Annotated in this window: 48 protein-coding genes (1 of these 48 running past the window's edge); 39 read left to right on the forward strand and 9 right to left on the reverse strand. The window is 63.1% G+C overall.

What is annotated here, in order from left to right:
• Positions 1 to 237: 237 nt before the first annotated feature.
• Entirely contained in the window at positions 238 to 822 is a 585-nt protein-coding gene (locus tag ACFFP0_RS03120) for a glutathione binding-like protein (protein WP_377256047.1), read from the reverse strand.
• Positions 823 to 947: 125 nt separating this feature from the next.
• Here ACFFP0_RS03120 and ACFFP0_RS03125 point away from each other — a divergent pair, with 125 nt between their 5' ends.
• Entirely contained in the window at positions 948 to 1,331 is a 384-nt protein-coding gene (locus ACFFP0_RS03125) for a winged helix-turn-helix transcriptional regulator (protein WP_377256051.1), read from the forward strand.
• 54 nt (positions 1,332 to 1,385) lie between these two features.
• On the opposite strand, the gene ACFFP0_RS03130 is transcribed toward ACFFP0_RS03125, so the two are convergent.
• Entirely contained in the window at positions 1,386 to 1,796 is a 411-nt protein-coding gene (locus ACFFP0_RS03130) for a hypothetical protein (protein ID WP_377256054.1), read from the reverse strand.
• 284 nt (positions 1,797 to 2,080) lie between these two features.
• On the opposite strand from ACFFP0_RS03130, the gene sdhC reads away from it, so the two are divergent.
• The 17 genes from sdhC to ACFFP0_RS03215 all read left to right on the forward strand — a co-directional run bounded on the left by sdhC (position 2,081) and on the right by ACFFP0_RS03215 (position 19,261).
• Positions 2,081 to 2,473 (forward strand): succinate dehydrogenase, cytochrome b556 subunit, encoded by a 393-nt coding sequence (gene sdhC / locus ACFFP0_RS03135; RefSeq protein ID WP_377256057.1) that lies wholly within the window; start codon positions 2,081 to 2,083, stop codon positions 2,471 to 2,473.
• Between the two features lie 12 nt (positions 2,474 to 2,485).
• Positions 2,486 to 2,866 (forward strand): succinate dehydrogenase, hydrophobic membrane anchor protein, encoded by a 381-nt coding sequence (gene sdhD / locus ACFFP0_RS03140; RefSeq protein WP_377256060.1) that lies wholly within the window; start codon positions 2,486 to 2,488, stop codon positions 2,864 to 2,866.
• A 7-nt stretch (positions 2,867 to 2,873) separates the two neighbouring features.
• A complete protein-coding gene (gene sdhA / locus ACFFP0_RS03145) occupies positions 2,874 to 4,715 on the forward strand; it encodes a succinate dehydrogenase flavoprotein subunit (RefSeq protein ID WP_377256063.1) in 1,842 nt (613 codons plus the stop codon).
• 18 nt (positions 4,716 to 4,733) lie between these two features.
• On the forward strand, positions 4,734 to 5,513 hold the full coding sequence (locus ACFFP0_RS03150; RefSeq protein ID WP_377256065.1) for a succinate dehydrogenase iron-sulfur subunit: 780 nt from the start codon (positions 4,734 to 4,736) through the stop codon (positions 5,511 to 5,513).
• A gap of 264 nt (positions 5,514 to 5,777) precedes the next feature.
• Entirely contained in the window at positions 5,778 to 6,311 is a 534-nt protein-coding gene (locus ACFFP0_RS03155; RefSeq protein ID WP_377256218.1) for a protease inhibitor Inh/omp19 family protein, read from the forward strand.
• Between the two features lie 28 nt (positions 6,312 to 6,339).
• Positions 6,340 to 7,506, forward strand: coding sequence for a cell division protein ZapE (gene zapE, locus ACFFP0_RS03160; protein WP_377256068.1), 1,167 nt, complete (start codon positions 6,340 to 6,342; stop codon positions 7,504 to 7,506).
• A gap of 176 nt (positions 7,507 to 7,682) precedes the next feature.
• Positions 7,683 to 8,645: a malate dehydrogenase gene (gene mdh / locus ACFFP0_RS03165; protein WP_377256071.1), complete on the forward strand. Its 963-nt coding sequence runs from the start codon at positions 7,683 to 7,685 to the stop codon at positions 8,643 to 8,645.
• Between the two features lie 34 nt (positions 8,646 to 8,679).
• Complete coding sequence (sucC, locus tag ACFFP0_RS03170) at positions 8,680 to 9,873, forward strand: ADP-forming succinate--CoA ligase subunit beta (protein ID WP_377256074.1); 1,194 nt, start codon at positions 8,680 to 8,682, stop codon at positions 9,871 to 9,873.
• Between the two features lie 18 nt (positions 9,874 to 9,891).
• Complete coding sequence (sucD, locus tag ACFFP0_RS03175) at positions 9,892 to 10,794, forward strand: succinate--CoA ligase subunit alpha (RefSeq protein ID WP_377256078.1); 903 nt, start codon at positions 9,892 to 9,894, stop codon at positions 10,792 to 10,794.
• Positions 10,795 to 11,071: 277 nt separating this feature from the next.
• Positions 11,072 to 14,068, forward strand: coding sequence for a 2-oxoglutarate dehydrogenase E1 component (locus ACFFP0_RS03180; RefSeq protein ID WP_377256081.1), 2,997 nt, complete (start codon positions 11,072 to 11,074; stop codon positions 14,066 to 14,068).
• Between the two features lie 60 nt (positions 14,069 to 14,128).
• Positions 14,129 to 15,352 (forward strand): 2-oxoglutarate dehydrogenase complex dihydrolipoyllysine-residue succinyltransferase, encoded by a 1,224-nt coding sequence (odhB, locus tag ACFFP0_RS03185; RefSeq protein WP_377256084.1) that lies wholly within the window; start codon positions 14,129 to 14,131, stop codon positions 15,350 to 15,352.
• A 15-nt stretch (positions 15,353 to 15,367) separates the two neighbouring features.
• Positions 15,368 to 15,784 (forward strand): MAPEG family protein, encoded by a 417-nt coding sequence (locus ACFFP0_RS03190; protein WP_377256087.1) that lies wholly within the window; start codon positions 15,368 to 15,370, stop codon positions 15,782 to 15,784.
• A gap of 4 nt (positions 15,785 to 15,788) precedes the next feature.
• Entirely contained in the window at positions 15,789 to 16,298 is a 510-nt protein-coding gene (locus ACFFP0_RS03195) for a hypothetical protein (protein ID WP_377256090.1), read from the forward strand.
• A 281-nt stretch (positions 16,299 to 16,579) separates the two neighbouring features.
• A complete protein-coding gene (gene lpdA, locus ACFFP0_RS03200) occupies positions 16,580 to 17,986 on the forward strand; it encodes a dihydrolipoyl dehydrogenase (RefSeq protein WP_377256095.1) in 1,407 nt (468 codons plus the stop codon).
• 75 nt (positions 17,987 to 18,061) lie between these two features.
• On the forward strand, positions 18,062 to 18,334 hold the full coding sequence (locus ACFFP0_RS03205; RefSeq protein WP_377256099.1) for a type II toxin-antitoxin system ParD family antitoxin: 273 nt from the start codon (positions 18,062 to 18,064) through the stop codon (positions 18,332 to 18,334).
• Positions 18,324 to 18,629, forward strand: a complete 306-nt coding sequence (locus ACFFP0_RS03210; protein ID WP_377256103.1) for a type II toxin-antitoxin system RelE/ParE family toxin — start codon at positions 18,324 to 18,326, stop codon at positions 18,627 to 18,629. The genes ACFFP0_RS03205 and ACFFP0_RS03210 overlap by 11 nt, the downstream gene beginning before the upstream one ends.
• Before the next feature lie 131 nt (positions 18,630 to 18,760).
• Positions 18,761 to 19,261: a cytochrome b gene (locus ACFFP0_RS03215; protein WP_377256108.1), complete on the forward strand. Its 501-nt coding sequence runs from the start codon at positions 18,761 to 18,763 to the stop codon at positions 19,259 to 19,261.
• A gap of 3 nt (positions 19,262 to 19,264) precedes the next feature.
• On the opposite strand, the gene ACFFP0_RS03220 is transcribed toward ACFFP0_RS03215, so the two are convergent.
• Positions 19,265 to 20,341, reverse strand: a complete 1,077-nt coding sequence (locus tag ACFFP0_RS03220; protein WP_377256221.1) for a TraB/GumN family protein — start codon at positions 20,339 to 20,341, stop codon at positions 19,265 to 19,267.
• Positions 20,342 to 20,423: 82 nt separating this feature from the next.
• On the reverse strand, positions 20,424 to 21,359 hold the full coding sequence (locus ACFFP0_RS03225) for a tyrosine recombinase XerC (RefSeq protein WP_377256112.1): 936 nt from the start codon (positions 21,357 to 21,359) through the stop codon (positions 20,424 to 20,426).
• 151 nt (positions 21,360 to 21,510) lie between these two features.
• Here ACFFP0_RS03225 and ACFFP0_RS03230 point away from each other — a divergent pair, with 151 nt between their 5' ends.
• The 17 genes from ACFFP0_RS03230 to ACFFP0_RS03310 all read left to right on the forward strand — a co-directional run bounded on the left by ACFFP0_RS03230 (position 21,511) and on the right by ACFFP0_RS03310 (position 42,608).
• Complete coding sequence (locus ACFFP0_RS03230) at positions 21,511 to 22,440, forward strand: lysophospholipid acyltransferase family protein (protein ID WP_377256117.1); 930 nt, start codon at positions 21,511 to 21,513, stop codon at positions 22,438 to 22,440.
• 152 nt (positions 22,441 to 22,592) lie between these two features.
• A complete protein-coding gene (locus tag ACFFP0_RS03235) occupies positions 22,593 to 23,732 on the forward strand; it encodes an AAA family ATPase (protein WP_377256122.1) in 1,140 nt (379 codons plus the stop codon).
• Between the two features lie 84 nt (positions 23,733 to 23,816).
• Positions 23,817 to 26,051: a primosomal protein N' gene (locus tag ACFFP0_RS03240; RefSeq protein ID WP_377256128.1), complete on the forward strand. Its 2,235-nt coding sequence runs from the start codon at positions 23,817 to 23,819 to the stop codon at positions 26,049 to 26,051.
• A 69-nt stretch (positions 26,052 to 26,120) separates the two neighbouring features.
• The gene (locus ACFFP0_RS03245) at positions 26,121 to 26,504 is read left to right on the forward strand and encodes an AGROH133_08824 family phage infection protein (RefSeq protein WP_377256131.1); all 384 of its coding nucleotides are present in this window, start codon (positions 26,121 to 26,123) and stop codon (positions 26,502 to 26,504) included.
• A 262-nt stretch (positions 26,505 to 26,766) separates the two neighbouring features.
• Entirely contained in the window at positions 26,767 to 27,333 is a 567-nt protein-coding gene (locus ACFFP0_RS03250; protein ID WP_377256134.1) for a F0F1 ATP synthase subunit delta, read from the forward strand.
• A complete protein-coding gene (gene atpA, locus ACFFP0_RS03255) occupies positions 27,333 to 28,862 on the forward strand; it encodes a F0F1 ATP synthase subunit alpha (RefSeq protein WP_377256137.1) in 1,530 nt (509 codons plus the stop codon). The genes ACFFP0_RS03250 and atpA overlap by 1 nt, the downstream gene beginning before the upstream one ends.
• Positions 28,863 to 28,904: 42 nt before the next feature.
• Complete coding sequence (locus ACFFP0_RS03260; RefSeq protein WP_377256140.1) at positions 28,905 to 29,783, forward strand: F0F1 ATP synthase subunit gamma; 879 nt, start codon at positions 28,905 to 28,907, stop codon at positions 29,781 to 29,783.
• Between the two features lie 24 nt (positions 29,784 to 29,807).
• Positions 29,808 to 31,238, forward strand: a complete 1,431-nt coding sequence (atpD, locus tag ACFFP0_RS03265) for a F0F1 ATP synthase subunit beta (protein ID WP_377256143.1) — start codon at positions 29,808 to 29,810, stop codon at positions 31,236 to 31,238.
• A 75-nt stretch (positions 31,239 to 31,313) separates the two neighbouring features.
• Positions 31,314 to 31,721 (forward strand): F0F1 ATP synthase subunit epsilon, encoded by a 408-nt coding sequence (locus ACFFP0_RS03270; RefSeq protein ID WP_377256146.1) that lies wholly within the window; start codon positions 31,314 to 31,316, stop codon positions 31,719 to 31,721.
• Positions 31,722 to 31,945: 224 nt separating this feature from the next.
• Complete coding sequence (locus ACFFP0_RS03275; protein WP_377256149.1) at positions 31,946 to 32,839, forward strand: LysR family transcriptional regulator; 894 nt, start codon at positions 31,946 to 31,948, stop codon at positions 32,837 to 32,839.
• A gap of 180 nt (positions 32,840 to 33,019) precedes the next feature.
• Positions 33,020 to 33,499 (forward strand): formate dehydrogenase subunit gamma, encoded by a 480-nt coding sequence (locus ACFFP0_RS03280; RefSeq protein WP_377256152.1) that lies wholly within the window; start codon positions 33,020 to 33,022, stop codon positions 33,497 to 33,499.
• Positions 33,496 to 35,052, forward strand: coding sequence for a formate dehydrogenase beta subunit (locus ACFFP0_RS03285; RefSeq protein WP_377256155.1), 1,557 nt, complete (start codon positions 33,496 to 33,498; stop codon positions 35,050 to 35,052). Before ACFFP0_RS03280 ends, ACFFP0_RS03285 begins: the two co-directional genes overlap by 4 nt.
• 234 nt (positions 35,053 to 35,286) lie before the next feature.
• A complete protein-coding gene (gene fdhF, locus ACFFP0_RS03290) occupies positions 35,287 to 38,166 on the forward strand; it encodes a formate dehydrogenase subunit alpha (RefSeq protein WP_377256158.1) in 2,880 nt (959 codons plus the stop codon).
• 244 nt (positions 38,167 to 38,410) lie between these two features.
• Positions 38,411 to 39,238, forward strand: coding sequence for a formate dehydrogenase accessory sulfurtransferase FdhD (gene fdhD / locus ACFFP0_RS03295; RefSeq protein ID WP_377256224.1), 828 nt, complete (start codon positions 38,411 to 38,413; stop codon positions 39,236 to 39,238).
• A complete protein-coding gene (locus ACFFP0_RS03300; RefSeq protein ID WP_377256161.1) occupies positions 39,228 to 39,578 on the forward strand; it encodes a formate dehydrogenase subunit delta in 351 nt (116 codons plus the stop codon). The genes fdhD and ACFFP0_RS03300 overlap by 11 nt, the downstream gene beginning before the upstream one ends.
• Positions 39,579 to 39,651: 73 nt before the next feature.
• A complete protein-coding gene (locus ACFFP0_RS03305; protein ID WP_377256164.1) occupies positions 39,652 to 41,307 on the forward strand; it encodes an OFA family MFS transporter in 1,656 nt (551 codons plus the stop codon).
• A gap of 251 nt (positions 41,308 to 41,558) precedes the next feature.
• Positions 41,559 to 42,608: an aldo/keto reductase gene (locus ACFFP0_RS03310; protein ID WP_377256167.1), complete on the forward strand. Its 1,050-nt coding sequence runs from the start codon at positions 41,559 to 41,561 to the stop codon at positions 42,606 to 42,608.
• Between the two features lie 69 nt (positions 42,609 to 42,677).
• On the opposite strand, the gene ACFFP0_RS03315 is transcribed toward ACFFP0_RS03310, so the two are convergent.
• The 5 genes from ACFFP0_RS03315 to ACFFP0_RS03335 form a co-directional block, all read right to left on the reverse strand.
• The gene (locus ACFFP0_RS03315; protein ID WP_377256170.1) at positions 42,678 to 43,157 is read right to left on the reverse strand and encodes a chemotaxis protein CheW; all 480 of its coding nucleotides are present in this window, start codon (positions 43,155 to 43,157) and stop codon (positions 42,678 to 42,680) included.
• Entirely contained in the window at positions 43,157 to 44,944 is a 1,788-nt protein-coding gene (locus tag ACFFP0_RS03320; RefSeq protein ID WP_377256173.1) for a methyl-accepting chemotaxis protein, read from the reverse strand. The genes ACFFP0_RS03315 and ACFFP0_RS03320 overlap by 1 nt, the downstream gene beginning before the upstream one ends.
• A 505-nt stretch (positions 44,945 to 45,449) precedes the next feature.
• Positions 45,450 to 49,946, reverse strand: a complete 4,497-nt coding sequence (locus ACFFP0_RS03325) for a translocation/assembly module TamB domain-containing protein (RefSeq protein WP_377256176.1) — start codon at positions 49,944 to 49,946, stop codon at positions 45,450 to 45,452.
• A 29-nt stretch (positions 49,947 to 49,975) separates the two neighbouring features.
• Complete coding sequence (locus ACFFP0_RS03330; protein ID WP_446692704.1) at positions 49,976 to 51,901, reverse strand: autotransporter assembly complex protein TamA; 1,926 nt, start codon at positions 51,899 to 51,901, stop codon at positions 49,976 to 49,978.
• 180 nt (positions 51,902 to 52,081) lie between these two features.
• Entirely contained in the window at positions 52,082 to 52,345 is a 264-nt protein-coding gene (locus tag ACFFP0_RS03335) for a YMGG-like glycine zipper-containing protein (protein WP_377256184.1), read from the reverse strand.
• A gap of 293 nt (positions 52,346 to 52,638) precedes the next feature.
• Between ACFFP0_RS03335 and ACFFP0_RS03340 the strand changes: the two genes are divergently transcribed.
• The 4 genes from ACFFP0_RS03340 to hemA form a co-directional block, all read left to right on the forward strand.
• On the forward strand, positions 52,639 to 53,127 hold the full coding sequence (locus ACFFP0_RS03340; RefSeq protein ID WP_377256187.1) for a (2Fe-2S)-binding protein: 489 nt from the start codon (positions 52,639 to 52,641) through the stop codon (positions 53,125 to 53,127).
• A 123-nt stretch (positions 53,128 to 53,250) separates the two neighbouring features.
• Positions 53,251 to 55,596, forward strand: a complete 2,346-nt coding sequence (locus ACFFP0_RS03345; RefSeq protein ID WP_377256190.1) for a xanthine dehydrogenase family protein molybdopterin-binding subunit — start codon at positions 53,251 to 53,253, stop codon at positions 55,594 to 55,596.
• Positions 55,597 to 55,609: 13 nt separating this feature from the next.
• The gene (locus ACFFP0_RS03350; protein WP_377256193.1) at positions 55,610 to 56,407 is read left to right on the forward strand and encodes an FAD binding domain-containing protein; all 798 of its coding nucleotides are present in this window, start codon (positions 55,610 to 55,612) and stop codon (positions 56,405 to 56,407) included.
• Between the two features lie 222 nt (positions 56,408 to 56,629).
• A protein-coding gene (gene hemA / locus ACFFP0_RS03355; protein WP_377256196.1) for a 5-aminolevulinate synthase crosses the window boundary here: on the forward strand, positions 56,630 to 57,671 show its 5' portion. 173 nt of this gene lie beyond the right edge of the window; only the first 1,042 of its 1,215 coding nucleotides appear in the window; it begins with the start codon at positions 56,630 to 56,632; its stop codon lies beyond the right edge, outside the window.

The raw sequence follows: 57,671 nt of genomic DNA on the forward strand, positions 1-57,671 counted from the left end.
CCGGTTTCCCGTTCCGCTCCCATGGCTTTCACCTCTTCCACCGTCCCCGCACGTTACGGTTCCGATGGAAGCGCCGGCCTCCGCCTGCCCGCGAACGTCTCGCGAAACACTCCGGCGACGGAAGCGAGGGGATTATAGGCACAGCGGAAAGGGGTGGGGAAAATGAACGCGGAAAAATTTATCTTGCGTGCCGCATGGCCCGGTCACCGAACGGCTGGCTTCTCTCCGGCCGTGCGATCACGCCAGTCCCTCCTCGGCAAATGCCTGGAATACCGATGGCCGCGCCTTCATTCGATCGAAGCAGTCCTGCAGGTTTTCCGGCAGGTCGACGCCGCTTTTCGGTGCGACCATCAGAACCCAGAACAGGTAGCAGTCGGCGATCGTCATCTCGTCGGTTATCAGGAATTGCTTGTCGCCCATCTGGTCGGCGAGGATGGCGAAGGACTTCTTGAGCTTTTCGCGGGCGCGGACCTTTTCGGGCTCCGGGAAATCCTTGAAGAAGGGGATATAGTTCGCATGAATCTCGGACGACATGAAGGCGAGCGCCTCCAGCGTCCGCCACCGGGCAATACCCTCCCCGGGGAGAAGCTTGCCGCTTCGTTCGGCGATATAGCGCAGGATGATCTGGTTCTCCGTCAGGATCGTACCGTCTTCGAGCTCGAGGGTCGGGATGTAACCCTTCGGGTTGATCGACATGAAATCGCGGCCGTCTTCGGTCTTCTTCTCGCGGTCGATGCTGGAGAGCCTGTAGGGAAGCCCGGTCTCGATGAGCGCGATATGATCGGCCAGGCTGCAGGCTGCGGGGTAATAGAAAAGGTTCATGGCGGTCTCCTTGCGGATGGACCTGTCTCCGGCTTCTTCTTGCCGAAGTGGTCTATAATGTTGACCACAGCCATTTATGGGACCTAAAAATACCCGTCAAAAGCATATTTTCAGGAGCAGGTCAGATGGATGTGACCGCCAAGCCCCCGACCGTTAAACCGCCGCATGCCGATTGCAGGGCCGTCAGCGAAATCCTGAGCCGCGTGGGCGACAAATGGACGATCCAGGTCGTCGTGGCGCTGAGGCTGGGCTCGCGGCGTTTCAACGGGATCAAGCGGCATGTCGGCGGTATTTCGCAGCAGATGCTGACGCGCACGCTGAAGACATTGGAGCGTGACGGCATGGTGGAGCGTACCGTTCACCACAGCACGCCGCCGCAGGTCGAATATACGCTGACGCCGCTCGGCCACTCCCTGGTGGAGACCGCGCATCAGCTTGCCCATTGGGCGGCCACCCACCGGCTGGAAATCGAGGACAATCGCCTTCAATACGACGCCCGTTCGTCATGAAACGATCAGCGATCGCCCATGCCGCGATAGCGCCGCCGAGCTTGCCTTCCGGCCTCAATTGCCGCCGCGGATGATGCAGACGCCGGCTTCGTAGGCGCAGGCGTCGATCGGCGCGAACGCATCCTGCCGGGTTTCGCCGGCGACGTCGATGATCTTCACCGAGGGGGAAACCGAGCCGCTTCCCGTCATCGGGGTCACGGGGCTGATCAGGGGCGCCCCCTGATAGTTCCGCAGGATGTAGATGCTGCGGCTTGCGGTGCGGACCACGTCGAACGTGCCGCTGAAAATGCCGGACCTGCTGATGAACGCAGCGGGATCGCCGTTGTAGGCAAACGCGCCGACGGGCGCGGACAGGGCGTGCCGGCGGCCATGGTCCCGGCCGTCGCCCGCATGCGAGAGGGACGGGAATGCAGCGGCCAGCATCATGCCGGCAAGGAGGACAGGCTTCATGCGATTCGCTATCATGGCGAACTCCGGCGGAAATCGTTAACGAAAGGTTAACACGAAACTATCCCGCCCGTCGCGCCGGCAACGAATTCTTTGCAAATCATGGTTAACGTGCGGCGGGGATTTGAACCGCCGTGGCCTTGAGAAAGACACAATCGATTAAATTTGAAATCCGTCTGAATTGTTCTTGTCGACCGGCATCCGTGCGATTAAACCACGCCAATGATGCAATGCACATTTCTTCGGCACGGTGCATTGCGGGCGCCCGCCCTTTATACCGCATACGACGCCGCGAGGTTCTGATGGCGAATGTGACAAATAACCGGCCCCTGTCGCCGCATCTGCAAATCTACAAATTCATTCCCACCATGGCGATGTCGATCGTCCACCGCATCACCGGCGGGGCGCTCTACTTCGGCACGCTGCTGGTTGCCGCCTGGCTGATCTCGGCCGCTTCCGGCGAGGCATATTTCAATCAGGTCAACTGGCTGTTCGGGTCGCTCGTCGGCCAGTTCGTGCTTTTCGGCTATACCTGGGCCCTCATTCACCATCTGCTCGGCGGCCTGCGCCACATCATGTGGGACCTGGGTTACGGCTTCGAGAAGGAATTCTCGACCAAGCTCGCCAAGGCCAATCTCGTCGCTTCCATCGCACTGACGGTTCTCGTCTGGGCGATCGTGCTGATCGTTCGCTGAGGAGATCGAACAATGGACATGCGTACTCCTCTCGGGAAAGTCCGCGGGCTCGGCTCGGCCAAGAGCGGCACGGATCATTTCTGGCGCATCAGGATCACATCGGTCGCGCTCGTTCCGCTTCTCGTCTTCTACATCGTCTTCCTGATCCTCTACGCCGGCAAGCCCTATGCCGAAGTGATCGGCGCGCTCGCCAATCCCTTCGTCGCCACGATCAATGCGCTGACCATCGTCGCCAGCATCGTGCACATGCGTCTCGGCATGGAAGAAATCATCCAGGATTATGTCCATTCCGAAGGCATGAAGATCGCTCTTCTCGTCCTCAATGGCTTCTTCTCCCTCCTGGTCGGCGGCCTCTGTCTCTTCGCCGTCCTGAAAATCGCGTTTGCAGGATAATCCCGTCATGGCATCGATCACACCCATCGCCCAGACCGGCAAGGCCTATACCTATGTCGACCATTCCTATGACGTGATCGTCGTGGGCGCCGGCGGGGCGGGCCTCCGCGCGACCCTCGGCATGGCCGAGCAGGGCTTCCGCACCGCCTGCATCACCAAGGTCTTCCCGACCCGCTCCCACACCGTGGCAGCGCAGGGCGGCATTGCCGCCTCGCTGCAGAACATGACGCCGGACTCGTGGCAGTGGCATCTCTACGACACCGTCAAGGGGTCCGACTGGCTCGGCGACGTCGACGCCATGCAGTACATGGTCATGGAAGCGCCGAAGGCCGTCTACGAGCTGGAGCATTACGGCGTGCCCTTCTCGCGCAACGAGGAAGGCAAGATCTACCAGCGGCCGTTCGGCGGCCACATGCAGAACTACGGCGAAGGCCCGCCGGTGCAGCGCACCTGCGCCGCCGCCGACCGCACCGGCCACGCGATCCTTCACACGCTTTATGGCCAGTCGCTGCGCAACAACGCCGAATTCTTCGTCGAATATTTCGCGCTCGACCTGATCATGTCGGATGACGGCCGCTGCACCGGCGTCGTCGCCTGGTGCCTGGACGACGGCACGATCCACCGCTTCGCCGCCAAGATGGTGGTGCTGGCGACCGGCGGCTACGGCCGCGCCTATTTCTCGGCGACGTCCGCCCATACCTGCACCGGCGACGGCGGCGGCATGGTGGCCCGCGCGGGCCTGCCGCTGCAGGACATGGAGTTCGTGCAGTTCCACCCGACCGGCATCTACGGTTCGGGCTGTCTCATCACCGAAGGCGCGCGCGGCGAAGGCGGCTACCTCGTCAATTCCGAGGGCGAGCGCTTCATGGAGCGTTACGCGCCTTCGGCCAAGGACCTTGCCTCGCGCGACGTCGTCTCTCGCTGCATGACGCTGGAAATCCGCGAGGGCCGCGGCGTCGGCAAGAACAAGGACCACATCTTCCTGCATCTCGACCATCTCGATCCGGCCGTTCTGCACGAGCGCCTGCCGGGCATTTCCGAGAGCGCCAAGATCTTCGCCGGCGTCGACGTGACGCGCGAGCCGATCCCGGTCCTGCCGACCGTGCACTACAACATGGGCGGCATCCCGACCAATTTCTGGGGTGAAGTGCTCAATGCCGACAGCAACAATCCGGAGCGTCTGCTGCCGGGCCTGATGGCCGTCGGCGAAGCGGGCTGCGCCTCGGTTCACGGCGCGAACCGCCTCGGCTCCAACTCGCTGATCGACCTCGTGGTCTTCGGCCGGGCCGCCGCGATCCGCGCCGGCCAGGTCGTCAACAGGACCGAGCCGGTGCCGGCGCTCGACAAGGTCGCCTGCGACAGGATCATGGAACGTTTCGACGGGCTGCGCAACGCCAGGGGCAGCACGCCGACCGCTGTGCTGCGCGACAAGATGCAGCGCGCCATGCAGGAGGACGCCGCCGTGTTCCGCACGCAGGAATCGCTGGAATCCGGCTGCAAGCGGTTGTCCGAAATCTGGGGCGAGCTCAGGGACATCAAGGTCACCGACCGTTCGATGATCTGGAACTCCGACCTCGTCGAGACGCTGGAGCTGCATAACCTGATGGCGAATGCGATCACCACCGTCTACGGCGCGGAAGCCCGCAAGGAAAGCCGCGGCAGCCACGCCCGCGAGGACTACACGTCCGGCCCGTTCGCCGGCCGCGACGACGAGAACTGGCGCAAGCATACGCTCGCCTGGGTAAGCGAGGGCGGCGACGTCAAGCTGGACTACCGTCCGGTCCACACCGAGCTCATCGCAGACGGCATCGATCCGCACAAGATCGAGCCGAAGGCCCGCGTGTACTGATCTCAAGGGACCTGGAACATGGTTGAACTTTCTCTCCCCAAGAATTCCCAGATGAGCGAAGGCAAGGTCTGGCCGAAGCCGCAAGGCGCCAAGAACGTCCGCGAATACCGCGTCTATCGCTGGAATCCGGATGACGGCCAGAACCCGCGGATCGACACCTATTATATCGATCTCGACGATTGCGGCCCGATGGTTCTCGACGGTCTGCTCTACATCAAGAACAAGATCGACCCGACGCTGACGCTGCGCCGCTCCTGCCGCGAAGGCATCTGCGGCTCCTGCGCCATGAACATCGACGGGACGAACACGCTCGCCTGCACCAAGGGCATGGACGACATCACGGGCACCGTGAAGGTCTATCCGCTGCCGCACATGCCGGTGGTCAAGGACCTCGTTCCGGACCTCACCAACTTCTACGCCCAGCACCGCTCGATCGAGCCGTGGCTGAAAACGGTTTCGCCGCCGCCGGCCAAGGAGTGGAAGCAGAGCCACGAGGACCGCCTCAAGCTCGACGGCCTCTACGAGTGCATTCTCTGCGCCTGCTGCTCGACCTCCTGTCCGAGCTACTGGTGGAACGGCGACCGCTATCTCGGCCCGGCCGTCCTCCTGCAGGCCTATCGCTGGCTGATCGACAGCCGCGACGAAGCCAAGGGCGAACGCCTCGACAACCTCGAGGACCCCTTCCGGCTCTATCGCTGCCATACGATCATGAACTGCGCCCAGACCTGCCCGAAGGGCCTGAATCCGGCCAAGGCGATCGCCGAGATCAAGAAGATGATGGTCGAACGTCGCGTCTGACGGGCCCGCCATGTCCTCCCATGCCGCAGCCCGCTTCCTGTTCCGGGGGTGGGCTGCTGCGGTATCGCCAGCGGTCCTGGTCCGGTGCAATACGCGTCGATGCCTTCCTTTCCTGCCGAAATCGATCGGAACTTGTGTGGCGCGACCTTCAACGGACTGCCAAATTGTCCTGGTATGACTTGATTAACCAATTCGCTTTACGATAATTCGGTCTCAATTCAGTGGCATTAGCGGCGAATACCGACTGAAAGCGGGAGTTAGATGATGCATTTCAGATATGTGGCGACGGGCCTGGTTCTTGCCATTGCACTTGCCGGTTGCCAGCGTACCTCGTACAGTCCCTATAGCGACCTGCCTTCACAACCCGCTCCCCTCCAGGCGCAGCCTGTCCCATCCGTCCAGGGTGGCCAGCTTCCGCCGCCCGGCGGCGCCAATGCCTCGCAGTTCCCGAGCGCACCGGCGGCAAACCCGGCCATGGCGTCCGTGGACCCGAACGCTCCGGCTCCGGCAAGCGCCCTCGACATCAAGAAGGAGGCGATGGTCGGCAACTGGCGCGTCGGCAACGGCGGCTCCTCCTGCGACATGTTCCTGACGCTCACCAATCTCGGCGGCGGCTCGCGTGGCGGCACCCGGGGTTGCGCCGGCGAACTCACGACCATGGGGTCCTGGGACGTCTCGGGCAAGATGGTCCAGTTCAAGAACCGGGCGGGCGACGTCATCGGGCGGGTCTACAAGAGCGCCGACAACCGTTTCGACGGCACGTTGAATTCCGGCCAGCCGGTCAGCCTGAGTCGCTGAGCGTCTTCCCACAGTCGAGAGCGTCCGGTTGGAACCCATTCCCGAATACACGGCGAGCGTCGGCGAAGAACTGAAGGCTCTGACGGCATCCGGCACATTGACGGCTGATGCCGCCCAGTTCGACGTGGCCGCCAAGCTGGACCATGTGCTCGCCTGCCTTCGGGAGGCGCGGCCCGCCAAGAAGAAAAGCGCGCTCGGCTGGCTGTTCGCAAAAGGCCCTGCCGGCCGTCCGCGCGCCATCCGGGGCCTGTACGTGCATGGCAGCGTCGGGCGCGGCAAGACCATGCTGATGGACATGTTCTTCAAGAAGGCGCCGACGGAAAAGAAACGCCGGGCGCATTTCCACGAATTCATGGCGGATGTGCATAACCGCATCCATGCGCATCGCATGAAGGTGAAGCAGGGCGAGACGCGGCAGGCAGACCCCGTGCCGCCGGTTGCCGCCGCTCTTTACGCGGAAGCGGAGCTGCTCTGCTTCGACGAGTTTTCCGTCACCGACATCACCGATGCGATGATCCTGGCACGGCTCTTCACCGAACTTTTCGATCTCGGCTGCGTGCTGGTCGCGACCTCCAACGTGGCTCCGGAAAACCTCTACAGGGATGGGCTGAATCGTGGGCTCTTCCTGCCGTTCATCGGTCTTCTCAACAGGCACGTGGACGTGGTGACGCTGGATTCCCCGACCGACTACCGCATGCAGAAGCTTGCCAGTCTGCCGGTCTATGTGACGCCGCTCGACGGGCGCGCCGATGCGGCGATGGAGTCCGCCTGGCATCAGGTGACGGAAGGGGAAAAGGCCGGGCCGGTCGAAATTCCGATGAAAGGCCGCAGCATCCATGTTCCTGCCGCCGCCGGGCGCGCCGCGCGGTTCGATTTTTCGGATATCTGCAGCAAGCCGCTCGGCGCTTCCGACTATCTGGCGATCGCCGACCGGTTCGACGCCGTTTTCGTGGAACATATCCCGCAGCTCGGGCCGGACAGGCGGAACGAGGCGAAGCGGCTGATCAATCTGGTCGACGCGCTTTACGATCATACGGTCAGGCTTTATGTTTCCGCGGCAACGGCACCGGAGGATATCCTTCTGGAAAGGAAGGGGACAGAGGGCTTCGAATTCGACCGCACCGTTTCCCGCCTTTTTGAGATGCGCAGCCCGGATTATCTTGCGCTGCATCAGGAAAAGCGCCGTGCCGTTTGAAGGTTTGATGACGGAAATTCTTACGTTTACGTAAGAATTTTAATATCTAACCGATTGAAAAAGCTGATCCAAAAATAATCGATTGCCATTTTCTCCGGATAGCTGTATGCGATCTGCCACATTGGCGGGTCTGCCCTAGCCTGCCGTGGACTCGGATCTCGAAAGGAAGCTTTTCGATGGCGCGCAAGAAGATCGCACTCATTGGTTCTGGCATGATTGGTGGCACGCTGGCGCATCTCGCCAGCCTGAAAGAACTGGGCGACGTCGTCCTTTTCGACATTGCCGACGGCATTCCGCAGGGCAAGGGGCTTGATATCGCCCAGTCCGGCCCCGTCGAGGGCTTCAATGCCAAGCTTTCCGGCGCGAGCGACTATTCCGCCATCGAAGGCGCCGATGTCTGCATCGTCACCGCCGGTGTCGCCCGCAAGCCGGGCATGAGCCGCGACGACCTGCTCGGCATCAACCTCAAGGTCATGGAACAGGTCGGCGCCGGCATCAAGAAATATGCCCCGAACGCCTTCGTGATCTGCATCACCAACCCGCTCGACGCGATGGTCTGGGCCCTCCAGAAGTTCTCCGGCCTGCCGAAGAACATGGTGGTCGGCATGGCCGGCGTGCTCGACTCGGCCCGTTTCCGTCTCTTCCTCTCGGAAGAATTCAACGTTTCCGTCCAGGACGTCACCGCCTTCGTTCTCGGCGGCCACGGCGACACGATGGTGCCGCTCGCCCGTTATTCCACCGTCGGCGGCATTCCGCTGACCGACCTCGTCAAGATGGGCTGGGTCACCAAGGAACGCCTCGAAGAAATCATCCAGCGCACCCGTGACGGCGGCGCCGAAATCGTCGGCCTGCTCAAGACCGGTTCGGCCTATTACGCCCCGGCCGCCTCGGCGATCGAAATGGCGGAATCCTTCCTGAAGGACAAGAAGCGCGTCCTGCCGGCTGCCGCCTATCTCTCCGGCCAGTACGGCGTGAAGGACATGTATGTCGGCGTTCCGACGATCATCGGCGCCGGCGGCGTCGAGCGCGTCATCGAAGTCGAATTCAACAAGGACGAGGAAGCGGCCTTCCAGAAGTCCGTCGGCGCCGTCGCCGGCCTCTGCGAAGCCTGCATCAACATTGCGCCGGCTCTGAAGTAACGAGCGCTGAAGTCATCGAAACAGGGATTGACCCATGAATATCCATGAATATCAGGCCAAGGCTCTGCTGAAGAGCTACGGTGCGCCGGTGGCCCAAGGTGTGGCCATCCTGAAGGCCGAAGAGGCGGAAGCCGCTGCGAAGTCGCTTCCCGGCCCGCTCTACGTGGTGAAGAGCCAGATCCATGCCGGCGGTCGCGGCAAGGGCAAGTTCAAGGAACTCGGCCCGGACGCAAAGGGCGGCGTGCGCCTTGCGAAGTCGATCGACGAGGTCGTCGCCAACGTCAAGGACATGCTCGGCAACACGCTGGTGACCGCCCAGACCGGTGAAGCCGGCAAGCAGGTCAACCGCCTCTATATCGAGGATGGCGCCGACATCGACCGCGAGCTCTACTGCTCGCTGCTCGTCGACCGTTCGATCGGCAAGGTCGCTTTCGTCGTTTCGACCGAAGGCGGTATGGACATCGAGGCCGTCGCCCATGATACGCCCGAGAAGATCCTGACGATCGGCATCGACCCGGAAGCCGGCGTGACCGCCGACGACGTCGCGAAGATCTCCGGCGCCCTGAAGCTCGAAGGCGCTGCCGCCGAAGACGCCAAGTCGCTCTTCCCGATCCTCTACAAGGCCTTCAACGAGAAGGACATGTCCCTTCTCGAGATCAACCCGCTGATCGTCATGAAGAACGGCCATCTGCGCGTGCTCGACGCCAAGGTTTCCTTCGACGGCAATGCGCTGTTCCGCCACGACGACGTCAAGGCGCTGCGCGACGAGACCGAGGAAGACGCCAAGGAAATCGAAGCCTCCAAGTGGGACCTCGCCTATGTCGCCCTCGACGGCAATATCGGCTGCATGGTCAACGGTGCCGGCCTCGCCATGGCGACGATGGACATCATCAAGCTCTACGGCAAGGAGCCGGCGAACTTCTGCGACGTCGGCGGCGGCGCCGGCAAGGAGAAGGTGGCTGCGGCCTTCAAGATCATCACGGCCGACCCGAAGGTCGAGGGTATCCTCGTCAACATCTTCGGCGGCATCATGAAGTGCGACATCATTGCCGAGGGCGTCGTTGCCGCGGTCAAGGAAGTCGGCCTCAAGGTTCCGCTCGTGGTTCGCCTCGAAGGCACCAATGTCGACCTTGGCAAGAAGATCCTGAACGAGTCCGGTCTGGCCATCACGGCTGCCGACGATCTGGACGACGCGGCGAAGAAGATCGTCGCGGCGATCAACGGCTAATTTGAAGGACCGGAACTCATGTCCATTCTCGTCAATAAGAATACCAAGGTCCTGGTTCAGGGCCTGACCGGCAAGACCGGCACCTTCCACACCGAACAGGCGCTCGCCTATTACGGCACGCAGATGGTCGGCGGCATCCATCCGAAGAAGGGTGGCGAAACCTGGACCGGCTCGAAGGGCGAAACCCTGCCGATCTTCGCTTCCGTCGCCGAAGCCAAGGACAAGACCGGCGCCGACGCGTCCGTCATCTATGTTCCGCCGGCGGGTGCCGCGGACGCGATCATCGAGGCGATCGACGCCGAGATCCCGTTCATCACCTGCATCACCGAAGGCATCCCGGTCATGGACATGGTGCGGGTCAAGGCCAAGCTCGACAAGTCGAAGTCGCGCCTGCTCGGCCCGAACTGCCCGGGCGTGCTGACGCCGGAAGAATGCAAGATCGGCATCATGCCGGGCTCGATCTTCCGCAAGGGTTCGGTCGGCATCGTTTCCCGCTCGGGCACGCTGACCTACGAAGCCGTCTTCCAGACCTCGAACGAAGGCCTCGGCCAGACGACGGCTGTCGGCATCGGCGGCGACCCGGTCAAGGGCACCGAGTTCATCGACGTCCTGGAAATGTTCCTCGCAGACGACGCCACGACCTCGATCATCATGATCGGCGAAATCGGCGGCTCGGCTGAAGAAGATGCGGCGCAGTTCCTCAAGGACGAAGCCAAGAAGGGCCGCAAGAAGCCGATGGCCGGCTTCATCGCGGGCCGTACGGCTCCGAAGGGCCGCACCATGGGCCATGCCGGCGCGGTCGTTTCCGGCGGCAAGGGCGATGCGGAATCGAAGATCGCGGCCATGGAATCGGCAGGCATCAAGGTGTCGCCGTCTCCGGCCCGCCTCGGCAAGACCCTGGTTGAAGTCCTGAAGGGCTGACGCCACATAAGGGGCACCCGCCAGCTCCGGATCGTGGGCATCGGATTTTCCGATCGGTTCGATGCCCTGGAGCGGCGGCGAGCGGTCCGACAAGTTTCGGACAGGCGAAGCGGTGCAAGCCTCGCCTGTCCTGGTTCGGCGCCCTGGATCGCGTTTTCAGAGGCGCTTACCGCTACGGCGGCTTGGAATAGCCGACGACAGAACAAGAAAATGCGGAGACGGGAGGCCTCCCGGTTCCGACCACGTCAGGAGGCGGGCGCGGCGCCCGCAAGAAACCATGGCACGGCAAGAAGCCAACGAGCAGTTCCTCATCACATCTTTCCTCGATGGTCAGAATGCGGCCTATATCGAGCAGCTCTACGCCCGGTACGAAGACGATCCGAATTCCGTTGCGCCGGAATGGCAGGCTTTCTTCAAGGCGCTTGCCGACAATCCCGCCGATGTGAAGAAAGCGGCGACGGGTGCTTCCTGGCAGCGCAGCAACTGGCCGATCGCCGCAAACGGCGAGCTGGTGTCGGCGCTCGACGGCAACTGGCCGGCCGTGGAAAAGGCGATCGAGAAGAAGGTCAAGGCGAAGGTCGAGGAAGCTGCGGCCGCAGCCGGCAAGCCGGCGAGCGATGCCGACGTGCTGCAGGCGACGCGTGACTCCGTCCGCGCCATCATGATGATCCGCGCCTATCGCATGCGCGGCCACCTGCATGCCAAGCTCGATCCGCTCGGCCTTGCCGCCCCGGTCGAGGATTACAACGAGCTTTCGCCGACCGCTTACGGCTTCACCGAGGCCGATTACGACCGCAAGATCTTCATCGACAACGTGCTCGGCCTCGAATACGCGACCATCCGCGAGATGATCGAGATCCTGGAGCGCACCTATTGCTCGACGATCGGCGTCGAGTTCATGCATATCTCCAACCCTGAAGAGAAGCAGTGGATTCAGGAACGCATCGAAGGGCCGGACAAGGGTGTCGAGTTCACCGCCAACGGCAAGAAGGCGATCCTGCAGAAGCTGGTCGAAGCCGAAGGCTACGAGCAGTTCCTCGACGTCCGCTTCAAGGGCACCAAGCGTTTCGGTCTCGACGGCGGTGAATCGCTGATCCCGGCACTGGAGCAGATCATCAAGCGCGGCGGCCAGGAAGGCCTGGAAGAAGTCGTTCTCGGCATGGCCCATCGTGGTCGCCTGAACGTTCTGACCAACGTCATGGGCAAGCCGCATCGCGCTGTCTTCCACGAATTCAAGGGCGGCTCGTTCAAGCCGGACGAAGTCGAAGGTTCCGGCGACGTGAAGTACCACCTCGGCGCTTCCTCCGACCGCGAATTCGACGGCAACAGGGTTCACCTGTCGCTGACGGCCAACCCGTCGCATCTCGAAATCGTCAACCCCGTCGTCATGGGCAAGGCCCGCGCCAAGCAGGACATGCTCGCCAAGGTGTGGGAAGGCGATATCATCCCGCTTCGCGAGCGCGCCAAGGTTCTGCCGCTGCTGATCCACGGCGACGCCGCATTCGCCGGCCAGGGCGTGGTGGCCGAAATCCTCGGCCTTTCCGGCCTGCGCGGCCACCGCGTCGCCGGCACGATGCATGTCATCATCAACAACCAGATCGGCTTCACCACCAATCCGGCCTTCTCGCGCTCGTCGCCCTATCCGTCCGACGTCGCCAAGATGATCGAGGCGCCGATCCTCCACGTCAACGGCGACGATCCGGAAGCGGTCACCTACGCAGCGAAGATCGCCACCGAATACCGGATGAAGTTCCACAAGCCGGTCGTCATCGACATGTTCTGCTATCGCCGCTTCGGCCATAACGAGGGCGACGAGCCGGCGTTCACGCAGCCGAAGATGTACAAGGTCATCCGTGGCCACAGGACCGTCGCGCAGATCTATGCCGACCGACTGATCGCCGAAGGCCTGGTCACCGAAGGCGAATTCGAAAAGATGAAGGCCGACTGGCGCGCGCATCTGGAGACCGAGTTCGAGGCCGGCCAGAGCTACAAGCCGAACAAGGCCGACTGGCTGGACGGCCAGTGGTCGGGCCTGCGCTCCGCCGACAATGCCGACGAGCAGCGCCGCGGCAAGACGGCGATGCCGATGAAGCAGCTCAAGGAGATCGGCCGCAAGCTGTCGACCGTTCCGGACGGTTTCAACGCCCACCGCACGATCAAGCGCTTCATGGAAAACCGCGCCCAGATGGTCGAGACGGGCGAAGGCATAGACTGGGCGATGGCCGAGGCGCTGGCTTTCGGTTCGCTCGCCGTCGAGGGCACGAAGATCCGCCTGTCCGGCCAGGATTGCGAACGCGGCACGTTCTCGCAGCGTCATTCGGTCCTTTACGATCAGGATACGGAAGACCGCTACATCCCGCTCGCCAATCTGTCGCCGACCCAGGCCCGCTATGAAGTCATCAACTCGATGCTTTCGGAAGAGGCGGTTCTCGGCTTCGAATACGGCTACTCGCTGGCCCGCCCGAACGCGCTGACCCTCTGGGAAGCCCAGTTCGGCGATTTCGCCAACGGCGCGCAGGTCGTCTTCGACCAGTTCATCTCGTCGGGCGAACGCAAGTGGCTGCGCATGTCCGGTCTCGTCTGCCTTCTGCCGCACGGCTACGAAGGCCAGGGTCCGGAACACTCCTCCGCCCGTCTGGAGCGCTGGCTGCAGATGTGCGCCGAAGACAACATGCAGGTCGCCAACTGCACGACGCCGGCCAACTACTTCCACATCCTGCGCCGCCAGGTGAAGCGCGACTTCCGCAAGCCGCTGATCCTGATGACGCCGAAGTCGCTGCTGCGTCACAAGCGGGCCACTTCCTCGCTTGCCGAAATGGCGGGCGAATCCTCCTTCCATCGCCTGCTCTGGGACGATGCGGAGGTCATCAAGGACGGTCCGATCAAGCTGCAGAAGGACAGCAAGATCCGTCGCGTCGTGCTCTGCACCGGCAAGGTCTATTACGACCTCCTGGAAGAGCGCGAAAAGCGCGGCATCGACGACATCTACCTGCTGCGCATCGAACAGCTCTATCCGTTCCCGGCCAAGGCGCTCATCAACGAGCTGTCCCGCTTCCGGAGCGCCGAGATGGTCTGGTGCCAGGAAGAGCCGAAGAACATGGGCGCATGGGCCTTCATCGACCCGTACCTGGAATGGGTGCTCGCCCATATCGATGCGAAATACCAGCGCGTCCGCTACACGGGCCGCCCGGCTGCCGCTTCGCCGGCAACGGGCCAGATGTCGAAGCATCTGGCGCAGCTCGAAGCCTTCCTCGAAGACGCGCTCGGCGGCTGAGACATCAGCCGCCTTTCCCATCACTCTGCAAACGATATCTGAAAAACACGGAAACAGATCATGGCCACCGAAATTCGCGTCCCCACTCTCGGCGAGTCCGTCAGCGAGGCAACCGTCGGCACCTGGTTCAAGAAGGTCGGCGACACGGTCAAGGCTGACGAACCGCTCCTGGAACTCGAAACCGACAAGGTGACCGTGGAAGTTCCCGCACCTGCAGCCGGTGTTCTGACCGAGATCGTCGCCAACAACGGCGAGACCGTCGGCCTCGGCGCGCTGCTTGGCCAGATCGCGGAAGGCGGTGCGGGTGCCGCGACCGCCGCTCCGGCCAAGGCTGCCGAACCTGCCGCTCCGGCACCGGCTGCTGTCGCTGCGCCTGCTCCGGCCGCCGCCGCGGCTTCTTCCATGCCGCCGGCTCCCGCCGCCGCGAAGATCGCCGCCGACAACAATGTCTCCACCGCCGATATCGAAGGTTCGGGCAAGCGCGGCCAGGTCCTGAAGGGCGATGTGATCGCCGCTGTCGCCAAGGGGATTTCCGCTCCCGCAGCGCCGGCCGCACCGCGTCCGGTTTCGTCCGCCGACGATGCGTCCCGCGAAGAGCGCGTGAAGATGACGCGCCTGCGCCAGACGATCGCCCGCCGCCTCAAGGACGCGCAGAATACCGCCGCGATGCTCACCACCTACAACGAGGTGGACATGAAGGCGGTCATGGACCTGCGCAACCGCTACAAGGACGTGTTCGAGAAGAAGCACGGCGTGAAGCTCGGCTTCATGGGCTTCTTCACCAAGGCCGTGACCCACGCGCTGAAGGAACTGCCGGCCGTCAACGCCGAGATCGACGGCACCGACATCATCTACAAGAACTACTGCCATGTCGGCGTCGCCGTCGGCACCGACAAGGGCCTTGTCGTTCCGGTCGTGCGCGATGCCGACCAGATGTCGATCGCCGAGATCGAGAAGGAAATCGGTCGGCTCGGCAAGGCTGCCCGTGACGGCGCGCTCGGCATGGCCGACATGCAGGGCGGCACCTTCACCATCTCGAACGGTGGCGTCTACGGTTCGCTGATGTCCTCGCCGATCCTGAATGCCCCGCAGTCGGGCATCCTCGGCATGCACAAGATCCAGGAGCGCCCGGTCGCGATCGGCGGTCAGGTCGTCATCCGCCCGATGATGTATCTGGCGCTTTCCTACGATCACCGCATCGTCGACGGCAAGGAAGCGGTCACCTTCCTCGTTCGCGTCAAGGAGAGCCTGGAAGATCCGGAACGTCTGGTTCTCGATCTCTGATACGGGATTGGAGCGATGGAAATGCCTGGGGTTACCGCAACGCCTTACATGACGCTGCTTGCCCTGAGCGTTGTCCTGCTCGTTTTCCATATTCTGCTGCAGGGCGTGCTTTCGACCCGCGAGCTCGGTTCGACATGGAATGCCGGCCCGCGGGACGAGGGGCTGGAGCCGCAAGGCAGGCTGACGGGCCGTGCGGCACGCGCCTCGAGGAATTTCCAGGAAACCTATCCGGCATTCGTCGGCCTGCTGCTCGGCGTCGCCTTTGCCGGTGGCGATGCTTCGGGCTGGGGCCTGATCGGCGGCTGGGTGTGGTTCGTCGCGCGGATCGTCTACCTGCCGCTCTATCTGGCCGGCATCCCGTATTTCCGCTCCTTCGTCTGGCTGATCAGCATGGCGGGCCTGCTCGCCATGATCATCGCGATTCTCAGGTGACGCCATGCGGCAGTCCTTCAAAGCATCGCTGCTGACCCTGTGCCTGATACCCGGATGGGCCGGCGCGGTGGAACGCTGCGCGATCGAGAAGGCGATTTTCGTGGAGGCGGATGCCGGCACCAGGCTTGCTTTCGAGCCGGTCGGCTCCGATGCGGCGGCGGTCAGCCATCTCTTCACAGTTACCGGAGGCAGCGGCGGCAAGCTGAAGCTCGACGGGAACGTGATGTATGACGAGGAGTCGAAGAGGCCGGCGGGCATGATCATGAACAACTGCCCCGAAGGGGATGCGACCGGGGCGGAATTGAGGGCCTGCACCGTCTGGACCGGCGTACCCTATGCGCTCGATGTGGCAACCGGCCATATCGACATACTGGGCGCCGAAGGTTCCCAGGCGCCGGATGCGGTCCTGATGCCCGGTTTCGGCCCGGCGATCCGCCATTCGACGCTCTGGGACAAGAGTGGTCTGAAAGACGTTCCCTGGGATCTCTACGAATTCAAGGAATGCAAGGCATGAGCGAGGCTCCCGTTCCCCTGGCGACCGGCGGAAGCCGCGGTATCGGCGCGGTGATGGCTTCCAGCATTTCCATGCAGCGGCCGGGAAGGGTGGATGAGGCCGCGATGCCATTCCTCATCTGCCCTTGCCTGCGGCGTCCTCTATAACCGGCGCCATCCTCGATGTGAGTGATGGACGCTAAGGCAGTTCCAGCAAAGGTGCGCAGCGGTTTTGCGTCCGGAATTGCGGTGAAACGAACAGAAAGCGTAACAGCGCTGAGATCAAGAGAAGGAAAGAGAACAATGGCTTATGATGTCGTCGTCATCGGTAGTGGTCCCGGCGGTTACGTCTGCGCGGTGAAGGCCGCCCAGCTCGGCCTCAAGGTCGCGGTGGTGGAAAAGCGCGCCACCTACGGCGGCACCTGCCTCAACGTCGGCTGCATCCCTTCCAAGGCGCTGCTGCACGCTTCCGAAATGTTCCATCACGCCGCCCATGGCATGGATGCGCTGGGCGTCGAGGTTTCGGCGCCGAAGCTGAACCTCGAAAAGATGATGGCGCACAAGGACGCCACCGTTAAGTCGAATGTCGACGGCGTTTCCTTCCTCTTCAAGAAGAACAAGATTGACGGCTTCATCGGCACCGGCAAGATCGTCGCCGCGGATAAGGTTTCCGTCACCGGCGAAGACGGCAAGGTGCAGGAACTCGAAGCGAAGAACATCGTGATCGCCACCGGTTCCGACGTCGCCGGCATTCCGGGCGTCAATGTCGAGATCGACGAGAAGGTCATCGTTTCCTCGACCGGCGCGATCGCGCTCGACAAGGTGCCGCAGAACCTGATCGTCGTCGGCGGCGGCGTCATCGGCATGGAACTCGGCTCGGTCTGGCTGCGCCTCGGCGCCAAGGTCACCGTCATCGAATATCTCGACAAGCTGCTCGGCGGCATGGACGGCGAGGTTTCCAAGCAGTTCCAGCGCATGATGGCCAAGCAGGGCATGGACATCCGCACCGAAGCCAAGGTGACGGCCGTCGAGAAGACCGCTTCCGGCGCCAAGGTCACCTATGAGCCGGTCAAGGGCGGCGAGGCGCAAACCGTCGAAGCCGATGTCGTGCTGATCTCCACCGGTCGCAAGCCCTATACCGAAGGCCTCGGCCTTGAAGCCGTCGGCGTCGCGCTCGACAATCGCGGCCGTGTCGAGATCGACGGTCACTTCAAGACCAACGTCGCGGGCATCTATGCGATCGGCGACGTGGTGAAGGGTCCGATGCTTGCCCACAAGGCGGAAGACGAGGGCGTGGCGCTGGCCGAAATCCTTGCAGGCCAGCACGGCCATGTGAACTATGACGTCATCCCCGGCGTCGTCTACACCCAGCCGGAAGTCGCTTCCGTCGGCAAGACCGAGGAAGAGCTGAAGGCCGCGGGCATCGCCTACAAGGTCGGCAAGTTCCCGTTCACCGCGAATGGCCGCGCCCGCGCCATGCTGGCGACCGACGGCTTCGTGAAGATCCTCGCCGACAAGGAGACGGATCGCGTTCTCGGCGGCCACATCGTCGGCTTCGGCGCCGGCGAGATGATCCACGAGATCACCGTCCTGATGGAATTCGGCGGCTCGTCGGAAGATCTCGGCCGTACCTGCCATGCGCACCCGACCATGTCCGAGGCGGTGAAGGAAGCCGCCCTCGGCACGTTCTTCAAGCCGATCCATATGTGATCGGCAACAGCTTGTCGGTGATTGAAAAGGGTAGGATTTTATCCTACCCTTTTTCGTGTCGAGGCTAGTGACCGGATGAACGAGAAGATCAGCATTACGTTGCCGTCTCAAATGGTCGACGCGATCAAAGCTCGCGTCGAGGCGGGGTCCTATGTGTCCACCAGCGAAGTCATGCGGGCTGCCTTGAGAGCATTGGATCGTGAAGAACATATTCTGGATCAGGTCGTCGACGCGAAGATCCGGGAGGCGATCAATGATACCAGGTCGGGAATTTCTGCTGACGATGTCTTCGACCGCCTGGAACGTGTTCACGAAGATCTTATGAAGAGCAGGGGCCGTGGTCGCTAAAGTCCTGTTCCATCCGTTGGCGGATGCGGACCTGGAGGCCATTTATCATTTCATCGCACGTGACAGCCCAGAGCGTGCGATCGGTTTCATCCGCCGAATTCGCGCTTTCTGCGGCACCTTGCAAACAATGACCATGCGAGGGCGCAGCCGCGATGACCTTGCCGCAGGAGTTCGAACTCTGGTCTTTGAGCGGCGCGTGGTCGTAGCCTATCGCGTGGCGGCGGAAGAGCTGACTGTTCTCAGGATATTTTATGCTGGCCAGAATTTGGACGATGCCGAATGGCCTGCGAGCTAGGTCGCAGAAACGATTTCATGTGATCTGTCAATTCCAGCATTAAATCTTGGTCATCTTCAAGGTCGTGGCTTGGCAATGAAGCTGCGGAGCATATAGTTTCCACCGCTAACATATTGAAAAAGGTGGAAAAAATGGAAAGTTCTACTCCAGTTTCATTTTCGCTTTCGCAGCGCGTGCTGCATTGGGGCACCGCGTTGCTCGTCTTCTTCAACCTGCTGTTCGCAGACGGCATAGAGGAATGGAATCGCGCCATTCGCCGTACCGGCAGCGCCACCGCCGAGCAGGTTGCCGGCGCCAACATCCATGCTTATGTCGGCATCGCGATCCTGATTCTCGTCGCGCTGCGCCTCATCCTTCGCTTCACGTCCGGCGTGCCGGCCGCTCCGCCCGAAGAGCCCGCCCTTTTCAGGCTGGGCGCGAAGATCGCCCATGTGGCGCTCTACCTGCTGCTGATCGCCATGCCGCTGACGGGAATTGGCGCCTATTACCTCGGCAACGGTCAGGCGGGCGACGTGCATGCGGATGTCCTGAAGGTGCTCCTCTGGATCGTCGTCATCGCCCACGTTCTCGGTGCGCTTGTCCATCAGTTCTACTGGAAGACCAACGTCCTGCGGCGGATGACGGTCGGCTGAGCCTCACTCCGCCCTTGTCACCGTGAAGCCCTGCTTGCGCAGAAGCTCGACAAGGCCTTCTTCACCGGGCAGGTGAAGCGCGCCGACGGCGATGAAGGCTCCGCCTTCCGCCAGGAGGGGGGCGGCGCGTTCCGCCATCAGATGGTTGCGCTTGGTCACGACGAGTTTTTCGAACTCGGCATAACCCGCATCGTCACTGCCATCGGGCGCGACAGCCTTGAGCAACGGCATGGTGAGGCCGATTTCTCCGGAAAGATAGAGTTCCGTCATCGTTTCGAAGACATCGTCCATCTTCGGGCCGAGCCTGATCGTCTCGACCAGGGATTTCAGGTGAAACTCGACCGGGATCGCCGCCATGGCCGAAAGCTGTTCTGCGAAGGTTTCCAGTCCCTTGACCGGCTTTCCGGCGGCGAGGGCGTCCAGCGCGATCTGCTTGTCCAGGAAGTCCGGATTTTGCGCCTTGCGCGCCATTTCACATGGGGGAAGCGAAACGAAGGCCATCAGCATCCATGGCTTCATGCGCGAGACCGCGGCAAGCGGGATGCCGCGCGCCTTCAAGCCGGCTTCGAGCAAGGCCAAGTCTTCCTTGGGCAGCAGTTTCTCGATCGAGTTGCCGTCCGTGAACATGGTCAGCTCCGGCCTCGTCAGAATGCCGGCCATCGCCTTCTTCTCGTCCAGGATCTCGTCGGACTCGATGACCACGGTCCTGCTGGCCGCCCGGGCAGCGGCGGCGCCCGGCGGCATGCCGAGCACGCGCGGATCGGAAACGTGCATGGTGCCGAGCAGATAGGATGGCTCCAGCCCCTGCCGGTCGATCTTCCAGAGAATGCCCTTGCCGTTCGGCACCTTGGCGCCCTCGGCCAGGATCTGCCGGTAGAGGGAGGGGTTTTCGCCTTTCATCTCCTCCAGGAGATTGGCGCCCGTGCATGCGGGTGCTTCCGCGCGGGCGGGCGACAGCGATCCCAGGACGAGAAGGAGCGAAACGAGGGCGACCAGATGCGCCGCCGCGATCAGCCACAGGGTAAGGTTTTGGGCGCGCCTGAAAAAAGCGCCAGCGGAAGAGGCAAAGGCGGGAGTCATCATGTCATCCGTCCGGAAAGGCTGCGAGCATATTAGCGACAGCATTTCGACAACCGCTTAACGCGGGTGGTTAACGATAGGTTCATGCGCGCGGATGGGCGCGGTCGTAGACTTCCAGCAGCCGCGAGGAATCGACGCCGGTATAGACCTGGGTGGTCGACAGGCTGGCATGGCCGAGCAGTTCCTGGATGGTGCGCAGGTCGCCGCCGCCGGCCAGCAGGTGCGTGGCGAAGGAATGGCGCAGCGCATGCGGCGTTGCGGTTTCCGGCAGGCCCAGGGCGCTTCTGAGCTTCTGCATCTCGCGCTGGATGATCGCCGGCTGCAGCGGCCCGCCACGCGCGCCGCGGAAAAGCGGTTCTTCCGGGGCAATGTGGAAGGGGCAAAGCTTCCTGTAGGCCGCGACGGTGTCAAAGACGACCGGCAGCAGCGGCACGATGCGGGTCTTGCCGCCCTTGCCGGTGATGCGCAGCACCGTCGAGCCGGGCGCAAGATCGGCCGGCCGCAGGCCGAGCGCTTCCGAAATGCGCAGTCCGCAGCCGTAGAGGAGGGTGAGTACGGCTGCGTCGCGGGCGGCGATCCAGGGCTCCTCCTGCAATTGCGCGTCCGCCGCGACGACATTCATGGCCTGGCGATCGGACAGCGGTTTCGGCAGGGATTTCGGTTGCTTCGGCGCGCGGATCGCGCCGGCGGCCGCGGCGTTCACGAGCCCCTTGCGTTCGAGATAGCGCAGGAATGAACGCAGCCCCGCCAGATGGCGGCCGAGCGAGCGGGCGCCGGACCCTTCGCGGCGGCGCGCGGCAAGGAAGGCGCGCAGGTCCGCCGGCCGCAATGTATGGATATCGCCAAGCTTCGCGGGACCGCCCAGATGTCCCGTCAGAAATGTCAGGAACTGCCGGGTATCGCGCTCGTACGCATCCAGCGTATTGCCCGAAAGCCGGCGCTCGCCCGCCAGGCTCTGGAGCCATTCGTGGCGTTTTTCGACGAGATCGGGCGCGGCGATGATCAGCAGTTCGTTCAATCTCTGACCTGTTGAATTATGAGAACGGACGCCCAGATTGCTACCGACGGCGTTACGAAATTCCTAAGCCGCGCTTGGGCGTTAGCAATGACGTCATAGTTCGATCACACAGGGCTGCGATATACTGCCGACCCTGTCTGCGGGAGTTTCCATGGCGCGCCGTGATTCCATCACCACTTTCGGACAGTTCGCTGAAACAATCGCTCTCGTTTCCCAAGGAAAGCCCGGCCACATCGTCGATACGCTGATCGCCGAGCGCGGCCAGCGCATCGTCCGGAATCCCCTCTGGCCGGTGATGCGGCCATTTCTTTACGCGCTGCTGCGCTATGGCAAGGCGATCGAATTCGCCGACGATGTCGCCAACATGCCCGGCTTCCAGTCGTTCGAATACCTGAGCAACGTGCTGAAGCTGGATATCCGCGTCGCCAGGGGCGAGCGCATCCCGGAAAAGGGCGGCTTCATCCTCGTCAGCAATCATCCGACCGGCATCGCCGACGGCGTCGCCGTCTTCGACCTCTTGAAGGCGCGGCGGCCCGACATGATGATCTTCGCCAATCGCGATGCCGTCCGCGTCAACCCGCGCTTTGCCGAGATGATCATTCCCGTCGAATGGCGGGAGGAATACAAAAGCAAGCTGAAGACCCGCGAGACGCTGGTGCTCACCAACAAGACGGTCGAGGACGGCAAGGTGATGGTGCTTTTCCCATCCGGCCGCATCGCCTATTGGGCGGAGGGCAGGCTGAACGAAAGGCCGTGGAAGACCTCGGCCGTCGGGCTGGCGCGCAAATACAACATGCCCATCCTGCCGATCCATATGCGGGCGCGCAATTCCGGCCTGTTCTACTGGTTCGCCAAATGGTCGACCGAGCTGCGCGACATGACGGTGTTCTATGAACTGCTCAACAAGAAGGGCGACCGTTTCGATTTCATCGTCGGCCGGATGATACAGCCGAACGAGCTGGAAGGCGATGTCGCGGAGGTCACAAAGGCGCTCGAACATCATACGGTCTTCGAACTTGCCGCCGATGGCGATGCCAGGTTCGCCGCCGAAAGCCGTCCGGAAGCGGCGTCGGCAGCCTGAATGACGGACATCTCCATCTCCGTGTCCGGCAATGCGCTTCCAGCCGGTATCGACCTGCTGGCCGACGTCGCGGAGCAGGAGGGATATCCGCATATCCTTGAATTCGGCTGAGCGGCGTTCTTTTCTTTGGCGGGCTGAGCTAGAAATGGGGCATGCTGCTTCGCTCGATGTTCGCCCAGAACTACCGCTCGCTTCGCTCGATCCGGATGGATCTTGCAGGCGTCAACCTGTTCATCGGTGAGAACGGCGTCGGGAAATCCAATCTCTATCGTGCATTGCAGCTCGTCCAGGCGGCCGTGCGCGGCACGCTGGCTTATGAGATCGCGGCGGAAGGCGGCATGGCCTCGGTGCTCTGGTCGGGACCGCGCCGGGAGGAAAAGAATTTCCGCATCAGGCTGGAAGTCGAAGTCCTCGACGAGGAGCGCGCAGTCACCTTCCGTTATCGCGTAGAGGCCGGGCTGCGTCCGCCACAGGCTGCGGCAGGCTTTGCCTTCGAGCCGCAGGTCAAGGCGGAGGAGCTTCTCATAGAGACCGGCTCGCGGCCGGTGACGATGATGAAACGCGCCGGCCCCGGCATCATGGTGCGGGGCGAGCGCGGCCGGATGGAGGAATATCCGGAGCAGGCCATGACCTCCGAAACCGCAATCGCGCTGCTTGGCGATGCCGGGCACTATCCGGAGGCCGGGGCTTTCCGGCGCATGGTCGATGGCTGGCGGTTCTTCCATGGTTTCCGCACCGACCGCGATTCGCCGCTCAGGCAGCCCTGCCTTGCGGTGACCTCGCCATTGCTCGACCAGGATGGGAGCAACCTTGCCGCCGTGCTTGCGACGCTGGTGCACACCCGCGAAGACACGGTCGAGCTCGACCGGGCGATTGCCGCCGCCTTCGGCGGAGCGAGGCTGCACGTGCCGGAACCGGGGGAATATGCCGAATTCGGGCTGGTCTTTCCCGATTTCCCGCGACGCGTCTTCCAGCCGCGCGAGCTTTCCGACGGGCAGATCCGCTTCCTTGGCCTGGCGGCGGCGCTGATGTCCTATCGCCAGCCGCCGTTTATCGCGCTCAACGAGCCGGAAGCGAGCCTGCATCCGGACATGTTGTCGCCGCTTGCCGGCATGATCGCGGAGGCTTCCCGCTCCAGCCAGATCTGGATCGTCACCCATGCGGAATTGCTCGCATCGGCGGTGGGGGAGCGGTGCGGCATTCGGCCGAAGCACGTCATCCGCCAGGACGGCGCCACCTGGATCGAGGGCATGCGGCTGACCGGCGTTCCCGACGATGAGGACGAGGAATGACCGCGCTTGCTTTGCGCGCCACGGGGCACGTACGGCGTTATAGAGGGTTCACTTTTGTTCCCGCGCGGGGCATGGTCGCCGCCCATGGGCAAAGATTCGTCCGATCTCTTCGGTTCGCTTTTCGAAGCACCGCCGCTCGTTCGCGTGGTGCCGGTCCTGGTGCCGCTGCCGGTGCCGGGCGCCTATAGCTATGCCGTGCCGGAAGGTATGCATGTGGAGCCCGGTTCGGTCGTTCAGGTGCCGGTCGGGCCGCGGCAACTGATCGGCGTCGTCTGGGACGGGGAGAACGCCGACACTGCTCCCCCCGGGCTCGATCCCAAGAAGCTCAGGCCGATCACGCTCGCCTTCGATTGCCCGCCGCTTTCGAAGGAGATGCGGGATTTCGTCGACTGGGTGGCGGCCTATACGCTGTCGCCGCCGGGCCTTGTGGCGCGCATGGCGATCCGCGCACCCGCTGCGCTGGGACCCGAGCCGATGGTGGAGGGACTGCGTTATCTCGGCGGCCAGCCCGAACGCCTGACGCCCGCGCGCACCCGGGTTCTCGAACTTGCCGGCGGGGAGGATATTCCCTGGACCCGCAGCGGGCTTGCCCATGCCGCCGGCGTGTCGCTCAGCGTCATCGACGGGCTGACGGCGCAGGGCATGTTCGAGACGATCTTCCTGCCGCCGCCGCCCGTGGTCGCAAAGCCCGAACCCGATTACACCGCGCCGCGTATCGAGGGGGTTCAGAAGGAGACCGCGGAGGAAATCGTCGGGTCGATCCGCGCCGGCGGTTTTTCCGCCGCGCTGATCGACGGGGTCACGGGCTCCGGCAAGACGGAGGTTTATTTCGAGGCGATCGCCGAGACGTTGAGGCGCGGCAAGCAGGTCCTGATCTTGTTGCCGGAAATCGCCCTAACCACCAGCTTCCTCGAACGTTTCGAGGACCGGTTCGGGGCCAAGCCCGGCGAATGGCATTCCGATCTTTCGCCGCGCATGCGCGAGAAGGTCTGGCGCGGCGTGGTGACCGGCGAGGTGAGGGTGGTGGCCGGCGCGCGCTCCGCGCTCTTCCTGCCCTTCGAGGAGCTCGGCCTGATCATCGTCGACGAGGAGCATGATCCGGCCTACAAGCAGGAGGACCGGGTCTTCTACAATGCCCGCGACATGGCGGTGGTGCGCGCCCGGATCGGCGATTTCCCGATCGTGCTCGTTTCCGCCACTCCCTCCGTCGAAAGTCAGGTCAACGGTCTTTCGGGCCGCTACAACACGGTTCATCTGCCGACCCGTTTCGGCGATGCGGCCTTGCCGGACCTGCATCTCATCGACATGCGCCGGCATCCGCCGGAGCGCGGCGGCTTTCTGTCGCCGGTCCTCATCAGGGCCATCGCGAAGACCATCGAAAAGGGCGAGCAGGCGCTGCTTTTCCTCAACCGCCGGGGTTATGCGCCGCTGACGCTCTGCCGCGTCTGCGGACATCGCTTCCAGTGTCCCCAGTGTTCGAGCTGGCTGGTGGAGCACCGGTTCAGGAACCAGATCCAGTGCCATCAATGCGGTTACGCCGAGCCGACGCCGGAAGCCTGCCCGGAATGCGGGACGCTCGACCATCTCGTCGCCTGCGGGCCGGGCGTGGAGCGCATCGCCGAAGAGGTCGAGAAGCACTTTCCCGATGCCCGGACGATCGTCATGTCCTCGGACCTGCTCGGCAGCGTCAAACGCATGCGGCTCGAACTGGAGGCGATCGCCAGGGGCGAGGCGGATATCGTCATCGGCACGCAGCTCGTCGCCAAGGGGCATAACTTCCCGCTGATGACGCTCGTCGGCATCGTCGATTCGGACCTCGGCCTTTCGAACGGCGATCCACGCGCGGCGGAACGCACCTTCCAGCTTCTCTCGCAGGTGACCGGCCGCGCCGGCCGCACCGGCCTGAAGAGCCATGGCCTGTTGCAGACCTTCCAGCCGCAGCATCCGGTCATGCAGGCGATCGTCTCGGGCGATGCCGGCGCCTTTTATGAACGGGAGATCTCCGAGCGGGAAAGGGCGCTGTTGCCGCCTTTCGGCCGGCTCGCCTCGCTGATCGTTTCGGCCGATACGCGGGCGGATGCGGAAAACCACGCGCGCGGCTTGCGCGCCGCGGCGCCGAAGGTCACCGGCATTTCCGTGCTCGGTCCGGCCGAGGCGCCGCTTGCTCTGGTGCGTGGGCGCCATCGCTTCCGCTTGCTGGTGCACGGCCGTCGAAATTCCGACATGCAGGGGTTCCTGAAGGCCATGCTGGCGCATGGACCCAAACAGCGCGGCTCGGTGCAAATCCAGCTCGATATCGATCCCCAGAGTTTCCTCTGAGCGGCGCGTCGTTACGACTTGTTTACCACTTGCCTTAGAATCGGGCGATTCGAATGATGCGAGGACCGGATGGAATTCTATTTTCCCACCGAACTGGGTGAGCAACTTGCCTTTGTCTGTGCCGCGGCGACAGCCGCCATCGGGCTCTTCGCCCTCGTCTTCCCCGCCTCCGTCCTGCGCCTGATGGCGTTCCAGATCGGCGAGGTGCGGCCGGAAGGATATGCCGCCACCCGCGCCGCCGGCGCGCATCATCTCGGGCTCGGCCTGGCCGCCATCATGCTCGCCCAGGACTGGATCTACATGGTGCTCGGGATCGCGCTGGGTTTCGCCGCCGCGGGACGTCTCGTTTCCTGCGCCCTCGACCGGGCGCTCACGCCCCGAAACATAGCATTTTTCTTACTTCAGGTTGTGCTTTCCGGCGGGCCGCTCGCCTATGTCTTCGGCTATGTTTGACGCCCCGATCTGAGACTATCGGCTACGGTCGCCCGAAAATCCCTCCGCCTGTGGCATAAAATGCTATCCAAGCCCTTGCATCCAAGGCTTTTTCCTCTATCAGGCGTGTTGCGAGTCCCTACATCCTATGCTAGACGGACCGCGAAAGTTGGAAAGGGTAGAGTGGAAGCTCTACAGGTTCTGAGAAATAATCAAACGATTTCAAGGTCTTGCTGAACTTCTCCCCGAAGATCAGGCGCTTGGATGGCAATACAGGGAAACTGTGCCCGTGGCTGACACGTCCCAGCTTATTTCCGGTGTGGCGGAGCGTTACGCTTCCTCGCTTTTCGAACTGGCTTTGGAGGCTGGGTCGGTCGATAAAGTCGGTGCCGACCTTGATCGTTTTCAGGCGCTGCTGGATGAAAGTGAAGACCTGCGACGTCTGGTCGCAAGCCCGGTCTTTTCCGCCGAGGAGCAGCAGAAGGCCGTAACGGCCGTCGCGGCCAAGGCCGGCATCTCGGGGCTGGTCGGCAATTTCCTCAAGGTCGTCGCCGGCAACCGGCGCCTTTTCGCTCTGCCTGGCATGGTCCGCGCCTATCGCGTGATCGCCGCCGAGCATCGCGGCGAAATCACTGCCGAGGTCACCTCGGCGCATGCGCTAACCGCCGCGCAGGAAACTGAACTCAAGTCGGCGCTGAAGGGCGTGACCGGCAAGGACGTCTCGATCGCCGTAACGGTCGACCCGTCGATCCTTGGCGGGCTCATCGTCAAGGTCGGTTCTCGTCAGATCGACACATCCCTTCGCACCAAACTTTCCACCCTTAAGCTTGCATTGAAAGAGGTTGGCTGATGGATATCCGTGCAGCGGAAATTTCCGCAATTCTCAAGGACCAGATCAAGAACTTCGGCCAGGAAGCCGAGGTCTCCGAGGTCGGCCAGGTTCTGTCCGTCGGTGACGGTATCGCTCGCGTCTACGGTCTGGACAATGTTCAGGCCGGTGAGATGGTCGAGTTCCCGGGCGGCATCCGCGGCATGGCGCTGAACCTCGAAGCCGACAATGTCGGCGTCGTTATCTTCGGTTCCGACCGCGAGATCAAGGAAGGCGACACCGTCAAGCGGACCGGCGCCATCGTCGACGTTCCGGTCGGTCCCGAGCTGCTCGGCCGCGTCGTCGACGCGCTTGGCAACCCGATCGACGGCAAGGGCCCGATCAATGCGACCCGTCGCGCACGCGTCGACGTCAAGGCTCCGGGCATCATTCCGCGCAAGTCGGTGCATGAGCCCATGTCGACCGGCCTCAAGGCCATCGACGCCCTCATCCCGGTCGGCCGCGGCCAGCGCGAGCTCGTCATCGGCGACCGCCAGACCGGCAAGACCGCGATCATTCTCGACACGATCCTGAACCAGAAGCCGATCCACGACAACGGCCCGGACAACGACAAGCTCTTCTGCGTCTATGTCGCTATCGGCCAGAAGCGTTCGACCGTTGCCCAGTTCGTCAAGGTTCTCGAAGAGCGTGGCGCCCTGCAGTATTCGATCATCGTCGCCGCGACCGCTTCCGACCCGGCTCCGATGCAGTACCTCGCTCCGTTCGCCGGCTGCGCCATGGGCGAATACTTCCGCGACAACGGCCAGCATGCCCTGATCGGCTATGACGACCTTTCCAAGCAGGCCGTCGCCTACCGCCAGATGTCGCTGCTGCTGCGCCGCCCGCCGGGTCGCGAAGCCTATCCGGGCGACGTTTTCTACCTGCATTCCCGTCTCCTGGAGCGCGCCGCAAAGCTCTCCGACGAACGTGGCGCCGGTTCGCTCACCGCGCTGCCGGTCATCGAAACCCAGGGTAACGACGTTTCGGCCTTCATTCCGACCAACGTGATCTCGATCACCGACGGCCAGATCTTCCTCGAAACCGACCTGTTCTACCAGGGCATCCGTCCGGCCGTTAACGTCGGCCTGTCGGTTTCCCGCGTCGGCTCCGCCGCGCAGATCAAGGCGATGAAGCAGGTTGCTGGCTCGATCAAGGGCGAACTTGCGCAGTATCGCGAAATGGCCGCCTTCGCGCAGTTCGGTTCGGACCTCGATGCCTCGACGCAGCGCCTGCTGAACCGTGGCGCCCGCCTGACCGAGCTCCTGAAGCAGCCGCAGTTCTCTCCGCTCAAGACGGAAGAGCAGGTCTCGGTCATCTTCGCAGGCGTCAACGGCTATCTCGACAAGATCGGCGTCGGTGATGTCGGCAAGTTCGAGCAGGGACTGCTGTCCTACCTCCGCTCCGAAGGCAAGGCCATCCTCGATACCATCCGTAGCGAGAAGCAGCTTTCCGACGACACCCGTGCGAAGCTCAAGGCCGCTCTCGACAGCTACGCCAAGACTTTCGCCTGAGACCGGATCAAGCCAAACTAACCCCCAGGGGACCGATAACGGATGCCTTCACTTAAGGATCTGAAAAACCGGATCGCCTCCGTCAAGGCGACGCAGAAGATCACCAAGGCGATGAAGATGGTCGCCGCGGCGAAGCTGCGCCGCGCCCAGGAGGCAGCCGAGGCCGCCCGCCCCTATGCGGAGCGGATGAACAAGGTGCTGGCCGGTCTCTCGGCCGCCAGCGCCGGCAATGCCGAAGCGCCGCTCCTGCTTTCGGGCACGGGCAAGGATCAGGTTCACCTGCTGATCGTCGCGACCGGCGAACGCGGTCTGGCCGGGGGGTTCAATTCCTCGATCATCCGCCTCGCCCGCGATCATGCGCTGAGGCTGCTTTCACAGGGCAAGACGGTGAAGATCCTCACCGTCGGCCGCAAGGGCAACGACATCCTGCGCCGATCGTTCCGCGAGAACATCGTCGATTACGTCACCTTCCGCGAAGTCAAGCAGCTCGGTTTCGCCCAGGCTGACGAAGTCGCGCACAAGGTTCTCGCCCTGTTCAACGCCGGCGAATTCGACGTCGCGACGCTGTTCTTTGCCCGCTTCCAGTCGGTGATCTCGCAGGTCGCGACGGCCAGCCAGATCATTCCGGCCAAGTTCGAGACCGCAGGGACGACGGAGGCTTCCTCCGCTCTCTACGAATACGAGCCGAGCGAGGAGGAAATCCTCGAGGACCTGCTGCCGAAGAACGTTGCGGTGCAGATCTTCCGGGCGCTGCTCGAAAACAACGCTTCCTTCTACGGCGCGCAGATGTCCGCGATGGACAACGCAACGCGCAATGCCGGTGACATGATCAACAAGCTGACGCTCTCCTACAATCGCCAGCGTCAGGCGCAGATCACCAAGGAACTCATCGAAATCATTTCGGGCGCGGAAGCGCTCTGACCGTCAAGAAAGAGGGTAAGTATCATGGCTACCGCAACGGGCTCGTCCCTCGGCAAAGTGACCCAGGTTATCGGCGCCGTCGTTGACGTCGCTTTCGACGGCGACCTGCCGCCGATCCTGAACGCACTCGAAACCGACAACAACGGCAACCGCCTCGTTCTCGAAGTCGCGCAGCATCTCGGAGAAAACGCCGTCCGCACCATTGCGATGGACTCGACCGAAGGTCTCGTCCGCGGCCAGCAGGTCAAGAACACCGGCGCTCCGATCTCGGTTCCGGTCGGCGACCAGACCCTCGGCCGCATCATGAACGTCATCGGCGAGCCGGTCGACGAAGCAGGTCCTCTGAACCGCGACAACCTGCGCGCCATCCACCAGGACGCCCCGGCCTATGTCGAGCAGTCGACCGAAGGCCAGATCCTCGTCACCGGCATCAAGGTCGTCGACCTTCTCGCGCCTTACGCAAAGGGCGGCAAGATCGGCCTCTTCGGCGGTGCGGGCGTCGGCAAGACCGTTCTCATCATGGAACTCATCAACAACGTCGCGAAGGCACACGGCGGTTATTCCGTGTTCGCAGGCGTCGGTGAGCGTACCCGCGAAGGCAACGATCTCTATCACGAAATGATCGAGTCGGGCGTCAACAAGCATGGCGGCGGCGAAGGCTCGAAGGCCGCGCTGGTTTACGGCCAGATGAACGAACCGCCGGGCGCCCGCGCTCGCGTCGCCCTGACGGGTCTCACCATCGCTGAAGACTTCCGCGACAAGGGCCAGGACGTTCTGTTCTTCGTCGACAACATCTTCCGCTTCACGCAGGCCGGTTCCGAAGTGTCGGCTCTGCTCGGCCGCATCCCGTCGGCCGTCGGTTATCAGCCGACGCTCGCAACCGACATGGGCCAGATGCAGGAACGCATCACCACCACGACCAAGGGCTCGATCACCTCGGTTCAGGCCATCTACGTTCCGGCCGACGACTTGACCGACCCGGCGCCGGCAACCTCGTTCGCCCACCTCGACGCAACGACCGTTCTGTCGCGCTCGATCGCTGAAAAGGGCATCTATCCGGCCGTCGACCCGCTCGACTCCACGTCGCGCATGCTCGACCCGATGGTTGTCGGCGAAGAGCATTACGAAGTCGCCCGTAAGGTCCAGACGACGCTGCAGCGCTACAAGTCGCTGCAGGACATCATCGCCATCCTGGGCATGGACGAACTGTCGGAAGAAGACAAGCTGACGGTTGCCCGCGCCCGCAAGATCGAACGCTTCCTGAGCCAACCGTTCTTCGTCGCCGAAGTCTTCACCGGTTCGCCGGGCAAGCTGGTGGCGCTCGAAGACACGATCAAGGGTTTCAAGGGCCTCGTCAACGGCGAATACGACCACCTGCCGGAAGCTGCCTTCTACATGGTCGGCTCGATCGAAGAAGCGATCGAGAAGGCCAAGAAGCTGGCGGAAGCTGCCTGATCATAACCGAGACGGCGCGCGGGATCTTGTCCGGCGCGCCCTTCCCGCATAAGACACGCAAGGAAGTGGACCGTCATGGCCGACGCTTTCAACTTTGAACTGGTTTCGCCCGAACGCCTGCTCGTCTCGGAAAAGGTCACGGAAGTGGTGATCCCGGCGACACTCGGCGAAATGACGGTGCTCGCCAACCATGCGCCGACGATGACGACCATCAAGCCGGGCGTGGTTTCCGTGAAGCTCGCTTCCGGCCAGGTCAACAAATACGTGGTGTTCGGTGGCTTCGCGGATATCCTGCCGACGAGCTGCACTCTGCTTGCGGAGTCGGCCGTTCCGGCAAGCGAAATCACCCGCGAGACGCTGCAGCGGCGGATCGAGGCCACCCAGGCCGAGATCAGCAAGGCCCAGAGCGACGAGCACAAGACCAAGCTGGAGCAGTTCCTGGCGGAATTGACCCATCTGAACGGCATCGTCGTACCGGCCTGAGCGTCGGTTTCTTGGACGAATGCGGGCGACCTTCAGGGCCGCCTTATATATTGCGAGACTGGAACATCGGTTTGCGCTGTTCCGGCCTCTTTTGTTATGCATTGCTCTCGATGTCCCGATGGCTTTGTGCAAGGCGTCCGTCCCTGTCCCTGTCCCTGTCCGTCCGGCGCGACGGCTTGTATATCCACCGGTGACGGGTTAGCCCTTCTGGACGGAGGGGTATGATGATCGACAAGCTGGAATTCTTTATAGCGCTTGCGCGCGAAGGTCATTTCGGCCGGGCAGCCGAGGAATGCGGTATTTCGCAGCCGTCGCTTTCGGCAGCGATCCGGCAACTGGAGGAACAGCTCGGCGTACAGCTCGTGGTGCGCGGCTCGCGTTATCAGGGGCTGACGCCGGAAGGCCAGCGCGTGCTGGAATGGGCCAAGCGCATCGTCGGCGATGCGCGCACCATGCGCGAGGAAATGCGGGCGGCGCGCAAGGGTCTCGCCGGTCATATCCGGCTCGCATCGATCCCGACGGCGCTGGCCATGATCCCGCGGCTGACCGGGCCGTTCCAGGCGAAGCATCCGGACGTCACTTTTTCCGTCGTTTCCCGCAATTCACTGCAGGTACTCTCCCAGCTTGACAATTTCGAGATCGATGCCGGCATCACCTATCTCGACAATGAACCGCTGGGCCGCGTCACCAGCGTACCGCTTTATGCCGAGCGGTACAATCTGGTGACGGCGGAAGGGGCGCCCTATGCCGACCGGGAAAGCGTCACCTGGAAGGAGATGGCCGATCTTAGGCTCTGCCTATTGACTCCGGACATGCAGAACCGCCGGATCATCAATCAGCATCTTGCGGAAGCGGGTGTGACGGTGCGGCCGATGCTGGAATCGAATTCGATGGTCGTGCTGCTTTCGCATGTGGGCACCGGCCGGTGGGCGAGCATCATGCCGCGCAACGTCGCCCGATCCTTCGGTTTTGCCGAGCAAATCCGCACGATCCCGATCGTCGAACCGGAAGCCAGCCATATCGTTGGGTTGGTGGCGACCCATCGTGAGCCGTTTACGCCGCTGGTCTCGGCTCTCCTGCACGAAGCGCGTAGCCTCGGCCCGACGGCCATGGCTTGATAGTTTTTTTCTATCGCGTAACCGATCTCCTTTATTGACGGTTGTGGGCTGGGTTGCGAGACTCCCCGGGATAGGCGAAGTACGACTGTCAGACAGCTTCGCCAGCGTTCTGATCCGAAATGGCGGCCGCGGCGTTGGAGCCAAGGCATCAAAGACGGATCAGCCGGGAGGCTAGACGATATGAATATGCGTATTTCCGCCGGTGATCTCACCGAGCGGTCGCTTCAGATCATCAGGGATCTGAAGCATCTCGAAGGGCCGATGCTGCCGATCCTGCATGCGATCCAGGCGGAATTCGGTTATGTGCCGGATGATGTGAAACCCATCATCGCCAGCGAGCTCAACCTGTCGCGTGCCGAGGTGCATGGCGTCGTGACCTTCTATCACGAGTTTCGCGACCATCCGGCCGGGCGGCATGTGCTGAAGCTCTGTCGCGCCGAAGCCTGCCAGTCGATGGGCAGCGACCATATCGCGGATCGCGCCCGGCAGCTTCTCGGGATCGACTTTCACCAGACGACGCTGGACGGCGCGGTGACGCTGGAACCGGTCTATTGCCTGGGCCTTTGCGCCTGCGCGCCTGCCGCCATGCTGGACGACGAGGTCTATGGCCGGGTCGACGAGCACTGTCTTGGCGAGATCGTTGCGGAGGTGCGCCGATGACCGTGACGATTTTCGTGCCGCGCGATGCCGCAGCGCTCGCGCTCGGAGCCGAAAAGGTGGCAAAGGCGATTGCCCACGAGATCGAAGCCCGCGGCCTCGATGCGAAAGTGGTGCGCAACGGCTCGCGCGGCATGTTGTGGCTTGAGCCGCTTGTCGAGGTGCGGACGGAGCATGGCCGCATCGCCTATGGCCCGGTGAAGGCCGGCGACGTGAAGGGTTTGTTCGACGCGGGCCTCCTGACGGGAGGCGATCATCCGCTCTGTCTCGGGCTGACGAAGGAAATCCCATTCCTCCGTCAGCAGACACGCCTGACCTTTTCGCGCTGCGGCGTCACCGACCCGCTGTCGCTCGAAGACTACCGTCACTACCAGGGTCTGAAAGGTCTCGAAAAGGCGATCGTCATGACGCCGGCAGAGATCGTCAAGGAAGTGACCGACAGCGGCCTGCGCGGCCGCGGTGGCGCGGGTTTCCCGACCGGTATCAAGTGGAAGACGGTGATGGATGCGGCAGGGCCGCAGAAATACATCGTCTGCAATGCCGACGAGGGCGACAGCGCGACTTTTGCCGACCGGATGATCATGGAAGGCGATCCCTTCGTGCTGATCGAGGGGATGACGATCGCCGGCATCGCGACGGGCGCCACCAGGGGCTATATCTATACGCGTTCCGAATATCCGCATGCGATCGCGACGATGAGCCAGGCGATCGAGATCGCGCGGGCGGCCGGCATTCTCGGCCCGTCGGTCATGGGGTCGGCCCATGCCTTCGATATGGAGGTGCGTTCCGGCGCAGGCGCTTATGTCTGCGGCGAGGAAACCTCCCTGCTCAACTCGCTGGAAGGCAAGCGCGGCATCGTGCGGGCCAAGCCGCCGCTGCCGGCGCTGCAAGGTTTCCTCGGCCGGCCGACGGTGGTCAACAACGTCATCTCGCTGGCCTCCGTGCCCGTCATCATGGATCGCGGGGCCGCCTTCTATCGCGATTTCGGCATGGGCCGTTCACGCGGCACGATCCCGATCCAGATCGCCGGCAACGTCAAATACGGCGGTCTTTACGAAACGGCCTTCGGCCTGTCGCTCGGCGAGATCGTCGATCACATCGGCGGCGGCACGGCGAGCGGACGGCCGGTGAAGGCGGTGCAGGTGGGCGGTCCGCTCGGCGCCTATTTTCCACGCGCGCTGTTCGACACGCCGTTCGACTACGAGGCCTTCGCGGCGAAGGACGGGCTGATCGGCCATGCGGGCATCACCGTTTTCGACGATACGGCCGACATGCTGAAACAGGCGCGGTTTGCGATGGAATTCTGTGCCATCGAAAGCTGCGGCAAGTGCACACCCTGCCGCATCGGCTCGACGCGCGGGGTAGAGACGGCCGACAAGATCCGGCAGGGTATCGAGCCGGAGAAGAACAAGGCGCTGCTGGCCGACCTCTGCAACACGATGAAGTTCGGCTCGCTCTGCGCGCTCGGCGGCTTCACGCCCTATCCGGTGATGAGCGCGATGACGCATTTCCCGGAGGATTTTGAGCCGGCACCGATGGTGGAGGCGGCTGAGTGATGACTCTTACCATGTCAGCCCCCCTCTGGCCTGCCGGCCATCTCCCCCGCAGGTGGGGAGATCGGCTGGGCTCGCGGGCCTTCCCGGACAAATTGCGTAGCAACTTGATGAACCGCCTGAGAGGCGGGAAGACATTGCCACTTGTGATCTCCCTATCTGTGGGGGAGATGGCCGGCAGGCCAGAGGGGGGCGAGCTTGCTCCCATGTTCATTCTTTCCAGCAGGGAGACACCCAATGTCCCTCGTTCATGAAATCGACTACGGCACGCCGGCTTCCCGGTCCGAAGCCCAGGTCACGCTCACCATCGACGGGCGCTCGATCACCGTGCCGGAAGGCACTTCCATCATGCGTGCTTCGATGGAGGCCGGCATCCAGGTGCCGAAACTCTGCGCCACCGACATGGTCGATGCCTTCGGTTCCTGCCGCCTGTGTCTCGTGGAGATCGAAGGCCGCAACGGAACACCCGCCTCCTGCACCACGCCGGTCATGCCGGGCATGGTGGTCCATACCCAGACGGGCCGGCTGAAGGACATCCGCAAGGGCGTGATGGAGCTCTACATCTCCGACCACCCGCTCGACTGTCTCACCTGCGCCGCCAATGGGGACTGCGAATTGCAGGACATGGCCGGCGCAGTGGGCCTTCGCGACGTGCGTTACGGTTACGAGGGCGACAACCACGTCAAGGCCCGCAACAATGGCGAGATCAACGCCAGATGGATGCCGAAGGACGAGTCCAATCCTTACTTCACCTACGATCCTTCCAAGTGCATCGTCTGCTCCCGCTGCGTGCGCGCCTGCGAGGAAGTGCAGGGCACGTTTGCGCTGACGATCGAGGGCCGCGGCTTCGAGAGCCGGGTTTCCCCCGGCATGCATGAGCATTTCCTCGATTCCGAGTGCGTCTCGTGCGGCGCCTGCGTGCAGGCCTGCCCGACGGCGACGCTGACCGAAAAATCGGTCATCGCCATCGGCCAGCCGGAACATTCGGAAGTCACGACCTGTGCCTATTGCGGCGTCGGCTGCTCCTTCAAGGCCGAGATGCGCGGCGAGGAACTGGTGCGCATGGTGCCTTGGAAGGATGGCCAGGCGAACCGTGGGCACTCCTGCGTCAAGGGCCGCTTCGCCTACGGTTATGCGACCCACAAGGATCGCATCCTCAACCCGATGGTCCGCGAAAAGATCTCCGATCCATGGCGCGAAGTGACCTGGGAAGAGGCTTTCGCGCATGTGGCTTCGGAATTCCGCCGCATCCAGTATCAATACGGCAGGGATGCGGTCGGCGGCATCACCTCGTCGCGCTGCACCAATGAAGAGACCTTCCTGGTGCAAAAACTCATCCGCGCCGGTTTCGGCAACAACAATGTCGATACCTGCGCCCGCGTCTGCCACTCGCCGACCGGCTACGGCCTTGGGCAGGCCTTCGGCACCTCGGCCGGTACGCAGAATTTCGACTCGGTCGAGCATAGCGATGTCATCGTGGTGATCGGGGCCAACCCGACCGACGGCCATCCGGTGTTTGGCTCGCGGATGAAGAAGCGGCTTCGCCAGGGGGCCAAGCTGATCGTCATCGATCCGCGCCGCATCGACCTCGTCCGTACGCCTCATGTGGAGGCGGCTTACCATCTGCCGCTGCAGCCGGGCACCAATGTGGCCGTGCTGACCGCGCTGGCGCATGTCATCGTCACCGAAGGCCTGTTCGACGAGACGTTCATCCGCGAACGCTGCGACTGGTCGGAGTTCGAGGATTGGGCCGCGTTCGTATCCGAGGAACAGCACAGCCCTGAAGCTGTGGAGAAGTTCACCGGCGTGGCGCCGGAACTGATCCGCGGCGCGGCCCGGCTTTATGCCAGGGGTGGCAATGGCGCGATCTATTACGGCCTCGGCGTCACCGAGCACAGCCAGGGTTCGACCACCGTCATGGCGATCGCCAATCTTGCCATGGCGACCGGCAATATCGGCCGCCCGGGCGTCGGCGTGAACCCGCTGCGCGGCCAGAACAACGTGCAGGGCTCCTGCGACATGGGCTCGTTCCCGCACGAACTGCCGGGTTATCGCCATATCTCCGACGACGCGACCCGTGACATTTTCGAAAAGCTCTGGGGCGTGACGCTCAACAACGAACCGGGCCTGCGCATCCCCAACATGCTGGATGCCGCCGTCGAGGGCACGTTCAAGGGCATCTACATCCAGGGCGAGGACATCCTCCAGTCCGACCCGGATACCAAGCACGTCTCGGCCGGGCTGGCCGCGATGGAATGCGTCGTGGTCCACGACCTCTTCTTGAACGAGACCGCCAATTACGCGCATGTCTTCCTGCCGGGATCGACCTTCCTCGAAAAGGACGGCACGTTCACCAATGCGGAGCGCCGCATCAACCGCGTCCGCAAGCTGATGAGCCCGAAGAACGGTTATGCCGACTGGGAAGTGACCCAGAAGCTGGCGCAGGCCATGGGGCTTGCCTGGAACTACAAGCACCCGTCCGAAATCATGGACGAGATCGCCGCGACGACGCCGAGCTTTGCGCTCGTCTCCTACGACACTCTGGAAAAGATGGGTTCGGTTCAGTGGCCCTGCAACGAGAAGTTCCCGGTCGGCTCGCCGATCATGCATGTCGACGGCTTCGTGCGCGGCAAGGGCAAGTTCATCCGCACCGAATATGTGGCGACCGACGAACGCACCGGCCCGCGCTTCCCGCTGTTGCTCACCACCGGCCGCATCCTCAGCCAGTACAATGTCGGCGCCCAGACGCGGCGAACCGATAACGTCGCCTGGCATGCGGAAGACCGGCTGGAGATTCATCCGCACGATGCCGAGCAGCGCGGCATCAAGGATGGCGACTGGATCAAGCTCGCCAGCCGTTCGGGCGATACGACGCTGAGGGCGCTGATCACCGATCGCGTCGCGCCGGGCGTGGTCTATACGACGTTCCACCATCCGAACACGCAGGCGAACGTGATCACCACCGACTTCTCCGACTGGGCGACCAATTGCCCGGAATACAAGGTGACGGCGGTGCAGGTCTCGCCTTCCAACGGCCCGACCGAGTGGCAGGAGGATTACGACGCGCTGTCCCGCCGGTCGCGGCGGATCGCCGGGAAACTGGAGGCTGCCGAGTAGTGTCTGTTTACGTCGGCTCCACCCCCCTCTGCCCTGCCGGGCATCTCCCTTACAAGGGGGGAGAGCGGATGGGGCTCGCGTGGTGCTCTCCCGTCATCGTGGAAACAAGCGGCACGGTATTGGGGTGTAGAGCGCGGCGATCTTCAGTTTCTCGGTTAGGCAAGGGTTTGCGTCTGGCCGCTCTCCCCCCTTGTGGGGGAGATGCCCGGCAGGGCAGAGGGGGGCATTCGTGCTCCAGCTTTCAATGAACTCATTCAAAACCACCGCCACAGCCCCGGAGATCGCCCGCCGCAACGGTGTGATCCGCGTCGGTTCGCGGGTGGTGCCGGAAGAGGTGCCGATCGCCTTTTCCTATGGCGGTTCCACGCATGCGGTGATGATGGGCACGCCGGCCGACCTGGAAGACTTCGCGGTGGGATTCAGCCTGACGGAGGGTATCATCTCCTCGATGGCGGAGATCGAGGAGATCGCGGTCGTCGACGAGGGCCGCGGTCTCGACGTTCAGGTAACGCTTGCGGAAGACAAGGAAGACGCGCTTCGCGCCAGGCGTCGGCATATGGCGGGGCCGGTCGGCTGCGGGCTTTGCGGCATCGAGTCGATCGACCAGGCCATGCGGGTGGTGCCGGACGTCTCGAACGTCTCGCTGGCGCTGACGCCGAAGGAGATCGCCGAGGCGGTCGCGGCGCTCAACGGTGCGCAGCCGCTGCACCGGGAGACGCATGCGGTGCATGGTGCCGGCTTCTTCGTTCCCGGCAAGGGGCTGGTCGCGGTGCGCGAGGATGTCGGACGGCACAATGCGCTCGACAAGCTCGCCGGCGCGACCCTTCGCGAGGGTGCGAAAGGAGCGGACGGCATCGTCGTCGTCACCAGCCGCATCTCCGTCGAATTGGTGCAGAAGACCGCGATCCTCGGAAGCGCGGTGCTGGTCGCCATCTCCGCGCCGACCGCGCTTGCCATCCGCACCGCCGAGGAGGCGGGCATGACCTTGATCGCGCTGACGCGCGGCGAGGATTTCGAAATCTTTACGCGTAGCGATCGCATTACCACCGGAGTTGTCGCCGATGTCGCATGAGAAGAGCCCCGAGCAACTGGTGCTCGACAAGCTGATCCGCATGGCGAACCAGATCGCCACCTTCTTCATGTCGCAGCCGGAAAACGTGCGGGTGGAAGGGGTCGCGACCCATATCAACAAATTCTGGGAGCCGCGCATGCGCCGGCAGTTCTTCGAGCATCTCGACAAGGGCGGGGCAGGGTTTCTGCCGCTCGTCATCGAGGCTTCGGCATTGATCCACCGCCCGCAAGCCAAGGCGGGACCGGGCGCCGCGCTGGTGCGGGATATGAAAGATGCGTCGGGCGGAAAAGGTCCCGAAGCAGGTGAAACGCTTTCCGGCGTGCCGGAAAGTGCTGCATGAATTCAGCCTTCCGGAGGGAAAAGGGGCCGGAGGGAGGAATAGCCGTTCATGATCCAGAGGGAGGATATCTCATATGGCAGCCGCAGAAACGAACGAGGGCCTGACAGGCGATGTCGGGCTCCTCGACAGGGAACGTATTGTCGCAAAACCGGGCTTCAATCGCTGGCTCGTGCCACCGGCTGCCCTGGCCATCCATCTTTGCATCGGCATGGCCTATGGCTTCAGCGTGTTCTGGCTGCCGCTTTCGAAGGCGCTGCCCGGGACACCCGATCCGTCCTGCAGCAGCCTGAACCTGATCTCCGCGCTCTTCACGACGGCATGCAACTGGCGTGTTGCCGACCTTGGATGGATCTATACGCTTTTCTTCGTGCTGCTCGGCTGCTCGGCGGCCATATGGGGAGGCTGGCTGGAACGGGTCGGACCGCGCAAGGCCGGTTTCGTTTCCGCCTGCTGCTGGTGCGGCGGCATCCTGGTTGCGGCCATCGGCGTGATGACCCACCAGCTTTGGCTGATGTGGATCGGCGCCGGCGTGATCGGGGGCGTCGGTCTCGGGCTCGGCTATATCTCTCCGGTCTCGACGCTCATCAAATGGTTTCCCGACCGCCGTGGCATGGCGACCGGCATGGCCATCATGGGGTTCGGCGGCGGCGCGATGATCGGGGCTCCGCTCGCAAACCTCCTCATGAACTATTTCAAGACCGACACGTCGGTCGGCGTCTGGCAGACGTTCGTCGCAATGGCGGCGATCTATTTCTGCTTCATGATGGGGGGAGCCTTCGGTTACCGCATTCCGCCCGCCGGCTGGCGCCCGGAAGGCTGGACACCGCCGGCTTCCAAGAGCACCATGATCACCCACAGGCACGTGCATCTTCGTGACGCGCACAGGACGCCGCAGTTCTGGCTGATCTGGGCAGTGCTTTGCCTGAACGTCTCGGCGGGCATCGGCGTGATCGGCATGGCGTCGCCGATGCTGCAGGAAATCTTCGCCGGTTCGCTGATCGGTCAGCCCCAGCTTTCCTTCTCGCAGCTCGACGCGGGGCAGAAGGCGCAGATCGCCACGATCGCCGCCGGTTTTGCGGGTCTCCTGTCGCTCTTCAACATCGGCGGGCGCTTCTTCTGGGCGTCGCTCTCCGACAAGATCGGCCGCAAGAACACCTACTATACTTTCTTCATTCTCGGCATCGTTCTCTATGCGGCTGCCCCGACCTTGGCCGACATGGGCAACAAGGCGTTTTTCGTGCTCGCCTTCGGCATCATCCTTTCGATGTATGGCGGCGGTTTCGCAACTATCCCGGCCTATCTGGCGGATATTTTCGGAACGCAGTTCGTCGGCGCCATCCACGGTCGCCTGCTGACCGCCTGGGCGACGGCCGGCATCGTCGGTCCCGTGGTGGTGAACTACATCCGCGAAGCGCAGATCGCGGCAGGCGTGGCACCCGGGCCGGCACTCTATACCGGTACGATGTATATCCTCGCCGGGATGCTGGCGCTCGGGTTGATCGCCAATGCGCTTGTCCGCCCGCTTTCCGACAAGTGGTTCATGCGCGACGAGGAAGTCGCCTCCCTCCAGGCGAAATCGGCCGCGGCGAATACAGGGCCGACCGGTTCCTTCGGCATCGGCAAGGGTGGCCTGGATACCAGGGCGGCGCTCGCCTGGGCCGTGGTCGGCATCCCCCTTCTCTGGGGTGTGTGGGTGACGCTGAAGAGCAGTTTCGCGCTGTTCGGCTGAGCGTGGGCGAAAGCACCGAAATTCGCGGAAGGGCAGTCTTCGGACTGCCCTTTTTGTCTGCACGGAAAGTTGAGGCCAAAAACGGAGGCAGCTCCGGTTGACGGAGCGAGATTTCTGCCTAGATTGATGACCGGGGCCGGACCTCGCTTCCCCAGCACATCCGTACGCACACACACGCGCCCCGCCTGTCCGGAGCCGGCTCCGCACACAGATAATCCATCCATAGCCTTCGGTGCACACGGGAGTTCTCCATGCGCTACAATCAATTGGGTAATACAGGTCTTTTCGTTTCGGAAATCTGCCTCGGCACCATGACCTTCGGCGAGGCAAAGCCCGGCACGCCCTGGGGCATCATCGCCGATCTCGACCAGGCGGGAGCCGACAGGATCGTCGAGCGGTCGCTGGCCGCAGGGGTCAATTTCATCGATACGGCCAATGTCTATTCCTTCGGCAATTCCGAGCGCATCCTCGGGCAGTCGCTCAAGAATCTCGGAGTGCCACGCAAGGATGTCATCATCGCCACGAAATTCCTCGGCCAGATGGGCGACAGGCCGAATGATCGCGGCGCCTCGCGTGGCCACATCATGGATTCGGTGCAGCAGAGCCTCGAACGTCTCCAGACCGACCATATCGACCTCTATCAGGTCCATGGCACGGATACGGTGACGCCGATCGAGGAAACGCTGCGGGCGCTGGACGATCTCGTATCGCGGGGGCTGGTACGCTACGTCGGTCTCTCCAACTGGACGGCCTGGCGCATCGCAAAGGCGCTCGGCATTTCCGAGCGCAGGGGCTTTGCCCGTTTCGAGACGGTGCAGGCCTATTATTCCATCGCCGGCCGGGATCTGGAGCGGGAAATCGTGCCGCTGATGCAGGAAGAGAAGCTTGGCCTGATGGTCTGGTCGCCGCTTGCCGGCGGGCTGCTTTCCGGCAAGTACGGCCCCGGCGCGCCCGGCAATGGCGAGGGGCGCCGCGCCAACTTCGATTTCCCGCCGGTCGACAAGGACCGCGCCTGGGCGTGCGTCGCCGCGATGCGGGACGTGGCGGCCAGGCATGGCGTCAGCGTCGCCGAGGTGGCGCTCGGCTATATCCTTGCCAAGCCGTTCGTGACCAGCGTGATCGTCGGCGCGAAGCGGCTGGAACAGCTTGAGGAAAACCTCAAGGCGGTCAAATTGAGGCTCGATGCGGATGATCTTGCGGAGCTCGACGAGGTAAGCGCGCTGGCGCCGGAATATCCGGGCTGGATGCTCGAACGCCAGGGCGCCGGTCGTCGGCCGGCTCCGTTCGAGCCAAGGGAATGATCGCCGGCTGAAAGACAAAAGCCGCCCGCTGTGGCGCGGGCGGCTTTTCTGAAATAGTCCGGTCCGCCCTTATGCGGCCAGTTCTTCCGCTTCGTTGCCCTTGAACATCTTGGCAAGGTTCAGGAAGCAGATCATGCCGTTCTCGTTGGCGATGATGCCTTCCGAGAACGACTTGTCGAAGGAGGCGGAAATCTCCGGAACCGGCTGAACCTGGCTCGAAGGAATGGTCAGGATGTCGGAAACGCGGTCGACCAGCATGCCGATGACCATGTTATGGACCTCCGCCACGACGATGGCGCTCCGCTCGTTGGCGACCGTGCTCTTCATGCCGAGCTTGTAGGCAAGGTCGATGATCGGGATGACGGACCCGCGCAGGTTCATGACGCCGATCACATCCGGCGGGGCATGCGGGATCGGGGTCGAGGGCGCCCAGCCGCGGATCTCGCGGATCGTCGTGGTCTTCACGCAGAATTCCTGATCGTGAAGCCGGAAGGCGATGATTTCCAGCGTTTCGCCGCTGTAGCTTGTGGAGTTGATTGTCGTAGCCATCAGAATTCTTCCCAACTGTCCGTTGCCTGGGCGGCAGCGGCTCCCCCTGATGCGGCGCGCGCGACCGTTGCCATGAGTTTGCGTGCCGGAGATGCGACGGGGCGTGCATCAGGCCGCGCCTGGGCAACTCTATGCGAAGAGTATTGCCCAAATCTGAATCGGGCCAGCAGATTGCGAAGGGTCTCGGCTTCCCGGGCCAGGCTGTGGCTGGCAGCCGTCGTCTCCTCGACCATGGCTGCGTTCTGCTGGGTATTCTGGTCCATCGAGTTCACGGCGTTGCTGATCTCCTTGAGACCCGTCGACTGCTCGCGGGAGGCTTCGACGATTGCCGCGACATTGTTGTTGATCTCGTCCACCTGGGTGATGATCTCATCGAGCGCCTTGCCGGTTTCGCCGACCAGGGCCACGCCGCGCTTCACCTGCTCGGAAGAGGTGGTGATCAGGGCCTTGATCTCCTTGGCGGCATTGGCCGAGCGCTGGGCGAGCTCGCGGACTTCCTGGGCGACGACCGCAAACCCCTTGCCGGCCTCGCCGGCGCGGGCGGCTTCGACACCGGCATTCAGCGCCAGAAGGTTGGTCTGGAAAGCGATCTCGTCGATGACGCCGATGATGTTGGAGATCTCGTTGGAGGAGTTCTCGATCTGCCCCATGGCGCCGACGGCGTTGCGGACCACGGCGCCGGAATGTTCGGCGCTTCTTTTCGCCCGGGAAACCAGGCCACCCGCCTCCTCGGCGCGCTTGGCGCTGTCGGTGACGGTGCGGCTGATCTCCTCAAGCGCTGCGGCGGTCTCCTCGACTGCAGCGGCCTGCTGTTCGGTTCGTTTGGCGAGGCTGTCGGAGGCCTGGCGGATTTCGCCGGAGCCGGATGCTATGCCCTCGGCATTCTCGCCGACCGTGCGCATGGCATCCGCAAGCCTGCCGAGCGCTTCATTGAAATCGATGCGGATCTGTTCCAGCGTCGGGATGAAGGGCTTTTCGATGCGCCCCGTGAGGTCGCCGTTCGACAATGCGGTAAGGCCGACGGCGAGGTCATCGACCGCCCGTACGCGCTCGGTGATATCGGTTGCGAATTTCACGACCTTGAAAACACGGCCATCGGCATCGAAGATCGGATTGTAGGAGGCCTGTATCCAGGCAACCTTGCCGCCCTTGCCGATCCGCTTGAATTCCTGGGCGATCGCTTCGCCGCCCGCCAGCTTTCTCCAGAACTCGCGATAGTCGGGACTGTCCCGGAACGCAGGTTCGCAGAACATGCTATGGTGCTTGCCGACGATCTCGTCGAGCTGATAACCGAGGCAGGAGAGGAAATTCTCGTTCGCGGTGAGGATGTCGCCGGTGGGCGTGAACTCGATGACCGCCTGCGTGCGCGAAATTGCGTTGATCTTGCCTTCGTCCTCGGCAGCCTTCAGCTTCGCGGAGGTGATGTCCGTCGCGAACTTGATGACCTTGTAGGGCTTGCCGCCGGACAGGACCGGGTTGTAGGAGGCCTGAATCCATATTTCGCGGCCGCCCTTGCCGATGCGCTTGTACGCGGCGGCATCATATTTGCCGCTGCCAAGGCGGGCCCAGAAATCCTTGTAGGCCTGCGATTTTACGTAGGCCGGCTCGCAGAACATGCTGTGGTGCTTGCCGACGATTTCGGAAAGCGAATAGCCGAGAGCCTTGCAGAAATTCTCATTGGCCGTAAGCACGTGGCCGGACAGGTCGAATTCGATGATGGCTTGTGATCTGCCGAGTGCAGCAAGTACTGCTTTCGCATCAGCGCCTGGAAGTGAAAGGATAGACATCTGTCTTCGCGTGCTCCGGCTTGTGAGTTCATGCCTTGGCTCAAGCCGCCATCGTCGCTTCACGAGATAAGCATCACACCCTTCACGGGATGCTTGAGTCTTACAATAAATAGCCCGTAAAACTTAACGCGAGGTCAATTCTTGTCTCTCTCCGGTCTGCGGGGAATACGTATCCGTCTTGTGCAATGTCAATTTTAGAATCCTTGAGTATAAAGCATCGCTTTAACAGGATTCGATGAATATATTCTCATGAAATACATTGAAGGGAGCGGCTTTGTCCTTTTCGCTTTCGGAAACGATTGATGGCGCTGGGAATGCAGAAGAAAAATGGCGGTCGGCCGCTGGGTCCATCTGATTGTCACAATTGGGATTTTTGCCTGAAGGAGCGTCGGTCGACGGAATGGGCCTGCGGGCGGTCTTCTTTCCAGACCGCAGGGAATAAATTCCAGACCGCCGGGTAAGCCTCGGCTGGCGGCACATCGCAGGTCAGGCTGGCAATGAGGCCTCAGTACTCACGTTCATAGAAGATGCCGGCCTTGCCGCCTTCGGTTCCCGCGCCGGCCTTGAGTTTCACGCCCCGACCGATATCGAGGTTGATCGTAGCCTGTGCTCCGCTCGATCCGCCCTGTTCGACCTGTATGTAGGTACGATTATTGATGTAGCGGCCGACCGATACGGTCGTCTGCCCTGTCTCATCGGTATTTATGTCGAGATCGTCCACGCCGAGATTGCTGCGCAGGGTTTCGAGGAGAGATGTCGAGCCTCCGCCGGCGAGCTGGGCGACCGCATCGGCGAGCTGGGCGATCTGCAGCGGCGAAAGTCGCGACATGGACTGGCCGAAGATCAGGCGCGCCAGGACCTCGTCCTGCGGCAGGGCAGGGGAGGACGAGAAGGTGATGGTGGGGTCGTTGGCCACGCCCGTGACCTTCACGGTAATCGTCGTCTGGGCGGAGGTCGTGTTGGCCTCCATGTTCAGGATCGGGATCAGGCCTCCGCCGAAGGTGATGTCGCCGTTGGTGAAATCGAGCCGTTTCGCGAGGATCACGATGCGGCCGCGGCGCATCTTGAAGCCGCCCGAGACGACCGGCGCCACCGCTGTGCCACCGACCGTCAGATCGCCGCCCAGCTCGGCATCGATGCCGCGCCCACGGACGAAGATGCCGTTGGGGGCGCTGATCTGCAGGTTGAGCGCAATCGGTCTCGAGCTGCCCGTGGTCCCTTTCGGCCGCAGTTCCTCCATCTGCCGCAGCACGTCAGGCGGAGCGTTGCGATGGCGGATGTCGATTGCGGTGAGCGAAGTCGGCAGCCGGGCCGGCACGGTGATCGCCGCCTTGGTGAGGGTGACCCGGCCACCAAGAACGGGGCCTGCGGTCAACGGGCCGGTAAGCGTCAGTGCACCGTCGGCCGTTACGGCGAAGAGCGTGCCGTCCGCATAGCTCGCCTGCGCGAGCGTAATTTTCAGGTCGGCTGGAAAGCCGGAAGCGGGAGTGATGCCGACCGTGCCCTGGACCGAGACCGTGCCACCCCCGGAGAGCTTGCCGGACAGCCGGGAAATATTGGCGCTGTTTCCGTCGAAGGAGACGTTGGCGGCAAGGTCGGTAATGGCGAGATTGCGCCGCACATCGACAAGCCGTGCGCCGGAGGAGGAGGCCGTTCCCGTGATCGCGGGTGCGGCCGCCGTCCCGCCGATGGCCACATCCACATTGCCGGTGCCTTCCAGCACGAAGCCCTGGGCTGCCAGTTGCCCCGAGAGGATGGAGAAAGGCAGCTGTCCCTTGAATTTCAGATCGAGCGGCTTTTCTCCTGCCAGCGAAACGGAACCTCCGCCCGAAAGCGCGATGCCGCCTCCGCCCGAAAGGCGGGTGTCGACCGTGACGGCGCCATTCTGAAAGGTGCCGCTGGCGGTGATGTTGAGCGCCGCGAGCCCGACGGACGTGGTCTGGCTGACGCCGGCATCGGCCCACCGGAGATCATAACGGACGGCCGGAGCCTGCGGTGTTCCCGCAGCCGTCACGGTTCCGGAAATCGTGCCCTTTGCGCCGAGGCTCGGTGCGAATGCGTTGATCAGGCTGGCCGGCACCGCATTGGCGCGGGCATTGATATCGAGAGCCGGGACGCCGTTCTGAAGGATGACCCGGCCCGTGGCGGAGAGGTCCAGTCCGCCGGACCCGGTCAGGCGCGTCGAGTCTAGTGCGACTGTCCCGTTGGCGAAGCTTCCGCTTGCCTGAAGGCGAAACGGGCTGATGCCAGCATCGCGCGTCTGGCGAAGCTGTGCATCACTCCATTCCAGATCATAGCGGATGGCGGGAGCCGAAGCGGACCCCGTGGCGTTCACGGTGCCGGTGATCGTGCCGGCGGCGTTGATCGCCGGAACAAAGGAGTTGAGCAGGCTGGCCGGCAGCGCCTTGATATTGGCGGTCAGGTCGAGCGAGGTGCCCGCCGTGCCATCGACCGTCACGCTGCCGTTGCCGGTGGCGAGCGTCAGGCCGGCAAGCCGCGCGCCTCCGTTGGCAATAGCGATGCGGGTTGGCGCGGCGAGCCTGATCGGGATGTTGCGCGGCGCCGCGCTGAAGCTTTCGATGCCGACGGAAAGGTCGGCTCCGGTCTGGATATCGCCGACGGCCTTGAGGGGCGCGTTGTCGTATTGGGCGGTGAGATCGAAGTCCGTCCTTCCGCCGTCAAGGCTGACGCCGAGATTGATGTCGTCGATGCCGACCGATCCTGCGCCGATGCGGGCGGCGCGTACCGTGCCTTCGGCTGCAATCGCCCTGATATCGGGAATGGCGAGATCGACGTTCGGCTGGGCGATCTCGACCGAGCCCCGGCGAAGCGCATTGCCCGAGGCGCGGATGACGGCGCCGGCCTTGCCGTCGGTGTTGCTCAATATCACCGTGCCGCGAAGGTCGCCCTGGGCCTGCTGGGCTGCAAGGGCGGCAAGCAGCGAGACATCCGGAAAATCGAAGGTCACCTGGCCTTCCGGCAGGAAGTCCGGCGAGAAGCTCAACGCGCCGTTGAGCTTGTTGGGGCCGACTTCGGCGCTGATCGCCGGCGCGCTCGTGCGGCCCTGTGCCGAGGCTATGTCGGCGTTGATGCGGATCGGCTGGCTATCCAGGGAGCCGGTCGCCGTCAGCTTGCCCTTGGGCGCATTCGGATCGGCGGTGCCTTCGAGGACGAAGCTCATGTTCTGCAGCTTGCGACCGACAAGGCGCGCGTCCGCGGAGTTGACGACCGCCCTGATCCCCATCGCGTTCAAGGGGCCATTGGCGGCGATGTCAAAGCCGGCGGCGCCTTCGGCTTCCGGGAGCCAGCGCTTCAGGTCCGGCATGCGGCCGGCCAGGCGGCTGGTCACCGTCTGATTGTCGAGAAGGACGCTGCCGTTCGCCTCGACCGCATTGGAGCGCATGACGAAATTCTCGAGACTCATGCGCCCGCCGACCACCATATTGACATAGCCCTCGGCGGAAAGCTTGCCCTCGAATTTCGAGACCAGCGACGGCGGCAGCACGGCGGGATTGGCGAAGACGCGGAAATTGCCCGTGACCGTCTGCTTCGACGTGTCGTATGCGCCGGAAAGCGTGCCGTTGACGTTGGCGCTGTCGAAGGTCGCCGCGTCGAGACCGATGGCCGGCGGTGCAAGCCTGAGCGGTGCGTCGAGCGTCACCGGGCCGCGAATGACCCGGTCGAGGTCGTCGCTTGCAAAATCCGTGCGGGCGATCGTGAACCGGCTGCGGATGCTGCCCGAGCGGTTGACGAGATTGAGGTCTTCGCTTTCCGCCTGCAGGCGGATCTGCCCGAAGCGGCCCTGCGGCAGTTCGGCGGCGTTCAAGGCGGCTGTCGCATTGAAGCGGGCCGAGGCGGCCGCGCCGGTCAGCGTGAAATTGATGCTCTCGAAGGCAAAACGGCTTTCCTGGCCGTTGATCGGCCAGACGAAATCCACCGGGCCATTGGTGCCAGCAAGCCCGGCGGTCAGGCTGTTGTCGCCCGTCGGGTCCCAGGCGCCCTTGGCGGAAATCCTGACGGCGCCGGAGGTGAGGTCGCCGCGCTCGATGTCGACACGGCCGGTGGGGGTATAGATGGCGGCGATGTTGATATCGGTCGTGCCGCCGAACAGGGGCCGGAAGGCTGGCGGCAGCAGGGTCGCGAGCTGTCCGCCGCCGGTTATCTCCACCCGATGCCTGCCGTTCTCGACCAGCACGTGCCTGCCGTCCACCGAGATGACCGGGGCGCCGCCGACGCTGCCCTGCAACTTGCCGGCCCAGCCGGACAGCGGGCCTGCGCCATCGAGCGCCAATTCCACGGCGGGCGCACCGGGCAGGCGCAGAAGGCGGGCAAGCAGGCCGCCCTGCGGTTCCGAAATGGCGGCTTTCAGCGTCAGGCGGTTCTCGGAAGGCGCGTAGACTATGTCGGCCGATGCCTTCGCATCCGGCTCGTCCTTGCGGGTCGCGTGGAGATCGAGCGAAATGTCCGGCCCGGTTGCGTCGATGGAGCCCTTGACCGAAAGCGAGAAGTCACGGCCCGACAATGCCTGTGCGAGATTGATGTCCGGCAGGTCGATCTGGGCGACCCGGATGCCGACCGGCAAGGGCGACCCCGAGGAACCCGACGTCGCCTGGGACGCGGGCGGGTTCCTCGACGGCCGCGGCGGCCGGATGAGATTGACGGTTTCGGCGGAAATGTGCTCGGCGCGGAAAATGCCGCCAACCAGCGCGGCCGGCGACCAGTCGACCTTGATGCCGCCGATCTGGGCGTAGGGGCCCGCCTCGTCGGAAAGGGTGAGAGCATCGATCCGCAGGTCGCCGGTCAGCAGGCCCTCCGGCCGGGAGAAGGTGATCGTCCGGTCCGGCGTGGAAACGATCGCGGAAATGCGCTCGGCCGCGACGCGGCCGCCGACGGGCGTCAGCGCCACGAAAAGGACAACGCCGAGCGCCATGACGAACAGGATCGCGACCACGCCAAGCGCGGCCTTCAAAATCCATTTCAACAGGCGAACCATCAGCGTCATGCCCGAGATGTTACCTTTCCCAATGCCCTTCAGAATGCCTGTCCAATGCCCGCATAGATACCGTACTGGCTGCCGCCGTCATAGCGTTGCAACGGAATAGCAACATCCAATCGGAGCGGTCCGAAAGGCGTGGCATATCGTACGCCAATCCCTGCGCCGGCACGTATATCAGAAAAATCAGGCATGATTCCGGTGGAAACCGTACCGACATCCATAAAAGGTACAATGCCTATGTTTTCTGACACTTTTACCCTCACTTCGAAAGATCCGAGCGCATAGGATCGCCCGCCGGTCGCCTCGTCGGCGCCGTTGTAGGGCGAAATTTCCCGATAGCTGTAGCCGCGCACCGATCCGCCGCCGCCGGCGAAGAACCGGCGCGTCGCCGGAATGCTTTCGAGGCTGTCGGCGCCGACCAGCGTGCCCGCCGCAAGCCGGCCCGCAAGCACGACGCCGTTTTCTTCCCCGAGCCCAAGATAGCCGGCAATCGAACCTTCGAAAGAGGAGAAGATCGTGCCGTCCAGAATCTCGTAACTCGGCTTTGCCGCAAGCGTCGCGTGATAGCCCTCGGTCGGGTCGAGCTTGTTGTCGCGCGCATCGCGCTCGAAGCCGAGTGGCAGGCTGACGGTAAGGTACTGGTTCTTGCCGAACGCGTCGTCGGTGTTGATCCAGGCTATCTCGCCGCCGCCGGTCAGCTTGTCCGTTTCGTTCAGTTCGTAAGCCATGGTGGCCGAATAGATGACCGACTGGGCATCATAAGGGTCCGGCGTCTCGCTTTTGGCTTCCAGGCGGGATTCGAAAGTGGCTTCCGGCACGAACGCGCCCGGCTTGGTGAAGACGATGCCGGCGGAATAGTTGAAGGTGCTGAGATCGGTCGTAGCGTCGATCCCGGAGACGGAGCCTTCTATGCGCAGCGATTCCGCCTCGCCGAAGAGATTGCGATGGCCCCAGTAACCTTCGAGGCCGATGCCGTCGAGCGAGGAATATTCCGCTCCGAAACCGAAATAGCGGTACTTGCCTTCCGAAACCTCGATGGTCAGCGGCAGCGAACCGTCGGGCGCGAGCTTGTCCGCCTCGCGGATCGTCACGCTTGAGAAGACGCCGAGCTCGCGCAGGCGATCGTTCGCCTTCTTCAGCTGTTCCGGAGAATAGGGGCCGCCCTTGTCGAGCCGGGAATAGCGGCTGACGAACGCGGCGTCGACGGCTCGCGATCCCTTGACCGCCACCGCGCCGAACGGTGCCACCGGGCCGCCGACGGCGCCGAGCACGACATCGACGGTCTTCGTCTGGTGATCGGCCGTCACCTGCCGCTGGGTGAGCTTCGCAAGCGGCCGGCCTTCGTCCTTGAGGTCGACGAGAAGCCGCTCGCCGGCCTTGAGGATGACAAGGGAACCGGCCCCTCCGCCGGGAACCAGATCGTATTTCGAGGGATCGCGTCCGGCTGCGTCTCCGTCGAAACGCACCGAGCCGAGTTTGAAGACCGGGCCGGGATCGATGCGGACGGTTACCGGAACCGGGGAGGCGTGGTCGAAGGCCGGATTGGGCGGCAAGTGGTCGATGTCGGTGCCGGCGACGGAGATGTGCACCGTTCCGCCGTAGCGGGCCTCTTCGTAAAGGACCGCAATCAGCCGGTCGCGATCCTCGCGGGCCTTGATGACGACGCCGAGATCTCCGGAGACGGGCTGTTTCTCGTCGGTGACGAGCGATGCGGCATTTTCGAGCCGCTCCTTGAGGTCCTTGCCGGCATCGCCGGTCTGGAGGGTCGCCTTGTAGCGGACGGGATCGATCACCTCGACCGTTTCCTCGTCCTTGCCGAAGATCGTCATGCCGAAGAGCTTGAAGGCGTGGGCGCTGCCGGCGAGCGGCGGAAAAAGCAGGACGACCGTGGCGAGCATTGCTGCGGTGCCTGCTCTCCTCAGCTTCCGGTTCTGTGTCCGCCCAGTGCTTTTGTTCAGCATACGCAAATTAACTGTCGATTCCACGGCCGGAAGCCGTCACGGCCCCCTAACGAAGAAAGCTATCTAACCGCAAAAGACCGAACGGGGTACCCCTCGTCTGCCTTTCGTGATGATTTCATGAAAGAAAAAGCCCCGAAGCGTGCTCCGGGGCCACATTTTCGGGTACAATCCGAGCGTTTGTCAGTAGCGGCGCGGGCAATTGTCGATATAGCGGCGGCCGTAACGGTCGCGGTAATAGCACTGGCCGGGCTGCTCGGCGACGGAGCCGATCAGTGCGCCCGAAACGCCGCCGATTGCCGCGCCCACGGCGGCGCCACGGACATTGCCGGTGGCAAGCCCGCCGATGACAGCGCCCGACGCAGCGCCGATGCCGGCGCCCTGTTCGGTGGCGGTGCAGCTGGCGAGTGAAGCGCCCACCAGCAAGAGCACCATGGCTTTCTTCATAACATCCTCCTTGATGTTTCCTAATTTCCGTGCCGCCGGGCGGGTTCACCGCATTCTGCCGATCTGCCCTCCGGCGGCCATCTGTCGGAACAATAGGTCGCCGCGCGCAAGAGTCCATACGGGCCATCCGATTTCGGTGCGCTTTTATTTTGATTTATCAATGAATGCAGGGCGTCAACGGTCGGACGGTCGACCAAATAATTGCCGTTTAGATGGAAAGTAGCAGTTGATCCGCTGCGGAAAAAAGCAAATGATGCGGAAGTGTATCCGGGAGGGATGCAAGGAGGAAAACGATGACCAAAGTGACGCTGACCGTGAACGGCCGCACGATGAGCGGAGAGTGCGAGGACCGCACCCTGCTCGTCCAATTCATACGCGAAAAGCTTGGCCTGACCGGCACGCATGTCGGCTGCGACACGACACAGTGCGGTGCTTGCGTCATCCATATGGACGGCCGTTCGGTCAAGAGCTGTTCCATCCTCGCGGTGCAGGCTTCCGGTTCGACGATCACGACGATCGAGGGCCTCGCCGGCCAGGGCGAGCTGCATCCGGTGCAGGCGGCGTTCAAGGAGCATCACGGCCTGCAATGCGGCTTCTGCACGCCCGGCATGGTGATGACGGCGGTCGACATGATCAACCGGGAAGGCGGCTCGCTGACCGAAGAGAAGGTTCGCGCCGGCCTCGAAGGCAATATCTGTCGGTGCACCGGTTATCATAACATCGTCAAGGCCATCCTCGCTGCCGATGCCGAAATGGCTGCAGGCCGGCAGGCAGCCGAGTGAAGGCAAGCGAATAGGGAGTGGCGAATAGCGAATAGCGGGCCGCTGGTTTGGCCCGCCGCTGCTCGAACGCCCTCTATCCGCTACTTCCTATTCGCTATTCGCTCATTTCTGGAGGAGACGAAAATGGGTGTCGAAGGAATCGGTGCACGCGTGACGCGCAAGGAAGACAAACGCTTCCTGACCGGCAAGGGCCGTTACACGGACGACATGACCGTGCCCGGCATGAAATATGCCTATTTCATCCGCAGCCCGCATGCGCATGCGAAGATCGGGGGCATCGACGCGGGCGCGGCCAGGTCCATGCCGGGCGTCATCGACGTGCTCGACGGCAAGCAGTTGCAGGCGGACGGCATCGGCAATCTCATCTGCGGCTGGATGATCCATTCGAAGGACGGTTCGCCGATGAAAATGGGCGCCTGGCGCCCGCTGGCGGTCGACACGGTGCGCTATGTCGGCGACGCCGTCGCGATCGTCGTGGCGGACTCGCTCGGCGAGGCCCGTGATGCCGCCGAGGCCGTCGTCATCGACTACGAGCCGCTGCTCGCCGTGACGGAGGCGGCTTCGGCCCTTATCGCCGGCGCGCCGCAGCTTCATCCGGAGGCTCCCGACAACCTGATCTTCGACTGGCAGATCGGCGAGCCGGATGCGGCCGACAGGGCGATCGCATCCGCCGCCCACGTCACGGAGATCGAGATCGCCAACAACCGCCTATCCCCGAATCCCATGGAGCCGCGCGCCACGCTCGGCATCTACGATGCGGCGGAAGATCACTACACCTGCTACACGACGAGCCAGAACCCGCATGTGGCGCGCCTCGTCATGAGCGCCTTTTACAATGTCGCGCCGGAAAACAAGCTGCGCGTCATCGCGCCGGATGTCGGCGGCGGCTTCGGCTCGAAGATCTACATCTATCCGGAAGAGATCGTCTGTCTCTGGGCTTCGAAAAAGACCGGCGTGCCGGTGAAGTGGACCTCGGACCGTACCGAAGCCTTCCTGACGGACGCCCATGGACGGGACCATGTCTCCAAGGTGAAGATGGCGTTCGATGCGGACAACCGCATCACGGCCCTGAAGGTCGACACGCTCGCCAATCTCGGCGCCTATATGTCGCTGTTCTCCTCGGCCGTCCCGACCTATCTCTATGCGACCCTGCTGTCCGGCCAGTATGCGATCCCGGCGATCCATGCGAACGTCCGCACCGTCTACACCAATACCGTGCCCGTCGACGCCTATCGCGGGGCGGGGCGTCCGGAAGCGACCTATCTGCTCGAACGCACGATCGAGACGGCGGCCCGCGAGCTCGGCGTTTCTCCGGCGGAGCTGAGGCGGAAAAACTTCATCCGCACCTTCCCCTATCAGACCCCGGTCATCATGAACTATGACGCGGGCGACTACGAGGCATCCCTCAATGCCGCGATGGAGGCCGCAGACTGGAGCGGCTTTGCCGCCCGGCGGGCGCAATCCGAAGCGAAAGGCAGGAAGCGCGGCATCGGCATGAGCTGTTACATCGAGGCCTGCGGCATTGCGCCTTCGGCCGCGGTCGGCTCGCTCGGCGCCGGCGTCGGGCTCTGGGAATCCGCCGAGGTGCGGGTGAATGCTGTCGGCACCATCGAGGTGCTCACCGGTTCGCACAGCCATGGCCAGGGGCACGAAACGACGTTCGCGCAGCTCGTCGCCGGCCGTCTCGGCGTGCCGATCGAGAGCGTCAATATCGTCCATGGCGATACGGACAAGGTGCAGATGGGCATGGGCACCTATGGTTCGCGTTCCGGCGCCGTCGGCATGTCGGCCATCGTCAAGGCGCTCGACAAGGTGGAGACCAAGGCGAAGAAGATCGCCGCGCATCTGATGGAAGCGGACGAGAGCGACATCGTCATCGAAAACGGCGAGCTGAAGGTTGCCGGCACCGACAAGACGCTGCCCTGGCTCCAGGTGGCGCTCGCCGCCTATACCGCCCACAACCTGCCGGCCGGCATGGAGCCGGGGCTGAAGGAGACGGCGTTCTACGATCCGTCCAACTTCACCTTCCCGGCGGGCTGCTATATAGCGGAAGTGGAGATCGACCCGGAAACCGGAGAGACCGATATCGCCCAGTTCGTTGCCGCGGACGATTTCGGCAATATCATCAATCCGATGATCGTCGAGGGGCAGGTCCATGGCGGCATTGCTCAAGGCATCGGCCAGGCACTGCTCGAAGGCGTGCGGTACGATGCGAACGGCCAGCTTCTGACGGCCAGCTTCATGGACTACGCCATGCCGCGCGCCGACGACCTTCCGTCCTTCAAGTTGTCGCACCAGAACACGCCGTGCCCCGGTAATCCGCTCGGCATCAAGGGCTGCGGCGAGGCGGGGGCGATCGGCTCGCCTCCGGCGCTCATCAACGCCATCACGGATGCGATCGGCAATAACGGGCTTACCATGCCGGCCACTCCTATGAAGGTCTGGCAGGCCTTGCACACGGCTCATTGAGGAGGAAGAGATCATGTACGCAACCAGCTATCATCGCGCTTCCTCGGTGGAAGATGCCGTCAAGCTCCAGTCCGCGCATGAGGAAGGCAAGTATCTCTCCGGCGGCATGACGCTGATCTCGACCATGAAGCAGCGGCTCGCCGCGCCGAGCGATCTCATCGACCTGCGGCATATTCCGGCCCTGCGCGGAATCTCGATCGAGGGTCGCAGGGTGAAGATCGGTGCCGCCACGCCGCATGCGGAGGTCGCGGGCTCCCGCGAGCTTCGTGCCGTCTGTCCCGCGATCTGCGAACTTGCCGGCCATATCGGCGATCCGCATGTGCGTCATATGGGAACGATCGGCGGCTCGATCGCCAATAACGATCCGGCCGCGGATTATCCCGCCGCCGTGCTCGGCCTCGGTGCGACGGTGATCACGGACCGACGTTCGATTGCGGCGGACGATTATTTCACCGGCCTTTTCGAAACGGCCCTCGAAGAGGGCGAGATGGTGACGGCCGTCACTTTCGACGCGCCGGAAAAGGCGGGTTATGCCAAGTTCAACAATCCGGCCTCGCGCTTTGCGATGACCGGCGTGTTCGTGGCGAGGGCCGCAGGTGGCGTGCGGGTTGCCGTGACGGGGGCCGGCTCCGGTGGTGTTTTCCGCCAGTCGGGCTTCGAGCAGGCGCTGTCCTCCAACTGGTCGCCCGACGCCCTGGCGAGCGTGGCGGTCGATTCGTCCAATCTTCTGTCCGACCTGCATGCCGATGCGGAATATCGTGCCAACCTCGTCAAGGTCATGGCGAAGCGAGCAGTCGCCGCCGCTGGCTGATGACGAATCGAGGCGAAACACAAAATGAAAGGAGCGGCGTCTGCCGCTCTTTCTTTCTAGGTTGACGTGGATCAATTGTCACATTGCCGATATCGCGTAAGTTTTTTATTGGAATAATTCAAAAAAACGGGCCTTTTGCCGCAGGTGGGTTTTATTCACGCATCGCGGGGTTGACGAAGAGCGCGGCTGAAACCAAAACCAAAGCAGGTTCTGGAGTGTGACATGGATTTCGAGGCATTTTTCAAGAGCGAACTGGACGGGCTTCACAAAGAGGGCCGCTATCGGGTGTTCGCCGATCTCGAACGGCATCGCGGCAATTTCCCGCGCGCCACGCGTCATACTCCGGATGGCCCGCGTGAAGTGACCGTCTGGTGCTCCAACGATTATCTCGGCATGGGCCAGCATCCGGCCGTGGTCGAGGCGATGAAGGAAGCCATCGATCACTGTGGCGCGGGTGCGGGAGGCACCCGGAATATCTCTGGCACGACGCATTACCATGTGGTTCTCGAGCAGGAGCTTGCGGACCTGCACGGCAAGGAATCGGCGCTGATCTTCAATTCCGGCTACATGTCGAACTGGGCGTCGCTCGGAACCCTCGGCCAGAAGATTCCCGGCCTGATCATCTTCTCCGACGCCTTGAACCACGCGTCGATGATCGAAGGCATTCGTTATGCCAAATGCGAGCGGGTGATCTGGAAGCACAACGATCTCGACGACCTGGAAGCTAAGCTCGCGGCCGCCGACCCGAACGCGCCGAAGCTGATCGCCTTCGAGTCCGTCTACTCGATGGACGGCGATATCGCGCCGATCAAGGAGATTTGCGATCTTGCCGACAAGTACGGCGCGATGACCTATCTCGACGAAGTGCATGCAGTCGGCATGTACGGCCCGCGCGGCGGCGGTATTGCCGAACGCGAAGGCCTGATGGACCGCCTCACCGTCATCGAGGGCACGCTCGGCAAGGCCTTCGGCGTGATGGGCGGTTATATCGCCGCCTCCACGGCGCTCTGCGATTTCATCCGCTCCTTTGCCTCGGGCTTCATCTTCACGACGGCGCTGCCGCCGACGCTTGCCGCAGGCGCGATCGCCTCGATCCGCCATCTCAAGGCGAGCCCGTTCGAGCGCGTCCGTCATCAGGACCGGGTGCGCAAGCTGCGAGCGATGCTCGACCAGCGTGGCATTCCCCATATGCACAACCCGAGCCATATCGTTCCGGTCATGGTGGGCGATGCGGCCAAGTGCAAGTGGATCTCGGATATCCTGC

The organism is Neorhizobium puerariae (genome assembly GCF_042429745.1).
Lineage (GTDB): Bacteria > Pseudomonadota > Alphaproteobacteria > Rhizobiales > Rhizobiaceae > Neorhizobium > Neorhizobium puerariae.

What these genes read in the sequence shown, in the direction of transcription:
- fdhD (WP_377256224.1), top strand. Translation starts at nt 38,411, where the DNA reads ATGAACTCATTCAAAACCACCGCCACAGCCCCGGAGATCGCCCGCCGC.
- ACFFP0_RS03335 (WP_377256184.1), bottom strand. Translation starts at nt 52,345, where the DNA reads ATGAAGAAAGCCATGGTGCTCTTGCTGGTGGGCGCTTCACTCGCCAGC.
- ACFFP0_RS03195 (WP_377256090.1), top strand. Translation starts at nt 15,789, where the DNA reads ATGCGGCAGTCCTTCAAAGCATCGCTGCTGACCCTGTGCCTGATACCC.
- ACFFP0_RS03180 (WP_377256081.1), top strand. Translation starts at nt 11,072, where the DNA reads ATGGCACGGCAAGAAGCCAACGAGCAGTTCCTCATCACATCTTTCCTC.
- ACFFP0_RS03235 (WP_377256122.1), top strand. Translation starts at nt 22,593, where the DNA reads ATGCTGCTTCGCTCGATGTTCGCCCAGAACTACCGCTCGCTTCGCTCG.
- ACFFP0_RS03120 (WP_377256047.1), bottom strand. Translation starts at nt 822, where the DNA reads ATGAACCTTTTCTATTACCCCGCAGCCTGCAGCCTGGCCGATCATATC.
- ACFFP0_RS03300 (WP_377256161.1), top strand. Translation starts at nt 39,228, where the DNA reads ATGTCGCATGAGAAGAGCCCCGAGCAACTGGTGCTCGACAAGCTGATC.
- odhB (WP_377256084.1), top strand. Translation starts at nt 14,129, where the DNA reads ATGGCCACCGAAATTCGCGTCCCCACTCTCGGCGAGTCCGTCAGCGAG.
- ACFFP0_RS03245 (WP_377256131.1), top strand. Translation starts at nt 26,121, where the DNA reads ATGGAATTCTATTTTCCCACCGAACTGGGTGAGCAACTTGCCTTTGTC.
- sdhA (WP_377256063.1), top strand. Translation starts at nt 2,874, where the DNA reads ATGGCATCGATCACACCCATCGCCCAGACCGGCAAGGCCTATACCTAT.
- ACFFP0_RS03305 (WP_377256164.1), top strand. Translation starts at nt 39,652, where the DNA reads ATGGCAGCCGCAGAAACGAACGAGGGCCTGACAGGCGATGTCGGGCTC.
- ACFFP0_RS03320 (WP_377256173.1), bottom strand. Translation starts at nt 44,944, where the DNA reads ATGTCTATCCTTTCACTTCCAGGCGCTGATGCGAAAGCAGTACTTGCT.
- ACFFP0_RS03230 (WP_377256117.1), top strand. Translation starts at nt 21,511, where the DNA reads ATGGCGCGCCGTGATTCCATCACCACTTTCGGACAGTTCGCTGAAACA.
- fdhF (WP_377256158.1), top strand. Translation starts at nt 35,287, where the DNA reads ATGTCCCTCGTTCATGAAATCGACTACGGCACGCCGGCTTCCCGGTCC.
- atpA (WP_377256137.1), top strand. Translation starts at nt 27,333, where the DNA reads ATGGATATCCGTGCAGCGGAAATTTCCGCAATTCTCAAGGACCAGATC.
- ACFFP0_RS03260 (WP_377256140.1), top strand. Translation starts at nt 28,905, where the DNA reads ATGCCTTCACTTAAGGATCTGAAAAACCGGATCGCCTCCGTCAAGGCG.
- ACFFP0_RS03315 (WP_377256170.1), bottom strand. Translation starts at nt 43,157, where the DNA reads ATGGCTACGACAATCAACTCCACAAGCTACAGCGGCGAAACGCTGGAA.
- ACFFP0_RS03150 (WP_377256065.1), top strand. Translation starts at nt 4,734, where the DNA reads ATGGTTGAACTTTCTCTCCCCAAGAATTCCCAGATGAGCGAAGGCAAG.
- sucC (WP_377256074.1), top strand. Translation starts at nt 8,680, where the DNA reads ATGAATATCCATGAATATCAGGCCAAGGCTCTGCTGAAGAGCTACGGT.
- ACFFP0_RS03325 (WP_377256176.1), bottom strand. Translation starts at nt 49,946, where the DNA reads ATGACGCTGATGGTTCGCCTGTTGAAATGGATTTTGAAGGCCGCGCTT.
- sdhC (WP_377256057.1), top strand. Translation starts at nt 2,081, where the DNA reads ATGGCGAATGTGACAAATAACCGGCCCCTGTCGCCGCATCTGCAAATC.
- ACFFP0_RS03125 (WP_377256051.1), top strand. Translation starts at nt 948, where the DNA reads ATGGATGTGACCGCCAAGCCCCCGACCGTTAAACCGCCGCATGCCGAT.
- atpD (WP_377256143.1), top strand. Translation starts at nt 29,808, where the DNA reads ATGGCTACCGCAACGGGCTCGTCCCTCGGCAAAGTGACCCAGGTTATC.
- ACFFP0_RS03130 (WP_377256054.1), bottom strand. Translation starts at nt 1,796, where the DNA reads ATGATAGCGAATCGCATGAAGCCTGTCCTCCTTGCCGGCATGATGCTG.
- ACFFP0_RS03280 (WP_377256152.1), top strand. Translation starts at nt 33,020, where the DNA reads ATGAATATGCGTATTTCCGCCGGTGATCTCACCGAGCGGTCGCTTCAG.
- ACFFP0_RS03330 (WP_446692704.1), bottom strand. Translation starts at nt 51,901, where the DNA reads ATGCTGAACAAAAGCACTGGGCGGACACAGAACCGGAAGCTGAGGAGA.
- ACFFP0_RS03310 (WP_377256167.1), top strand. Translation starts at nt 41,559, where the DNA reads ATGCGCTACAATCAATTGGGTAATACAGGTCTTTTCGTTTCGGAAATC.
- ACFFP0_RS03340 (WP_377256187.1), top strand. Translation starts at nt 52,639, where the DNA reads ATGACCAAAGTGACGCTGACCGTGAACGGCCGCACGATGAGCGGAGAG.
- ACFFP0_RS03345 (WP_377256190.1), top strand. Translation starts at nt 53,251, where the DNA reads ATGGGTGTCGAAGGAATCGGTGCACGCGTGACGCGCAAGGAAGACAAA.
- sdhD (WP_377256060.1), top strand. Translation starts at nt 2,486, where the DNA reads ATGGACATGCGTACTCCTCTCGGGAAAGTCCGCGGGCTCGGCTCGGCC.
- lpdA (WP_377256095.1), top strand. Translation starts at nt 16,580, where the DNA reads ATGGCTTATGATGTCGTCGTCATCGGTAGTGGTCCCGGCGGTTACGTC.
- ACFFP0_RS03215 (WP_377256108.1), top strand. Translation starts at nt 18,761, where the DNA reads ATGGAAAGTTCTACTCCAGTTTCATTTTCGCTTTCGCAGCGCGTGCTG.
- ACFFP0_RS03205 (WP_377256099.1), top strand. Translation starts at nt 18,062, where the DNA reads ATGAACGAGAAGATCAGCATTACGTTGCCGTCTCAAATGGTCGACGCG.
- sucD (WP_377256078.1), top strand. Translation starts at nt 9,892, where the DNA reads ATGTCCATTCTCGTCAATAAGAATACCAAGGTCCTGGTTCAGGGCCTG.
- ACFFP0_RS03220 (WP_377256221.1), bottom strand. Translation starts at nt 20,341, where the DNA reads ATGACTCCCGCCTTTGCCTCTTCCGCTGGCGCTTTTTTCAGGCGCGCC.
- ACFFP0_RS03350 (WP_377256193.1), top strand. Translation starts at nt 55,610, where the DNA reads ATGTACGCAACCAGCTATCATCGCGCTTCCTCGGTGGAAGATGCCGTC.
- ACFFP0_RS03285 (WP_377256155.1), top strand. Translation starts at nt 33,496, where the DNA reads ATGACCGTGACGATTTTCGTGCCGCGCGATGCCGCAGCGCTCGCGCTC.
- ACFFP0_RS03190 (WP_377256087.1), top strand. Translation starts at nt 15,368, where the DNA reads ATGGAAATGCCTGGGGTTACCGCAACGCCTTACATGACGCTGCTTGCC.
- ACFFP0_RS03155 (WP_377256218.1), top strand. Translation starts at nt 5,778, where the DNA reads ATGCATTTCAGATATGTGGCGACGGGCCTGGTTCTTGCCATTGCACTT.
- ACFFP0_RS03240 (WP_377256128.1), top strand. Translation starts at nt 23,817, where the DNA reads ATGGGCAAAGATTCGTCCGATCTCTTCGGTTCGCTTTTCGAAGCACCG.
- ACFFP0_RS03275 (WP_377256149.1), top strand. Translation starts at nt 31,946, where the DNA reads ATGATCGACAAGCTGGAATTCTTTATAGCGCTTGCGCGCGAAGGTCAT.
- ACFFP0_RS03270 (WP_377256146.1), top strand. Translation starts at nt 31,314, where the DNA reads ATGGCCGACGCTTTCAACTTTGAACTGGTTTCGCCCGAACGCCTGCTC.
- mdh (WP_377256071.1), top strand. Translation starts at nt 7,683, where the DNA reads ATGGCGCGCAAGAAGATCGCACTCATTGGTTCTGGCATGATTGGTGGC.